Here is a 55345-nt window from a genome sequence, read left to right on the forward strand (position 1 = left end):
GCCGGTCCTGCTGTACTTCAGCGTCAGGCCGGCGCCCGGTTCGGGCCGGTTCCTGTCCTGCCGAGGCTCACGCCCATGTTTACGGTCTGCCCATGACGTCGTTCCCCGCCTCCCTGCCGCGAGGCGTCTTCGCGCCGTCGCGCCTGATCCTGCTGATCGGGCTCTGCTGCCTCGCGCTGATCGCAGGGGCCTGGTTCTTCGAGCTCGTCTGGGGCCTGCGGCCCTGCAAGCTCTGCCTCGAGCAGCGCATGCCGCATTATGCCGCGATCGGGCTTGCCGCAGCCGCGGTCCTGCTGGCGCGGTCGGTGAGGCTGCAATGGCTCGTGCTGCTCGGGCTTGCCGGGCTGATGGTCTGGAGCACCGGGCTCGGGGTCTATCACGCCGGCGTCGAATGGGGCTGGTTCGCCGGCCCCAATGATTGCGGCGGCGCGGCAGCACCGGCGGCGGCAGGCGTCCAGGATTTCATGAAGCAGCTCCAGACCACGCGCGTCGTCGCCTGTTCGGAGGCGGCCTGGCGGTTTCTGGGGCTGTCGCTGGCGGGCTGGAACGCGCTGGCGTCGCTGGGACTGCTCGGGCTGGCCGTCGCGGGGCTGGTCAGGCGGCCACGCGGATAGGCTTGCAGCTCACGGCTCCAGCTCGGAATCCCAGTAGAGATAGTCGAGCCAGCTGTCGTGCAGATAGTTCGGCGGGAAGAGCTTGCCGTTGCGGTGCAGGTCGTTGACCGTCGGCGCGTAGGCCTTCTGCAGCGGGAACATGTCGACCACGGCGGGCATCTTGTCGCCCTTGCGCAGGTTGCAGGGCGAGCAGGCCGCGACGACGTTCTCCCAGGTGGTCAGGCCGCCCTTCGAGCGGGGGATGACATGGTCGAAGGTCAGTTCGTCGCGCGTGCCGCAATACTGGCAGGAGAAGCGATCGCGCAGGAAGACGTTGAAGCGCGTGAAGGCGGGCGTGCGGGACGGCTTGATATAGGTCTTCAGCGAGACCACCGAGGGCAGCCGCATGTCGAAGCGCGGGCTGCGCACCACCGTGTCGTATTCGGAGACGATGTTGACGCGGTCCATGAAGACCGCCTTGATCGCGTCCTGCCAGCTCCAGAGCGAAAGCGGATAATAGCTGAGCGGCCGAAAATCGGCATTGAGCACCAGCGCCGGACAACCGTCCGGGGACGCCATTGGATGCATCACATGCGCAGTCACCCCTATCGCGCCTCCGCTGCCTAAGCCGGCGAATCCGGTAACTCCTCAATGTAGGCCCGAGACGACAGGATTGTGAAGGGGATGCGGCGTAGCCTTGACGATTCTGCGCGGCAAGCCACGCGGCGGCGAGCCGCCACGTGTCCGCGCACGCGATGCAAGGGGGAGTTGGGTCGTCCGTCCCGGCTCAGCGGGTCGGGACCGGCTTCTCGCCGCGATAATCGTAGAAGCCGCGCTTGGTCTTGCGGCCGAGCCAGCCGGCCTCGACATATTTCACCAGCAGCGGGCAGGGGCGATACTTCGAATCCGCCAGCCCGTCATGGAGCACCTGCATCACCGAGAGGCAGGTGTCGAGGCCGATGAAGTCGGCGAGCTGGAGCGGGCCCATCGGGTGGTTGGCGCCGAGCTTCATGGCCGTGTCGATCGCCTCGACCGAGCCGACGCCCTCATAGAGCGTGTAGACCGCTTCGTTGATCATCGGCAGCAGGATGCGGTTGACGATGAAGGCCGGGAAATCCTCCGAGACCGAGACCGTCTTGTGCAGCTTGCCGACGAAATCCTTGGCGAGCTCGAAGGTCGTGTCGTCGGTGGCGATGCCGCGGATCAGCTCGACGAGCTGCATCAGCGGCACCGGGTTCATGAAATGGATGCCGATGAAGTGCTCGGGCCGGTCGGTCGCGGCGGCAAGCCGCGTGATCGAGATCGAGGAGGTGTTGGAGGCGAGGATCGCGTCCGGCTTGATGTGCTCGCAGGCCGCGTTGAAGATCTTGCGCTTGATCTCCTCGTTCTCGGTCGCGGCCTCGATGACGAGGTCGCAATCGGCGAGGCCCGAAAGGCTCGGGGCAGGTGTGATCTTCGCCATGGCGTCGCGGCGGACCTCGTCGCCGATGGCGCCCTTGGCGACCTGGCGCGCCATGTTGCCGTCGATGGTGGCAAGCGCCGCCTTGATGCGATCCTCGGCGAGGTCATGCAGCCTGACGTCGAAACCGGCCACGGCCGCCACATGGGCGATGCCGTTGCCCATCTGACCCGCGCCGATGATGCCGATCGTCCTGATCGCCTGAGCCGACATGGTCTGTTCCATCTCCGGTATCACCGCTTCGCCTGCCGAAGCGATGCGGGCCGCCAGTGCGGCAGCCCGGTTGTCGTTGCGGGGTCGTCGTCGACGGCCGCCTACTTGCCGATCTTGGCGAGTTCGGCGTCGAGCTCGGGCAGGATGGCGAAGAGATCGCCGACCAGGCCGTAATCGGCGACCTGGAAGATCGGCGCCTCCTCGTCCTTGTTGATCGCGACGATGACCTTCGAGTCCTTCATGCCGGCGAGATGCTGGATCGCGCCGGAGATGCCAACCGCGATATAGAGCTCCGGCGCCACGACCTTGCCGGTCTGGCCGACCTGCCAGTCGTTCGGCGCGTAGCCGGCATCGACCGCGGCGCGCGAGGCGCCCATGGCGGCGCCGAGACGGTCGGCGACGGGCTCGATCACCTTGGCGAAGTTCTCCGAGGAGGCCAGTGCGCGGCCACCCGAGATGATGATCTTGGCGGAAGCCAGCTCCGGACGATCGGACTTGGCGACCTCCTCGCCCTTGAAGGACGAGGTGCCGGGGTCCTGCGCCGCCGCGACGCTCTCGATCGGGGCCGAGGCGCTGCCGTCGGCGGTCGCCTGGAAGGAGGCGCCGCGCACGGTCAGGACCTTCTTGGCGTCGGTCGCCTGGACGGTCTGAATGGCGTTGCCGGCATAGATCGGGCGCTCGAAGGTGTCGGGCGAGACCACTTTGGTGATCTCCGATACCTGCATCACGTCGAGCAGGGCGGCGACGCGCGGCATCACGTTCTTGCCGGTCGTGGTGCCGGGCGCGACGAGCGCGTCATAGGCGCCGGCGAGCGAGACGATCAGGGCTGCCAGCGGCTCGGCCAGGCGATGCTCGTAAGCTCCATCCTCGGCATGCAGCACCTTCTCGACGCCGTCGAGCCTGGCGGCGGCCTCGGCCACGGCCTTGGCATTGTAGCCGGCAACGAGGACATGCACGGGCGCGCCGAGTTCCTTGGCGGCGGTCAGGGCCTTGCGGGTCGCCTCGTTGAGGCTCTTGTTGTCGTGCTTGGCGAGCAGCAGCGTCGTCATGATCTTAGAGAACTCCCGCTTCGTTCTTCAGCTTCGAGACCAGCTCGGCGACCGAGCCGACCTTGACACCGGCGGAGCGGCCGGCGGGCTCGACGGTCTTCAGCACCTTGAGGCGGGGCGCGATATCGACGCCGAGGGTCTCGGCCGTGGTCTCGTCGAGCGGCTTCTTCTTGGCTTTCATGATGTTCGGCAGCGAGGCGTAGCGCGGCTCGTTCAGGCGCAGATCGGTGGTGACGATCGCGGGCAGCTTGAGGCCGACGGTCTGCAGGCCGCCATCGACCTCGCGGGTGACGTCGACAGAGCCATCGCCGATCACGACCTTCGAGGCGAAGGTGCCCTGCGGCCAGTTGAGCAGCGCCGCCAGCATCTGGCCGGTCTGGTTCGAATCGTCGTCGATCGCCTGCTTGCCGAGGATGACGAGCTCAGGGGCCTCCTGCTCGACGACCTTCTTCAGGAGCTTTGCGACCGCAAGCGGCTCGACCGTGCCCTCGACCTTGACCAGGATGCCGCGGTCGGCGCCCATGGCGAGGCCGGTGCGGATGGTCTCGGCGGCCTGGGCCGGGCCGATCGAGACGACGACGACCTCGGTCGCCTTGCCGGCTTCCTTGAGGCGCAGCGCCTCCTCGACGGCGATCTCGTCGAAGGGGTTCATCGACATCTTGACGTTGGCCAGCTCCACCCCCGTCCCGTCACCCTTCACCCGGATCTTCACGTTGTAGTCGACGACCCGCTTCACGGGCACAAGGATCTTCATCGTCATCATCACCGTTCAGAAAGAGGCTGTCGCGGCCATTGCTGCCGATGGCAGGCTGGCGGCATCGCGGCTCTCGGCTGGAATGCGGTGGGACCTAACGACGCCCGTTTGCGCTTGTCAACGCCGTGGATCGCCCGGTGACGATGCCCTAACCGCGGCTGGATTGTCGTGCGTCCTATCGGATGCGAGGTGGCGATCCAGCTTTTTACTTCGGCATCGGACTTGACCGAAAAAGTCGAGTCCACTTTTTGGTCCGATGCTCTATCGCGCCTGCGCCGTGCGGCCAAACAGCGCGACGCCGCGATGGATGAAGAGCGGCGTCAGCACAGCGCCGGTGACGAGCCCGCCGAGATGCGCCCACCAGCCGACATGACCCGCCGGATCGAGCAGCGCCTGGACGAGCTGGAACAGGATCCAGGCCGCGATGGCATAGAGCGCGGTGATATGCAGCGGGATCCAGTTGAAGGCGAGGCCCCAGATCCGGACGCGCGGATAGAGCATCAGATAGGAGGCGATGACGCCGGAGATCGCGCCCGAGGCGCCGATCAGCGGCTGGTCCGAGCCCGGGTTCATCAGCGCATGCGCCAGCGAGCCGCCGAGCCCGCAGAGGAAGAAGAACAGCAGGAAGCGCAGATGGCCCATCGCGTCCTCGACATTGTCACCGAAGACCCAGAGGAAGAGCATGTTGCCGGCGAGATGGGCGAGGCTCGCATGCAGCAGGATGTTGCTCATCAGCGTGAGCCAGGGCGGGGCCTGCAGCAGTTCGGCTGGGAGCTGGGCTGCGCCGAAGAACACGGACGGGATGAAGCCGAAGCCCGCGGCGATCGCGATCTGGCCCTCTTCGTCCTGACGCAAGGTCACGAGCAGATAGAGCGCGATGCACGCCGCGATGAGGCCGTAGGTGACGTAGGGCGCGCGCATGAAACGAAGCGGGACGCCATCGTGAAGGGGGATGAACACGTTTCGTCCTAGCGGTTCTGGCCGGGAACCCAGAGCACGTCGCCGCCGGCCCTGGCGTTGAGGAAGCGCGAGGCCACGAAGAGGAAGTCCGAGAGGCGGTTGATGTATTTCAGCGCCGCGGTTGAAACCTGCTCGTCCGGTAGCTGGGCGAGCTCGGCCATCAGCCGCTCGGCCCTACGGCTCACCGTGCGCGCGAGGTGGAGATGCGTGGCTGCCGGCGTCCCGCCCGGCAGCACGAAGGAGCGCAGGGGTGCAAGCTCGGCGTTGAGTTCGTCGATCTCGCTCTCGAGGCGGTCGACCTGGGCCTGGACGATGCGCAGCGGCTCATAGCCGAGCGGCTTGCCGGTCTCGGGCGTGGATAGATCGGCGCCGAGATCGAACAGATCGTTGCTGATGCGGCCGAGCATGGCGTCGACGCCGGCATCCTCGCTCGCGGCATGGAGCCTCGCGATGCCGACGCAGGCATTGGTCTCGTCGACGGTGCCATAGGCCACGACGCGCAGGTCGAATTTCGGCCGGCGCGGGCCGGCTGCGAGCCCGGTCGTACCGTCGTCGCCGGTACGCGTGTAGATTCGGTTGAGCTTGACCATACCGCGTTATAGCGCGGCCAGTGCCGGACGGAAGCGGATCGTGGTCCGGCGTTAAGAGGGGTCGGACGAACCGTCAGAAGCTGTAGCCGAGGCGGGCGCCGAAATTGGCGGGGCCGCGCGGCTGGTCGCGGTCCGAGCAGCCGGTGGTGCTGAAATGCTCCAGCGTCGCGACGAGGCTCCAGCGGTCGTTGAGGCGCACGCCGAGCGCGGCGGCCTCGCGCGTGCCGGCGTTGCAGCCGACCTTCAGCCGATTCTCGGGGATGACGGAGCCGGTCTTGCCGTCGTTGAGCGCGGCGCCCAGGCTCGCCTCTACGAACACCTTGTCGGTCAGGTCCACCGTCCAGGTCGCGCCGGCATAGGCGTAGCGCGTGCCGTTGAAATTTGCGCTGGCGCCGAGATGGAAGCGTGGGACGAAGGCGTTGGCGAAGCGGTCCGGCAGGGTGAAGGGGCGTGGCGACAGCACCTCGCCGCCGACATTGAGCAGGCCGCCCTCGCGTCCGCCGGGATTGGCGACACCGGCCCCGATTCGGGCTTCCCAGGGGAGGCTGGTCGAGGGCGTGGTCGTCGGCGCGTAGCTCGAGGCTCCGGCCGGAAGATCCTGGGCCTGCGCCGCCTGAGGCGAGGCTGCCAGAAAACCTGCGAGGAGCAGCAACGCGACGCGACCCATGGGTGACTTGTACTTCTTGCCGGAACGATGATGCCCAGAAAGCACAGAAGCTCGTGTCGGGAATAGGGCAGGATTGTGCGGAACGGCCGATCGTTGCGGCGGCAAGGGAAAATTTAACCTTTCTATACAGGGGTTTGCAGAAAGCTGTGGGTTTCTCGAGGCCGGAGCCGAGCAGATCTGTTGCGCGCGCTCTGCGGAGGAGGCCTCAGCCGCTGCGCCACCACAGCACCAGCAGGATCGCGATGATCGCCACGAACTGCAGGATCACGCGCAGGCGCATCAGCTTCTGCGAGGTGTCGGCACTGCCGCCGCGCAGCATGTTCGCTAACCCCAGCAGCAGGACGACGGCGACGGCACCGACCGCGATGGAAACAAGGGAGCCTGGCAATGTCATGCGACAGCCCATAATGCGCCGCCCACGGCTTGGCCAGTGGGCTGACCGGGCCAGAGCGCCGCAGGCCCAGATCATCGGACCGAATATGATATTCGGTCCGATGATCTGGGCGTTTGATCTTGCATCGGCTTTTTCCGAAAACCGCATCCCACTTTTCGGACCGATGCTTTGGAGCTTCAGCGGTAGCGCCGCTGAACGATGAGATGGGCCGCGACCGTCAGCAGGATCGTCGCGGTCATCAGGATGAAGGCGATCGCACCGCCGAAGGGCCAGTTGTTCTGCTGGGCGAACTGGCCGTAGACCAGCGGGCCCATGGTCTGGAATTTCGGGCCGCCGAGCAGCACCGGCGTCGCATAGGCGTTCATCGCCAGGATGAAGGTCAGGATCGTGCCGGCCAGGACGCCGGGCAGGGCAAGGGGCCAGAGCACGCGGCGGAACATCGCGGAAGGTCCTGCGCCGAGGCTGAAGGCGGCTTCCTCGACATTGCGCGGAATGCCCTCGATCACGCTCTGCAGCGTCAGCACCATGAAGGGCAGATTGACGGCGATGATGCCGATCACCACCGCGGTCTCGGTGAACATGATCTCGAGCGGCTGGTCGATCAGGCCGATGCCCATCAGCGAGGCGTTGAGGGCGCCCTTGCTGCCGAAGGCGGTCATCCAGCCGGCGGCGCGCACCGCATTGCCGACGAAGAGCGGCAGGATCACCGAGATGATCAGCAGGTTCTTGAAGCGGCTCTGGGTCCGGGCGAGCACATAGGCCAGCGGAAAGCCCATGATCAGGCAGACGATCGTGCAGACCACGGCGACGCGCACCGTGCGCAGCAGCACGTTGAGATAATAGGCGTCGGTGAAGAACTTGACATAGTTCTCGATCGTCAGCCCGTCGACCATGAACTGGCCGGGAATGAACTGGTTCAGCGAGTATCGGAACAGGATCGCGATCGGGCCGAGCAGCCCGAGTGCGACGAAGAGCGTCGCCGGCACGACGAGCAGGCCGGCGAGGCCGGTGCGGGCTCCGGCGACGGGTTCGGGGGCGGTGCTCATGCCGCAGTTCCTTCGCAGGCCGTGCCTGCATGGTTCGCCCGTTCGCCGGCGCGAGCCGAAGGGCCCGGCTTTCGAGAACCGGAGCGCAGCGGACCGATGTCCGTGAGCACCGGAAGCGCAGAAAGCCGGGTCATGCGGCCGCGATGGTAGGACGGGCGGGCCATGTCAGGACTTGAAGACCTTGTCCCACCATTCCTTCATGGCGTTGTCGTTCTTGGCGAGGAAGCCGTAGTCGAGGTCCTTGAGGCGCTTCTCCTCCTCGGGGGTGAAGCCGATGCGCTTCTGCAGCGCCGGATCGACGTTGAGGCCGGTGACGGTGCCGTTATAGCCCATATCGACCGCGAAGGCCTCCTGCGGCGCCTTCTCGAGCATGGCGTTCATATAGGCGTAGGCGTTGTCCTTGTTCGGCGCGTTCTTCTGGATGACGAAGCCGGAGACATAGGCCGGGATGCCCTCGACCGGCGAGACCGCCTCGCAGGGGATGCCGGCATTCTGCCACTGGACGACGCGCGCCTTCCAGATCGCGCTGATCCCGACTTCCTCGTTCTTCATCGCCTGGGCGAAGGCCTCGTTGGTCGGGTAGATGCGGGCGCCCGCCTTCTTCACGGCCATCAGGACTTCCTTGGCCTTGTCGAGGTCGTTCATGCTGGCGCCGTTGGTGCCGGCGAGCGAGGCGGCGATCATGATCGACTGGTACTGGATGTCGATGAAGCCGATCTTGTTGCCGTGCTTCGGGTCGAGCCAGTCCTTGAAGCCGGTCGGGGCGGGGCTGATGATCTTCGGGTTGTAGATCACCACGTTGCCCGAATAGATGTGCCCGACGCCGTAGGGATACTTCATCGTCGGCAGCAGGTTCTTGGCGTTCGGGATCTTCGCGTAGTCGATCGTCTCGACGACGCCGGCCTCGTTCATCTCGTACATGTTGGCGGCGGAGAGGCCCTGGATGTCGACCGTGCCGCGCGGCAGGCGGCGTTCGGCGACCATCTTGGCGCGGCGCGGCGCGTCGCCGGCCTGGTCCTGCACCACCTCCATGCCCTTCGGCTTGAGGATCGGGTCCTCGATGTTCTTGGTCAGCAGGCGGGCATAGTCGCCGCCCCAGGTGCCGACCACGACCCGGCCGCCGGACTGGGCGAAGGCCGGTGTACCAAGCGTGGCGGCGAGCGCCGTGGCGCCCGCACCCTTGAGCAGATCGCGTCTGTCGAATTTCGTCATGATGGCAACTCCCCTCTTTTTTGACGCCAGTCGAAGCCTGGATTCAGGCCTCGCGCGGGTAGACCAGCCCGGCGTCTTCGGCCCAGCCTATGGTGATGGTCTCGCCCGGCTTCGGCTCGGCGACGCCGGCCTTGTTCGGGATCTGCAGCAGCATCCGGTCGTGTTCCGAGAGGCTGACGTCGATGTCGAGGATCGCGCCGAGATAGGAGGCGTGCTCGACGCGGGCCTGGAAGCGGTTGGGCAGGGCCTCGGCCTCGCCGCCGACGGCGATGCGCTCGGGGCGCAGCGCCAGCGTCGCCGCGCCGCTGCCGGTCGCCGCCGCGCAGCCGATCTCGACCCCGCCTCTGGTGCGGAAGCGGCTAGGTGCCGTGATCTCGCCATCGAGGAAGGCGCTGCGGCCGATGAAGCCGGCGACGAAGCGGTCGGCCGGCTTCTCGTAGAGCTCGCGCTGGGTGCCGATCTGCCGGACCTTGCCCTTCTCCATCACGACCAGACGGTCGGCCATGGTCAGGGCCTCCTCTTGGTCATGCGTGACCATGATCGTGGTCAGGCCGAGCTTGCGCTGCAGGTCGCGGATCTCGACGCGGACCTCCTGGCGCAGCTTGGCGTCGAGATTGGAGAGCGGCTCGTCGAGCAGCAGCACGTCCGGCTCCATGGCCAGCGCGCGGGCGAGCGCGACGCGCTGCTGCTGGCCGCCGGAAAGCTGGCGCGGATAGCGCTCGTCGAAGCCGGCGAGTTGGACGAGCCGCAGCGCCTCGGCGACACGCGGCGCGCGGTCGGCCGGCGCGATCTTGCGCATCTCGAGCCCGAAGGCGACGTTCTCGGCAACGGTCATGTGCGGGAACAAAGCATAGCTCTGGAACACCAGCCCGCAATTGCGCTTCCAGGGCGGCAGGGTGGTGACGCTGCGCTCGCCGATGGTGATGCCACCGGCGGTGGGCGCGATGAAGCCGGCGACCATGCGCAGCGTCGTGGTCTTGCCGCAGCCGGAGGGGCCGAGCAGGACGAGGAATTCGCCATCGGCGATGTTGATCGCGACGTCGTCGACGACGGTCGTGTCGCCATAGGTCTTGCGCAGATGCTCGAGCGAGAGTCTTGCCATCGTGTCAGACCACCCGGCTCAGCTTGACGTAACGGTCGGTGACGATCATCGCCACGGCGATCAGGACGATCTGGATCAGGGATGCGGCTGCCACGGTCGGATCGATCTTCCATTCGAGATATTGCAGGATGGCGATCGGGAGCGTGGTGCGGCCCGGCCCGACCAGGAACAGGCTCATCTCCAGATTGCCGAAGGAGGTGACGAAGCCGAAGAGGGCGGCGGCGACGAGGCCGGGCCTGATGCTCGGCAGCGTCACCCGCCGGAAGGTGGTGAAAGGGCCGGCGCCGAGATTTTGCGCTGCTTCCTCGATGGTGCGGTCGAAGCCGACGAGGCTGGCTGTCACGAGACGTACCACCCAAGGAATGACCACGAGGGCATGGGCCATGATCAGCCCGCCGAGCGAGCCCATCACGGGCAGGCCGGTGGCGATCTCGGTCTCGATCTGGAAGACGTAGAGGGCGGTGCCGAGCACGATGCCGGGCATCACCAGCGGCAGCAGCAGCAGCGTGTTGAACATCGGGCCCAGCACGATGCGATGGCGCACCAGCGCGAGGCTTGCCGGCACGCCGATGACGAGCCCTATGAGGGTCGCGGCGACGGCTACCTGGAGGCTGAGCAGGAAGCCGTTGATGAAGGGCTGGTTGTTCGCTGCGGCGGCGAACCATTTCACCGAATAGCCTTCCGGCGGGAAGGATGGGATCTCCTGCCGGAAGAAGGCGAGCCAGGTCACGAAGATCAGCGGCAACAGGATGTAGACCAGCGCAATGCCGGCCGCGCCGTTGAGCGCAATGCGGCCGAGGCTCGGGCGGGAGGACGCGCTCACGCCCGGACTCCCAGATCCAAGGACCCGCGATTCAGGTCTCCGCGATGCGAAGGTGCGCTGCCGGCCGATTGCGATCCCCAGGCTCTGCTCAAAGGCACCGTCCCCGCTCTTGTGCGCTGCGGCCGAAGGCTGCGGAAGCGCCTCCGGTCCGTCAATGCAATTCTTCTCTATGCCTCGTATCGCCTTGCCCTATGCATCGACACGGAGCAGGCCCGGCGCTCAGTTCAGCGTGTTCTTGTGGAACGCGCCGCCCTTCATGATCATCGCCAGATGGCGGCCCTGGTCCTGGAAGAGCGCGAGATCTTCCAGCGGGTTGCCATCGACGAGGATCATGTCGGCATAGGCTCCAGCACGGAGCGTGCCAAGCTTGCCTTCCATGCGCAGGAGCTGCGCGCCGACCGTGGTCGCCGAGCGGATGATGTCGATGGCCGAGAGCACCTCGCGGCGCAGCAGGAACTCGCGCGACTGCTCGGCCTGGAGCTGCCCGAGCAGATCGCTGCCATAGGCGACGGGCACGCCGGCGCGCTTGCAGATCTCGAGCGAGCGCAGGCCACCATCGATGACGAGGTCGTTCTTGGCGAGCATGTCGCCATTCATGCCGAATTCCGCGGCACGCTCCTTCATCGCGTAATAGGCGACGAGGTTGGCGGTGAGGAACATGCCCTTCTCGGCCATCAGCTTGGCCGAGGCGTCATCGATCAGGTTGCCGTGCTCGATCGCGCGCACGCCGCAATTGGCGGCGCGGGTGATGGCCTCCGGCGTATAGGCATGGGCGCAGACATAGCGGCCGAAGGCGGCGGCCTCCTCGACGGCTGTACGGACCTCGTCGAGGCTGAACTGCAGGGAGTCGAGCGGGTCGTAAGGCGAGGCCACGCCGCCGGACATCATGATCTTGATGTGGTCCGCGCCCAGCCGCATCTGCTCGCGCACCGATTTGCGCACGGAGGAGACGCCGTCGGAGACGTTCATCGTATAGGCCATGGCGTTGCAGCAGTGGCAGCGCGTGCCGAAATCGGTGCGCCGGCGAGGGTCGCTGTGGCCGCCGGTCGGGCCGATCGCCTGGCCGGCGATGAACAGGCGCGGCGCGGCGACATGGCCGCCCTCGACCGCTTCCTTGATGCCCCAGTCGGCGCCGCCTGTGTCGCGCACCGAAGTGAAGCCGCGGTCGATCATGCCCTTCATCAGGCCGATGGCACGGGCGGTCATCAGCGTGAGCGGCATGCTCTCCATCGCGCGGATCACGACCTCGGACAGGAAGACGTGAACATGGCTGTCGATCAGGCCGGGCATCAGCGTGCGGCCGCCGCAATCGACCACATCGGCCTTGGCCGATTTGATCGGCTTTTCGGAGACCTCGCGGATGACGTCGCCCTCGACCAGCAACTCGTAGCCGGCGCGCAGCTCGCCGAATTCCGGCTCGAGCAGGGCGAAGTTCTTGAACAGCAGCGCGGCCATGAGAGATATCTCCTCCGTGGCCGCGGCGTGGCGCGCAGCCCATCTTCCGATCGCTGATATATTGGAAACTTTATTCCGCCTTGTCTATCGCCCTCCCGCCCCCGGAAGCGACTGCGGCGGTCAGCTCGTCACGGCCGCGCTGTGGCCGAACGCCCGCGTCCGGACCGGTATGGAGAGATTGTCGGCCAGTGCCCGGCTGACCGCGGGCAGGCCGTCGAGCAGGCTCGGCAGGAAGGCCTGGGAGGGCGGTGGCTGCTGCGGCAGGGCGTGCAGCGCGGCGGCCATCACCAACGGGTCGCGCTCGGTCGCGCCGAGCTGCGACGGGTCGTGCAGCACGGTGATCAGTTTCAGTTCCTCGGCCCGCCCGGCGCGGATCGCCTGCTCCAGCCGGGGCCGGACGCGCGGCACGATCAGGGCCGGCTTGTCGAAGGACAGCACCTCGCAGAAGGTGTTGTAGCCGCCCATCGCCACGACGCAGTGGGCGCGGTTCATCAGCAGCTCGAGCCGCGGCTCGAAGCCGAGGCTTTCGAGCTTGGGGATGCGGGCGATGCGCTCGGCGAAATCCTTGCGCCGCTCGCGCGACAAGAAGGGGCCGAAGACGATCAGCGCGGGCAGGGGGATGGTCGCATCGGCTTCATAGGCCGAGATCACCCAGTCGATCACGCCGGCGCCATCGCCGCCGCCGCCGGGGGTGACGAGGACGAAGGGGCCCTTGGTGATGCGCGGGAAGCGGCTCGGCGGCATCGGGCTCGGAACGGCCCGCTTCAGATAGCCGGTATAGCGGATCTTGTCGGCGAAGAGATGCTGGTTCGGCAGGCCGCCCAGCGGCCGATAGACGCTTTCCAGCCCGTAGACGAAGATGTCGTCGTAATGGTGTTCGAGCGCATGGAGGGCACCGTTATGGCGCCACTCCTCGAGCAGCTTCGCCGGCTCGTCGAGCACGTCGCGCAGGCCGAGCACGATGCGGGCGCCGCGCCGGCGCAAGATGTCGAGCGCCGGGGCGAATTCCCCACGCAGGCCGAGCGGCTCCTTGTCGACGATGACGACGTCAGGATCGAAGGTCAGCACCACCTGCTTGATGATGTCGCTGCGCAGGCGGATCGTGTCGGCGAGGTCGAGATTGAGATGGTGCGGGTCGTAGCCGCCGTCGCTGTGCTTCTCGATGCCGGGGATGCGGACATAGTCGACGCCGGCGCCGAACTGGAAGCTCGAAACTACGGAAGATCCCGAGACGATGATCACTGATATATGAGAGTAGCTGGCAACCAGCGCGTTCGCGATCGCGCGGCAGCGCCGGATATGGCCGAGGCCGAAAGTGTCGTGGCTGTAGATCAGGACCCGGGGCGCATGCGAACTGCGCGGGGGGCGCTCGGCCTCAGCAAAATCGACGACGTTTGAAGCCATGTCCGCGTCGCCTCCCCGCAGAAAGGTCAGACGACCTCGTGGCGAGGACGAACGCACCTGATACCCGATCCAATATAGCGTGTGGCGCCGGCCGATCCAAGCCGCTTTCGCGACGCGCCGGCGACCTGCAGCCTATTGCGGGAAGTGCTCGACATGGGTCTCGGCCGTGCGGCCGAAATAGAGAACCCTGCGGCCGAGGAAGGACACGATATAGCCGGCGCAGCCATGCGCCATGACGTTTCTGGAGAACGTCTTGTAATCATAGTCCGGCGGGTTGGCCTGGGCCCATTGCACCTGTGCCGCGACGCCGGCAGGGTCGAAACCCGCGGCGACCTCGCCATCAATTTCAGTGTTCTTCAGCACAATGTGATCGCCATCCGGCAGGAAATAGGTCGTCGTACGGGTGCGGTAATCTACGGTGTAGCCCTCGAAACCGGCCGCGATCAGCTTCCCGACGATCTCGGGGAAGGCGAGCGTCTTGTCATGGGCTGCTGCGAGGCAGCTTTCGGCAATGGCGATCCTCTGGGCGTCCATGGCGTCTTCCTTTGAATGTCGGCGGTTCTCGCTCGCGGTCAGTCTGTCGGCGGAGCGGTCAGCTTTCGGCTCGTCGCGATGCTGCGGAGCAGGGCTTCGAGGCTGCGGCGCTCCTCGGGCGGCAGGTTTCCGAAGAACTCGGCATCGTTTTCATCGGCCAGCCTTGCGAGGCGCGGCACCAGCTCGCGCCCTGCTGCGGCCAGGCTCAACGTCTGCCCACGCCCGCCCGCCGGATTGGCGGTGCGGATTACGAGGTCCTTGCCGACGAGGCGGTCGGTCAGCTTGGAGATTGCTCCCTTGGTCATGCCCATGCGCTCCGCGAGCGCGGAGGGAGCGATGCCCTCGGCATCGTGGAGGGCGCGCAGGAAGACCCATTCGGCCACGGTCACGCCTTCGGCCTCGACCCTGCGGGCGAAGCCTTGCGAAACCGCGTTGGACACCATGCGCAACCAATAACCGAGATGGGCGTCGAGGGGCGAAGGCGGGAGTGCGGTCGGCATTGGGTGTCTCGCTTGTTGACTAGGAAACTAAAGCTGTTGAGTTTCCTAGTCAACTATCTGTTTTGGAGAGCTCCGAGCCGTTGCGTCACTGCAGAGAGCGTGAGCGATGCTGCAATCCACTAACGGGCGAGGCCGAACAGGTCTCGCGGGTCGGTTCGGAGCACAGCCGGGTGGACGCCCGCCGACGCCAGGAAGCCGTCGAGGAAGTCCCAGACCGTCGCGTCATGGTCGCGATGGTGCAGGAGGAGGCCGAGGCTGTCGGCCGCTCCGCCGGGCCGCTCGCGCCGCACCGCGAGGAGGCGGCAGGCCTCGGCGACGAGATCCCCCGCAGCGCGGCCGACGCGGCCGCCGCTCCAGTCCATGATGTCGAGATCGGTGTTGGCGAGAATCGGGCCGCCCGCTTCGCCCAGCGCGAAGCCGCGGAAGCAGGACAGGCCGGCGAAGCCGAGCGCCGGCAGCAGCGCGGCATGAGCGGGATCGATCCGGTTCCAGGGCGGCACGAAGACCGGCAAACAGGCGTCACCGAACAGCCCTGCGAGGCGGGCTCGCGCCTCTCCGATCTCCTGCCTGATCTCAGCGGCCGGTCGCAGCGGGCCGAATTCGGTCTTTTTCGCACCTTTCGGGGCATGGTTGCGGTGCCGGCAGCCATGCTGGCATGGCAGCAGAAAGGGCATGTCGCGCAAGGCCGCTGCGAGGGCGGGCTCCGCCTGCATCGGGATGACCGCGAGCAACACCGGCAGCTCGAAGCGCCGGCCGAGAGCGGCAAGGCGGTCGAGCGCGGGCGTAGGCGCGACCGCGTCGTCGTCGCGCAGCCAGAGCCTGAGCTGCCGCCCGGCCTCGCTCCAGCGGTCGAGCTCGTCTTGAAGCGGCAGCCAGATCGGGTCGAGAGCGGCTGCGCTCATGAGGCGGTCACTTCCATGGCCGAGCGCGAGCGGGCGGTGCGGTTGGCGACGGCCAGCGCGAGCCCGCCCTTCAGGATCGCCGCGGCTTGTGCCGGGTTGCGCTCTTCCAGGGCGAAGCGGCGTGCCCGCACCCCCATGCCGCGGCGCAGTTCGGCGTCGTCGAGCAGGCGCCGCAGCGCCGCCGCCAGTGCTGCCTCGTCGCCTTCCGGCGCGAGCAGGGCGGTCTCGCCACTGCGGACGGTTGCGGAGACCCCGCCGCTGTCGAAGGCGACGATCGGGAGGCCGACGGCCTGTGCCTCTAGATAGACCAGCCCATAGGCCTCGCGGACGCCCGGCCAGATGAAGAGATCATGCGCCGCCATCTCCGCGACGACGCGATCATGCGGGATGGCGCCCCGCCAGCAAACGCGCCCCGCCGGCAGTCCGGCAAAGGCCTGCTCGATCTCGGCGCGCTTGCGGCCATCGCCGATGATCGTGAGCGTCCAGGGGCGGTCGGCGACGCCGGCGAGGATGCGGGCGAGCGTGAGGTAACTGTTCTGCTTGGTGCCCTCGCGCATCATCGCCACGGTGACGAGGCGCGGAACGGCGGCCTCGCCGGCTTGCCGCGGCGGCGCGGCGTCGAAGGCGATGAAGGGCGGCAATTCGAGGATGGCCGTGTGCCGGGACCGCCAGGGTTCGAGGCCCTGCCGGTCGCGGTCGGTGAAATGGAGATGCAGGTCGGCTGCGGCGAGGCCGTGCCGGACGATGCGCGTATGCTGCGCCCATTCGCCTGTCGCGCGGCGGGCGGCGTCGCTGGCCTCTGCGACGACGTAGGGAATGCCGAGGCGCTCGGTGATGCCGGGCCCGAGCAGATCGGGCGCCTTGTAGTAGTTGTGATAGGTGAACCAGAGCTCGGGCGGCGGTTCGCCGGTCTGCCAGCGCGCCAGCATGGCCTCGCTCAGGGCCGCCGCTTCGCCCTGGTGCCGGGCGAGCCTGTCCGCGTCCGAGGTCGGCATGAAGTCGCGGCCTGCCCGGACGGGTTCGACGACGTGGCCGAGCCCTTCGAGCACCGCGACGAGCTGGCGCGCCATGCGCCGGTCCCCGGAGATGCCGCCGTCGTCATAGGCGTTGAGCGGCGTGTGGAAGGCGATGCGCACCGGGTTCGGGCTCGCTGGTTGCGGTGCTCTCAGCGATAAGGATCGGCCGCGTCGCGCAGGCCGTCGCCGAGGAAGTTGAAGGCCAGGATGATCAGGATCACCGGCACGACCGGATAGAGCAACCAGGGATAGAGCGCCACCACGTTGATGTTCTGCGCCTCGTTCAGCATCACGCCCCAGCTGGTGATCGGCGGCCTGAGGCCGAGGCCCAGGAAGGAGAGCGCCGTCTCGCCCAGGATGGTCTTGGGGATGGTGATGGTCGCCGAGGCGATCAGGTGGCTCATGAAGCCCGGGATCAGGTGCAGGCCGATGATGCGGGCGGGCTTGGCTCCCATCAGCTGGGCGGCGACGACATAGTCCTCTTCGCGCAACGACAGCAGCTTCGAGCGCACGGCGCGCGCCAGACCGGTCCAGTCCATCAGGCCGAGGATGACGGTGATGCCGAAATAGACCAGCAGCGGGCTCCAGGACGGCGGCATGATCGAGGCGAGCGCCAGCCAGAGCGGGATATGCGGCAGCGACTGCACGATCTCGATCAGGCGCTGGACGAAGAGATCGACCTTGCCGCCGTAATAGCCGGCGATGCCGCCGATGATGACGCCGAGCACGAAGGAGACGGAGACGCCGAGCAGGCCGATCGAGAGCGAGATGCGCCCGCCATAGAGGATGCGCGAGAGCATGTCGCGGCCGAGCCTGTCGGAGCCGAGCAGGAAGAGCGTGCCGTCCTTGGGCGGGCAGACCAGGTGCAGATTGCCGGGGATCAGCCCCCAGAACATGTAGCCGTCGCCGCGGCAGAAGAAGCGCAGCGGCTGGGGGCGGGTGCGGTCGACCTCATATTCCCGCTTCAGGTTCTCCATGTTGATGTGCTGGACGTAAGGATAGACGAAGGGGCCGATGAACTGCCCTTCATGGAAGAGATGCACGGATTGCTGCGGCGCGCGGATGAAGTCGGTGTTGCGCGTCGTGTAGTGATAAGGCGCCAGGAATTCGGCGAAGGCCGCCATCGCATAGATCACGAGGATGACCACGCCCGAGATCACCGCGAGCTTGTGGCGGCGGAACTTCCACCACATCAGGCGCCATTGCGAGGCGAGATAGACGCGCTCCTGCTCCGGTGTCATCGCCTCGACGGCGTCGGGCTCGAAGGGCGCGGTCGAGGCCGAGTGCGGCAGGGCTGCGCCCTCGGGCGGCAGGGTCGTCGTCGAGGGGATCGATGTCGAGGACTGGCTCACTTGGTCGCCGCCCCCTGCAGGCGGATGCGCGGATCGAGCACCGCGAGCGCGATGTCCGAGATCAGCACGCCGATCACGGTCAGGAAGGAGAGGAACATCAGGAAGGAACCGGCAAGGTACATGTCCTGGCTCTGCAGGGCGCGGATCAGCAGCGGGCCGGTCGTCTGCAGCGACAGCACGATCGCGACAATCTCGGCGCCCGAGACGATCGAGGGCAGGATGTCTCCGATATCGGAGACGAAGAAGTTCAGCGACATGCGCAAGGGGTATTTGCGCAGCGCCTTGCCGGGCGGCAGTCCCTTGGCGCGGGCGGTGACGTAATACTGCTTCTGAAGCTCGTCGAGCAGGTTGGCGCGGACGGCGCGGATCATTCCCGCGGTGCCGCCGGCGCCGATGATGATCACGGGAATCCAGAGATGCTCCAGCACGGAGCGCACCTTGGCCCAGCTCCAGGGCTGGTTGAGGTATTGCGGATCGACCAGCCCGCCGATCGAGGTGCCGAACCAGACGTTGGCGAAATACATGAACACCAGCGCCAGCAGGAAATGCGGCACGGCGAGCCCGATCAGGCCGATGAAGGTCAGGCCGTAATCGCCCCAGCTATACTGGTGCGTCGCCGAATAGATACCGATCGGGAAGGCGACGACCCAGGTGAAGATGATGGTGAAGAAGGAGACGACGATGGTCAGCAGCAGCCGGTCTCCGACGATCTCGCGCACCGGGCGCTGATACTCGAACGAATAGCCCATATCGCCCTGGAGCAGGCCGGTGACCCACCAGAAATAGCGTTCGATCGGCGGCCGGTCGAAGCCGTACTCCTTCTTGAGGAACTCGATGCGCGAGAGATCGGCCTTCTCGCCCTGCGCCTGCATCTCGGCGGCGAGGGTCTCGAAATAATCGCCCTCGGGCAGGTTGATCACGGTGAAGATCAGCGCGCTGGTGATCAGCAGCGTCGGGATCATCACCAGGATGCGCTTGAGGATGTATTTCAGCAGCACGGTCAGCTCTTCGCCTTGTCCGGGGTCGCGGTCTTCGCCGTGTCGAACCAGAAGGTATCGGGCATGTAGCGGCCGAAGAAGGCGCCGGGCTCGAAGCTGTAGAGGCCCTTCTGCGGCACGTTGCGCAGATCGCGCGAAACCACGACCGGCTGCAGCGTGCCGTTGATCACGCCGATCGTGAAGAGTTCCTCCGCATTGATCGCGAGCATGCGCTGCCAGATCTGGCGGCGTTGCGCATGCGTCGTGCTGGCGCGCCATGCCTCGTAGAGCCGGACGAGCTCGCGCACCTTCGGCAGGTCGGGCTCCTCGCCCTGGAGGCCGCCGCTTTCCAGGAACTGCCCCCAGCGCGGCCAGTTGAACTGCGCGGAGTTGGTGGGCGCCAGCGCCTCGGGCTCCATGTCGGCCGAGACCAGCGCGTTGTCCATGCCGACCCAGGCCGACATCACGGTCTGGCCGGCGAGGATGCGGCGGCGGAAGACGTCGCGCTGGGTAGAGCGCGGATAGATCTTGATGCCGACGGCGAAGAGATCCTGCTTGATCAGGTCGAGGATGTCGGTCTCCTCGGTGCTCTCGCCGGCGGTCTCGATGGTGAACTCGAGCCGCCGTCCGTCCGACAGCAGGCGGACGCCGTCTGTGTCCCGCTTCGACAGGCCGGCCTCGTCGAGGAGCTGGTTCGCAAGGGCGGGGTCGTGCTGCGTCCACATGCTTGCATGTTCGGCATCGTAGAGCGGGCTTTCGGGCAACGCGCTGTTGCCGCTCTCCTGGGCGAGGCCGAAGAAGATGACCTTGTTGACGTCCCGGCGGTTGATCGCCACCGACAGAGTCCGGCGATAGCGGACATCGCGGTTCAGGTCGCGCCAGACCGGATCGATCGCGTTCAAGTTGGGCATCAACGCGAAATAGGAGCCTTCCGCCCGTTTCCAGAGCCGGACGTCGAAGTTCATCCGCTTCGAGGCTTCCTTCAGGAAGGTGTAGTTGTCGAAGCGCAGATAGCGCGCCTGCAGATCCGCCTCTCCGGCCGCCGCCTTGGCCGGCACGAGCGAGTTGGTGCCGACGGTGAGCGTGACCTCGTCGACATAAGGCAACTGCCGGCCGTTCTGGTCGATGCGGTGGAAATACGGGTTGCGCTGGAAGACGAAGAGCTCGGCCGGCAGCGGCGTGATGTTGCGCCAGGGCTCGAGCGTGGGGAGGTCGGGATTCTCCGGCCGGTACATGCGCGAGAGGCGTTCATGCAGGGCGCCCCAGTCGCGCACCCTGGCCTGCCTGACGCGCGAATGCAGCGTCACCGGGTCGGCATGGTCGATGTGGTACTGCTTCAGATAGCCCGAGGGCATGAAGATATAGGTCGGCTGCGCGGCGGCGAGCGAGGGCAGGAAGACGGGATTGGGCTTCGCCCAGCTGTAGCGGATCTCGGTTTCGCTCAGCACCTCGAAGCGCGGCGGCTCGCCGCCTGCCAGCAGGGCCTGGGGCGGCCCGCCGGGCGAGAGCCGCCTATTGTTGGCGACATGCTCCCACCAGTAGCGGAAATCCTCCGCGGTGAAGGGCGAGCCGTCGGACCAGCGGTGTCCCGGCCGCAGCCTCAATGTGAAGATGCGGCCCTCCTCGACGTCGAAGCTCTCCAGCACGTCCGGTGCGATCTCGAGATCCCAGTCATAGCCGACGAGGCGGGTGTAGCCGTAGAGGGTCATCATGCGGATGTCGCGCTGGTCGCCGATCAGCGAGCGTATCGTCCCGCCATGGCGCCCGGGCTCGCGGCCCTCGCCCGAAACCTCGACGATGCGGGGAGCCTGCGACACGCGCTGCGCGACGGCCGGCAGCTTTCCGGCGGCGACCATCTCGGCGAAGAATGGGCTGTCGATCAGCTCGGCCGGCATCGCGGTCGCCGCCCGCGAAAGCCGCGGTAGCCCTGCCGCGACCAAGGCGGCGGTGCCGAGCAGCAGGGCGCCGCGCCGCGTCGGGGAATGACGGGATGCGCTCATCAGGCGAACTCCCGGATGTCGGCACCCGGCCGGGCCAGGACGAAATGGCCGTCGCCGAGCGGCAGATGCGCCAGCGCCTCGCCCTCCGGATCGCGCTGGAAGACGGGCGACCACTGGCTGGCGTCGGAGGCGCCGCCCGGTGCGGCCAGCTTGAAGTCGAGCTTGCGGTCCAGGTCGGCGTAGGGAACCGAGCGCAGCAGCGCCCTGGTGTAGGGATGGACCGGCCGCGCGAACAGCGCGTGCCGCGGCGCGATCTCGACGATGCGTCCGTTCGCCATCACGGCGATGCGGTCCGCCATGTAGTTCACCACGGCGAGGTTGTGCGAGATGAACAGGAAGGTCAGGCCGCGCTCGGCCTGGAGGTCCTTGAGCAAATTGAGAATCTGCGCCTGGACCGAGACGTCGAGCGCCGAGACCGGCTCGTCGCAGATGATCAGGTCCGGATCGAGCGCGAGCGCGCGGGCGATGCCGATGCGCTGGCGCTGGCCGCCCGAGAAGGAATGCGGATAGCGGTTCAGGAAGCGGACATCGAGGCCGACATCCTGCATCAGCGCCTTGACCCGCGTGGTCTGGTCGCGGCCGCTGCCGCGGTCGTGGATGGCGAGCGGCTCGCGCAGGATGTTCATCACCGTCATGCGCGGCGAGAGCGAGGAAACCGGGTCCTGAAAGATCATCTGGACGCGCGGCCGGAAGGCGCGCAGCGCCTCGCCTTCGAGCGAGAGCACGTCGACCTTCTCGCGGCCGTCATCGAAGGTGATCCGGCCGGAATCCGGCGTGACCGCGCGCATGATGATCTTGCTGACGGTGGTCTTGCCGCAGCCGCTCTCGCCGACAAGGCCGAGGCACTCGCCGCGCCTGATGTCGAAGCTGACATCGTCCACGGCGAGGACGCTGCTAAGCGTGCCCTTGCCGAAGAAGCTGCGCGAGCCGGTGGTGTAGGTCTTGCGCAGATCGCGCACGCTGAGCAGGGGGGCGGCCTTGGCCGTTTCCGCGGCGGGCACCGGCGCGCGCACTGCCGCCGGCGGCCGGGGCCTCGCCTCGCGCAGCGCGACGAGGCGCTCGCCCTCCTCCATGTCGAAATGTGGCGAGGCCTTGAGCAGCGCCTTGAGATAGGGGTGGCGCGGGCGGCGGAAGATGTCCTCGACCGGGCCGCGCTCCATGATCTCGCCGTGGAAGATCACCACCACCTCGTCGGCCATGTTGGCGACGACGCCGAGATCATGGGTGATCAGCAGGATCGCCATGCCCATCTCTGCCTGGAGCTCGCGCATCAGGTCGAGCACCTGGGCCTGGATGGTGACGTCGAGCGCGGTGGTGGGCTCGTCCGCGATCAGCAGCGCCGGCTGGCAGATCAGCGCCATGGCGAGCATGGCGCGCTGGCGCAGGCCGCCCGAGAGCTCGAAGGAGTAGAGCCCGAAGGCACGAGCCGGGTCTTTGAAGCCGACGCGCCCGAGCATCGTCTCGATCAGCCCACGGGCCTCGCGCTTCGGCATCGGCCGGTGCAGCAGCAGCGCTTCCTCGATCTGGTTGCCGATGGTGTGGACCGGCGAGAGCGAGGACATCGGCTCCTGGAAGATCATGCCGATGCGGCCGCCGCGCAGCGCCCGGATCTCGCTGCCCTCGGAGGGCAGGGCGGCGATGTCGATCGTCGACTGCGGCGCGAGCGGATCGCGGAACAGGATCTCGCCGCCAGTGATCGCACCGGCGCGCGGCAGCAGCCCCATGATCGCCTGCGAGATCACCGACTTGCCGGAGCCGGATTCGCCGACGAGGGCGACGGTCTTGCCCGCGGGCACGCGCAGGCTGACCCCCTTCACGACCTCACGGGCCAGCCCGTGGATCGTGAAGCCGATACGCAAATCGCTGATCCGCAGGATATCCATCAGCCGCCTTCGCAAGGACGCCTCGCCCCGCGCCACAACTCACAACGTCAATAGACGCGGAAAGTGCCGCCTTGCCAACGCCTTTCGGCAGCCGGGCCTGCGTGGGAGGGAACCTGCCCGGGGCCGGTGACGCAAGCGTGACGATCCATGGAACCGTTGCGGTCGCCGGCGCATTGCGCTGGGGCCGAAGCTGGCACACATATGGACGCAACAGGCCAGAAGGCGGGCGGGTGCCCAGGCGCGTCGGACAGGATTGCCGTTGGAGACCAACCTCTTCCGCTATGTCTGGGAGAAGAGCCGCGGCGAGCAGATCATCGTCCTGCTGATCATCGTCGTCTCGATCCCGTTCAACTGGGCGTCCTTCGACGTGCCGAAGCGGATCGTCAACGATGCGATCCAGGGCGGGGCGTTCAGGGACGGCAAGCAGACCGCGACGCTGCTCGACTTCACGCTGCATATGCCGGGCTTCCTCGGCGGCGGCAGCTATATGGTCCATGAGGGCTTCCAGGTCGGCCAGGTCGGGCTGCTGATCGGGCTGAGCAGCTATTTCCTGTTCCTGGTCCTGATCAACGGCGCCTTCAAATACGTCATCAACGTCCGCAAGGGCATTCTCGGCGAGCGCATGCTCAGGCGGATGCGCTACGACCTGTTCAGCCAGCTCATGCGCTTCCGGCCGGAGGCGATGCGCGCGGTCAAGCCGGCCGAGGTCGCCAGCATGATCAAGGACGAGGTCGAGCCGATCGGCGGCTTCGTCGGCGACGCCTTCATCCAGCCGGTGTTCCTGTTGTCGCAGGCGCTCACGGCGCTCGCCTTCATCATGGTGCAGAGCGTCTGGCTCGGCTCGATCGCGCTGGTGATCGTGCTGGCGCAGGCGATCATCATCCCGATCCTGCGGCGCGAGCAGCTGCGGCTCGGGCGCGAGCGACAGATCGCCTCGCGTCAGCTCGCCGGCCGCATCGGCGAGATTGTCGATGCCGGGCCGACGATCCAGGGCCATGGCGCGACGAGCTATGTCCAGTCAGACATCGCCGGGCGGCTGGGGCGGCTGTTCGACATCCGCTATGCGCTTTACAAGCGCAAATTCGCGGTCAAGTTCCTGAACAACCTGCTGGCGCAGATCACGCCGTTCTTCTTCTACGCGATCGGTGGCTTCTTCGCCCTGCAGGGACGGCTCGACATCGGCCAGCTCGTGGCCGTCATCGCCGCCTATCGCGACCTGCCGCCGCCGATCAAGGAACTGATCGACTGGGACCAGCAGCGCAACGACGTCACCATCAAGTACGAGCAGGTGATCTCCCAGTTCAACACCGACGAGACGGTGGAACTCGACGAGGGGGAAGGCATCATCCGGCTGCCCGAGAAGGGCGCGATCAGGCTCGACAGCGTGCAGATGCTGGACAATCGCGGCCAGCCACTGCTGACGCCGCTCTCTCTACGGATTCCGCGGCCGGCAACGGTGGCGCTGATCGGGCCCCCGGGCAGCGGGCTCGATGTGCTCGGGCGCATCCTCGGCCGGCAGGCCATGAACTATTCCGGCCGGGTGCTGATCGACGGCACGCCCCTGGCGCGCCTTTCCGTCGAGCGGGCGAGCCATCTGATCGGCTATGCCGGCAACGAGACCGAGGTCATCGCGGGCACGATCCGCGACAACATCCTGCTGCCGCTGAGACGGCTCAGGCCCAGCCTGACGACCGACGAGAGGCTCACGCCGGCCGAGCACCGCCGCTTCGTCGAGGCGATCCGCTCCGGCAACACGCCCTTCTCGTTCGAGGCGGACTGGACGGATTATGACGGCGCCGGGGTGGCCGACGAGGCCGAGTTGGCCTTACGCGTGCGGGCCGTGCTCGATGTTCTCGGCTGCGCCGAGGACATCTATGAACTCGGCCTCGACGGCAAGGTCACAGCGGCGCTCGGGCCCGAGGCCAGAGCGCGGATCGTCGAGGCGCGCCGGGCCGTCGCCGAGGAACTCGCCCAAAGCAAGCTTGCCGGGCTGATCACGCCCTTCGACCCGCAGGGCTACAACGCCAACGCCACGATCGCGGAGAATCTGATCTTCGGCGCAAGGCTCACCCCGCGCTTCGCCAATGAGACCTTGCTGTTCGAGCCCTACGCCGTTGCGATCCTGCAGGCTGAATCGCTTGTCGAACCGCTCGTCGAGGTCGGTTCGCGCATCGCCGCCACGGTGGTCGAGATCTTTGCCGGCCTGCCGCAGGGCCATGCCCTGTTCGAGCGCTATTCCTTCGACGCCGCGCTCGATCTCGAGCGGCTGGGCGAGCTGGCGGCGTTGCTGAACAAGCACGACATGCGCGCGCCGCTCGACGAAGCCGCCAAACGCGACCTGGTGGCGCTGGCGCTGGGCTATATCGAGCCGAAGCACCGGCTCAACCTGCTTGACGAGCGCCTGCGGCGGCGCATCCTGCGGGCGCGGGCGAGCTTCAAGGCGCATCTGCCGGCGGACGCCGCCGAGGATGTCGATTTCTACGATCCCGGCAAGGTGATGCTCGGCGCCAGCCTGCGCGACAACCTGATGTTCGGCCGTATCGGCTTCGGCGTCGCCGATGCCCGCCGAAAGGTGGCTGCGATCGTGCGCGCCGCGCTCGCGCGGGCCGGGCTCGACGGCGAACTCTACCGCATCGGCCTCAACACCGATTGCGGTATCCGGGGCCGCTACCTGCCGGCGCGGCTGAAGCTGGCGGTGCCGCTGGCCCAGGCCCTGATCAAGGCACCGCAGATCGCTGTGCTCGATATCGGCGCCTTCCTGGCGCTGTCCGGCGAGGCAAAGGCGGTCGTCGATCGGCTGAGGGAGCATTGCGCCGGCATGACGCTGTTTCTCCTTGCCGGGGATGCTAGTCTCGTCGGCGACATTCCGCTGCGGATCGTCTTCATCGGACCGACAGGCACGGTCGAAAGCACGGCCGACGGAGAGGCGGACGCCGCGACGCCGAGGCGGTCCGGCGATATCGAACGGATGGAGGCGCGACCATGAGCCTTGATACCGATATCAGTTGCCTGCGCCGGCTGCCGCTGTTCGGCACCCTGCCGCCGCCGCGGCTCAAGCTCGTGGCGCTGATGGGCCAGAAGCTCGCATTCGCGGCGGGGGAACGGATCATCCATGCCGGTGACGAACCTGCTGGGGTGCATGTCGTGCTGGAGGGCGAGGTCGAGATCACGCAGGAGCATCCCGAAGGGGGCGGGCGGCGCATCACATTGGCGTCGGGAAGCCTGCTCGGGGACGTCCCGATCCTGTGCGGCCGGCGCTATCTCGGCGAGGTCACGGCCAAGACCGCGGTGAGCGCGCTCTGGCTGCCGAAGGACCTGTTCTTCGAACTCCTCGAGACGATCCCCGATTTCAGCCTGGCGCTGTCGCGCGATCTCGCCTCGCGACTCTACCGCCTGGCGGATGCCGCGCTTCACGAGGAGAAGATGCATTGATGACGCGGGAGCGGGCATGAGCCTGGAGCAGGCAGCCGGCACGCGGCGCGCCGGGATGGGCGCCGGCATGAACCAGGTTTCGTCGTGGAGCCGGGACATCCGCTTCGCGTCGGGCATGGTGCTGCTCTTCTTCGCGGCGACGCATTTTCTCAACCACGCAGCCGGCATCGCCGGCGTCGCGGCGATGGAGCAGGTGCAGGAATGGCGCTACGGGCTCTGGCATTCCTGGATCGGGACGGTCGCGCTCTACGGGGCGCTGATCTCACACCCGCTCTTCGCGCTGATCCGGGTGGCGCAGCGGCGCACCTTCAAGATGCCACTGCGCGAGATGCTGCAGATCGCGCTGGGCCTCGCGATCCCGATTTTCCTGGTCGACCACATCGTCGGCACCCGTGTGATGGGCGCCTATTTCAATCTCGACGAGAGCTACAGCGCCGTCCTGCGGCGGCTCTGGCCGGGGTTGGCCGGCACGCAGTCGCTGCTTCTGCTCCTGGTCTGGACGCATGGCATGATCGGCCTGCATTTCACGCTGCGCTCGCGCGACAGCTACCGGCACTGGCGCGACCCGTTCCTGCTCGCCGCGATCCTGATCCCGGTGCTGGCTCTGATCGGCTTCGCTGTCGGCGGCCGGGAGGCCGGCGCCATGGCGCCGCCGCCCGAAGCGGCTTCCGACGCGCAGATCGTCATGTTCAACCAGCATGTGATGTGGGCGAAAACCGCGTTCTACGGTCTGGTCGGCGGTTTCGTCGCCTTCGTCGCCATACGTGAGATCAGGGTGCGTACGACGAGGCAGATCACGGTGCGTTTCGTCGGCCATGGCGTGCGCAAGCTCGCTCCGGGCGCGACCGTGCTCGAGATGTTCCGGCGCTTCGGCATTCCCCACGCGGCGCTCTGCGGCGGACGGGCGCGCTGCGCCACCTGCCGCGTGCTGGTGCTGGACGGGGCTGACGGGTTGCCGCCGCCTGGACCCAACGAGCGCAGGCTGCTGAGCCGGATCGCGGCGCCGGATCGCGTGCGCCTCGCCTGCCAGATCAGGCCGCGCGAGGACATCCAGGTCCAGATCCTGCTGGCTTCCCGGCTGAAGGCGACCGTGCCGGGCGATCTGGCGGTCGATCCCAGCATCGGCAAGCGCGGGCTGACCGTGATGGTGGCGGATCTGCGGGCGTTCTCGGCCCTGTCGGCGCGGCAGCTGCCACAGGAGCTGATCGGGCTGCTCAACCGCTTCTTCGACGAGATGTCGCAGGCCATCACCGCCCATGGCGGCCGCATCGACGCCTTCTATGGCGACGGCTTCATGGCGGTGTTCGGGCTGGAAGGGACGCCGGCCAAGGGGGCGCAGGCGGCGGTCAGCGCGGCCGGCGACATCGTGCGCGCCGTCGAGGCGCTGAACCGGGAGTTCGGCGCCGCGCTGCCGCTGCCGCTGCGGATCGGCATCGGCATCCATACCGGTCAGGCGATCACGGGCGCGGTGGAGAACGACAGCCTCGGCCGGCGCGAGATCACCGTCGGCGAGACCGTGGCGGTGGCGAGCCAGCTCGAGCTCGCGACGCGCCGGGTGCTGGCCGATATTCTCGTCTCGGAGGAAACCGTCCGCATCAGCGGGCGCTTCTATCGCGGCACGACGCCGCTCAAGATCACCATCCAGGGGCGGGAGACGCCGCTGAACGCGCTCGGCTTCGCCAGTGCCCCCGAGATCGCGAAGCCGGAGGAGGAGATGAATGCTCTTGCCGACTCCGACGCGGGGATGGAGGTCGCTGTGGCGGAGAGGGAGGTCGTAGACGCCGAGGGTGCTGTCGGCGTCGAGCTTGCTGCTCCGCCGGCGGAGGCTGCCTTGCGCGAGGAGGCTTCGCCGCGAGACGTGACGGATGGGGCCCGCCCTGCGCGGGGCGGGCGGCCACCCCGCAGGAAGGCTGCGGTCAAGAAGCCTGCAGCCAAGAAGGCCGCAGTTCCCGATGAGGCGGAGCCGTAACGCTCAGGCGGGGCCGAAGGCGAGAAAGCGCCTGCGGTCGAAGCCGGCCTTGCGCAGGCCCTCGTCATTGATCGTCAGGGCGAGATCGATCGTCGGCGGCGCGCTGCGCGTTCCCGTCAGCGCGCCGATCTGCCCCTGCGCCCGCTCCAGATCGAGCGCGTAGTCGATCACCAGGACATCGGCGCCGGCCGCGAGTGCGAGCAGTTCGGGCGGGGTCGCGCCACGCGCCCCGAAGGGCTTGAGCGACAGCCCGAGCAGAATGAGGGCGTAGGGCCCCGGCGGCGCGAGCTCGACCTGCTGCAGCTTGGCGGCGTGATGGCGCAGCCGGCAAGGGGCGCCGTTCAGCGTCGAGGCCAAAAAATCCGGGATCTTCGGGTCGATCACGGTCACGGTTTCGGGGCGATGGGTCAGGAAGCCGGTGATCGGCAGGCCGGCCCCGCCGATCTCGACGATATGGGCGCAGTTGCGTACGGCATGGGCAGCGAGTACCTGCCGCATGGCCGCCGCCGGTCCGGACAACTGGGGCAGAAGGGTGCCTCGTGGCGCCTCGGCGGCGTCGCTGGTCTTTGCTGCGGCGCTTGCATATGGTCTCGCCACCTTCACCCCTCCCGATACGGCATGACACGCGACACGCCTCCCGACGCCTTCTATGACATTCTGCGCGGCGTCGCAGCCCTCACCGGCAACGCCGTGGTGGCGGACCTCGCGCGTCTCGTCGCGGACGAGATGCCGCCCGATCTCTGGATCGCCTTCAATCACAAGCAGATCGGCTCGAAGCGCTGGCTGGTCGATGCGCTGGCGCAGGCGATGCCGCAGCCGCAGGGACCGGTCTGGATGCTGGGGGCCTGGTACGGCGTGCTGGGAGCACTGCTGCTCGCCGACGAGCGGCTGGCGATCCCGGCCGTCGTCAGCCTCGACCGGGACGCTACCTGCGCGCCGGTTGCCGAGCGCCTCAATCGCCGCCATGTCGCATCGGGACGTTTCCGGGCTATCACCGCCGACATGACGACGCTGGACTTCGCGGCGCAGCAGCCGCGGCCAGGCCTTGTCATCAATACGAGCTGCGAGCATCTCGACGATGTGCCGGGCTGGCTGGCGACGTTGCCGCCGGGACTTCCGCTGCTGCTGCAGTCCAACGACTATTTTCGCGAGCCGGACCATCGCAGCTGCGTCGGTTCGCTCGACGACTTCAAGGCGCAGGCCGGCCTGTCGGATCTGCTGTTCGCCGGCGCGCAGCCGACTAAGAACTATACCCGCTTCATGCTGATCGGGCGGCGATGAGCCTGGCGCAGGCGCAGCGATCCGACGGGCGGGAGGCATCGCCCTCGATCGCGTCGACAAGGGAGGCGCCGCCGCGCATCGCCGTCGCGATGAAGGGCTATCCGCGCCTGTCGGAGACCTTCATCGCGCAGGAACTGCTCGGCCTGCAGCAGCGCGGCCTGGCTTTCGCGATCTGGTCCTTGCGCCGGCCGACCGATGTGGCGCGGCACCTGATGCACAACCAGATCACCGCGCCGGTGAGCTACCTGCCGGAATATCTGCACGAGGAGCCGGGGCGGGTGCTGCGCGGCATGCTACGGGCGCTGACCCAGCCCGGCTTCACGCGGCTATTCGGCGTCGTCCTGCGCGATCTCGCCCGCGACCGGACGCGCAACCGCCTGCGCCGCTTCGGTCAGGCCTGCGTCATGGCTCGCGAGCTGCCGGACGAGACCACCCATCTGCATGTGCACTACCTGCACACGCCGGCCTCGGTGATCCGTTATGCGGCGCTGCTGCGCGGGATCTCCTGGTCCTTCTCGGCCCACGCCAAGGACATCTGGACGACGGCGGACTGGGAGAAGCGCGAGAAGATCGCCGCCGCGGCCTGGGGCGTCACTTGCACGCAGGACGGCCATTGCGAGCTGACGCGCCTCGCCGACCACGCGGAGAAGGTGGGCCTCGTCTATCACGGGCTCGACCTCGCGCGCTTTCCGGTGCCGTCGCCTCGGCCGCCGCGGGATGGCGGCGATGCCGCCGATCCGGTGCGCTTCGTCACGATCGGCCGTGCCGTCGAGAAGAAGGGTTTCGACGACCTGCTGGCAGCGCTGGCGAAACTGCCTCCTGGCCTCGGCTGGCGGCTGACCCATATCGGCGGCGGCGAGCGGTTGAAAGCGCTGCAGGCGCAGGCACTGGCGCTGGGCATCGCGGAGCGCGTCACCTGGGCCGGACCGAAGGCGCAAACCGAGGTCATCGGCGCGCTGCGCGAGGCCGATCTATTCGTGCTGCCCTCGCGGCAGGCCGGCGATGGCGACCGCGACGGCTTGCCCAATGTGGTGATGGAGGCGGCGAGCCAGGCCCTGCCCATCGTCGCCACGGATTTCGCCGGCATTCCCGAATTCGTGCGCGACGGCATCGAGGGGCTGCTGGTCCCGCCCGGCGATGTCGAGGCGCTGGCGAAAGCGCTGGCCGACCTTGCTGCGGACCCGGAACGGCGCGCACAGCTCGGGCACGCCGCCTTTGCGCGGCTGACCGGTTCCTTCTCCGCCGCTGCGGGGCTCGACGGCATCGCGGCGAAGCTGCGGGTTTCCGCCGGGCTTTCGACCGGAGTCGGTCTGGCATGACCACCGCCGTCCTGATCGCGGTGACGCATCTGCTCGGCAGCGGGCATCTGGTGCGGGCGGCGCATCTGGCGCGGGCTCTGGCGGAGCACGGCTTCGCCGTCACGCTCGCCAGCGGCGGCATGCCGTTGCGGGGGATGGCGGCCGAGCCCTTCGATTTCGTGCAACTGCCGCCGGTGAAGGTCGAGGGCGTCGATTTTCGCAACCTGCTCGATGAGGAGGGCCGCCCGGTCGATACGGAACGGCTGACGGCACGCAGGGCCATGCTGGACGGGCTGGCGGCGTCGCTCCGGCCCGGCGTCGTCATCACCGAGCATTTCCCCTTCGGCCGCCGGCAGTTGGCGGAGGAGTTTCTCGCCCTGATCGGCGCGGCAAAGGCCGCCGATCCCAGGGCGCTGGCCCTATCTTCGGTGCGGGACGTACTGGTGACGCCGCGCCCAGAGCGGATCGCGGAGGCCGAGCGGCGCCTCGCCGAATATTTCGACGGAGTGCTGGTTCACGGCGATCGCGATTTCCTGCCGTTGGAGGCCTCCTGGCCGGTGTCGCCGGAGCTGGTGCCCCGTCTGCATTACACGGGTTATGTCGCGGCGGCTCCCGCGAGCCCTCATCCTGAGGAGCGCCGTAGGCGGGCCTCGAAGGATGAAGGCTTGGAAGGGGAGGGCGAGATCCTGGCGTCGGGAGGCGGTTCGGGGGCGGCGCTGCCGCTGTTCCGGCTGTGCCTCGAGGCCGCGCGGCTGTCCAGGCGGCGCTGGCGCCTGCTCGCGGGCCGCGGCCTTGCCGAAGCCGATTTCGTCGCCCTCCGGGAAGCCGCCTCGCCGAATGTCACCGTCGAGCGGGCGCGCCCGGATTTCCCCGACCTGCTCGCCCGCTGCGCCCTCTCGATCAGCCAGGCCGGCTACAACACCGTGCTCGATCTGGTGGCGGCCGCCCGCCCGGCGATCGTCGTGCCCTTCGACGAGGGGGGCGAGACCGAGCAGGCGGTCCGGGCGCAGGCGATGGAGCGGGCGGGGCTGGCGCGATGTCTGCGGCTTTCGGACGAGGCCGCGGCGGCGCCGGCGGCCTTCGCGGCTGCGGTAGAAGCGGCGCTGAGGCGCCCGCCGCCGGCTGCCCTCGTAATCGACCGCGACGGGGCGGGCACGGTCGCGGGCATCGTGCAGCGGCTTCTGGCTGAGCGGGCTAAGTGAGCTGTGTTTTGACGGAGGCGTGCCGTCTTTCCTGGCTGCGGCCGACCCGAAACGATGCGCTGTTCCGTGAAAATGCAGCACGCTCCGGCGGCCTGGGGGCTTGCCGGCACGGCTCTTGCGTCATGTCTCCTGTCCTTTCGGCATGCCTCCGGCGAACGGCTGCCCCGGCGCTTTGCGAATTGCCGCTGCCGGGCTTTCGCTCTAATTAGGGTTTGATATGCCTCCCTCCTCGGTCGGCGCTGGGACAACCGGTCATTTACCCGGCCCTCGTTTCACGCCCGGAGACTAGATGATGACAACGACGACTGCCGCCGGCCTGCCCGACATGAAGCTGTCGGTGCGCCAGACATTCGGGATCGACACCGACCTGGAGGTGCCGGCCTATTCCACGACCGAGGCCCATGTCCCGGATTTCGACCCGGACTATCGCTTCGACCGCGACACCACGATCGCGATCCTCGCCGGCTTCGCGCATAACCGTCGCGTCATGATCTCGGGCTATCACGGCACCGGCAAGTCGACCCATATCGAGCAGGTCGCCGCCCGTCTCAACTGGCCCTGCGTCCGCGTCAACCTCGACAGCCATGTCTCCCGCCTCGATCTCGTCGGCAAGGACGCGATCGTGCTGAAGGAAGGCAAGCAGGTCACCGAGTTCCAGGACGGCATCCTGCCCTGGGCGCTGCAGAACAACATCGCGCTCGTCTTCGACGAATACGATGCCGGCCGCCCGGACGTGATGTTCGTGATCCAGCGCGTGCTCGAGCAGTCCGGCAAGCTGACGCTGCTCGACCAGAAGCGCGTCATCCGCCCGCATCCCGCCTTCCGCATGTTCGCCACAGCGAACACGGTCGGACTCGGCGACACGTCCGGCCTCTATCACGGCACCCAGCAGATCAACCAGGGCCAGATGGACCGCTGGTCGATCGTGACCACGCTGAACTACCTGCCGCATGACAACGAGGTCGCGATCGTCCTCGCCAAGGCCAAGCACTACCAGCAGACGCCGGACGGCAAGGACATCGTCAACAAGATGGTCCGCGTCGCCGACCTGACCCGCAACGCCTTCATGAACGGCGACCTCTCCACCGTGATGAGCCCGCGCACGGTCATCACCTGGGCCGAGAATGCCGCGATCTTCGGCGATATCGGCTTCGCCTTCCGGGTGACCTTCCTGAACAAGTGCGACGAGATGGAGCGCACGCTGGTGGCCGAGTTCTTCCAGCGCTCCTTCGGCAAGGAACTGCCGGAGAGCGCGGCAAACGTGGTCCTGAGCTGAGGAGCGGACGGCGATGGCGCGGTTCGAGGGCAGTTGCCATTGCGGGCGGGTCGCCTACGAGGTCGAGGCCGACCTCGACCGGACGGTCGTCTGCAACTGCTCCTGGTGCCAGCGCCGCGGCTCGATCCTGACCTTCGCGCCGGCGACGGCGTTCACGCTGAAGAAGGGCGAGGAGGCGCTGACCGAGTACCGCTTCCATACGCAGAAGATCCAGCATCTGTTCTGCGCGACCTGCGGCATCGAATCCTTCGCGCGCGGTGCGATGCCGGACGGCACGGCGACGGTCGCGGTCAATGTCCGCTGCCTGGCCGGCGTCGAGCCGACGGAGCTGACGCCGACTGTGTTCGACGGGCGTTCCCGCTAGGAGAGCCATGGCCACGATACAGCGCGAGACCGATGTCGCGGCGACGCGGGAGGCCGTCGTCGGCGGCCTCAGCGCCTTCAACGCAGCGGTCGTGGGAGCACGCAACAGCCAGCCTTTCGCGCTCAGCCTGCGTGATGACGCCGATGCGATCGTCGGCGGCCTGATCGGGGAGCTGAAATGGGAATGGCTCCATATCGACTTGCTCTGGATCGACGATGCGCATCGCGGCAAGGGGCATGGCGAGGCCCTCGTCGCCATGGCTGAGAATGCGGCGCGCGATCAAGGTGCGCGCGGCGTCTATCTGAGTACGATGAGCCTGCAGGCGCCGGATTTCTATCCGAAGCTGGGCTATCGCCAGTGCGGCCTGATGGAAGATTATCCCGTGGCCGGCCATCGGATCCACCATTTCGCGAAGGCGCTATGAGCATTTCCAATCGCAAGCCTGGAACGAGCAAGGAAGCGCCGGCCGAGCCGCTGAAGCGGGCCATTTCCTCGGCGATGAAGGCGATCGCGCGCAAGCCGGAGATGGAAATCGTCTTCGCGGCCGACAAGCCTGCACTCGTCGGCGAGCGGGCCCGCCTGCCCGAACCGCCGCGCAAATTGACGCTCGAGGATGTGGCGGTGCTGCGCGGCCATGCCGATTCGATGGCGCTCAGGCTCGCCTGTCACGATGCCGGCGTGCATCGCCGCGCCGCCCCCGAGGGCGATGCCGCCCGCGCTGTCTTCGACGCGATGGAGCAGGCGCGCGTCGAATCGATCGGCTCGCGGCGGATGGCCGGCATGGCCGGCAATATCGGCGCCATGCTCGAGGACCGCTATCACCGCGGCGGGCGCTACGAGGAGATCACCGACCGGGCCGATGCGCCGCTCGAGGATGCGCTGGCGCTGATGGTGCGCGAGCGCCTGACCGGCCTCAAGCCGCCGAAGGCGGCCGAGAAGCTGGTCGATCTCTGGCGCGAGCAGATCGAGGAGAAGGCCGGCGCCGATCTCGACCGGCTGTCGAAGGCAGTCGAGGACCAGCGCGTCTTCGCCCGGACCGTGCGCGACCTGCTCGCCTCGCTCGACATGGCCGAGCAGACCTCGCAGGGCGACGAATCGGATGAGGACGAGGACAGCCAGGACCAGTCCTCCGAGGAACAGCAGCAGCAGGACGGCGAGGCCGAGCAGGAAAGCGCCGGCGAGCGCTCCGAGGTCGAGGTCTCGGACGAGGCGACCGAGGAACTGCAGGAGGGGGCAAGCGAAGCCTCCGACGCACCCTCGGGCGACTGGGACGACGAGGACGAGAACTCGGAGGCCGAAGAAGCCGGCGAGGCACCGCGCCCGCGCGAATCCAAGAACGACGGCCGCCCACAGACGGACTACAAGGCCTATACGGTCAAGTTCGACGAGACGGTCACTGCCGAGGAGCTCTGCGACGCCGAGGAACTGACGCGCCTGCGCGCCTATCTCGACAAGCAGCTCGCCCATCTGCAAGGCGTCGTGGCGAGATTAGCAAACAGGTTGCAGCGGCGCCTGATGGCGCAGCAGAACCGCTCCTGGCAGTTCGACCTGGAGGAGGGCTCGCTCGACCCGGCGCGCCTGCCGCGAATCATCATCGACCCTTATCAGCCGCTGTCGTTCCGGCAGGAATCGGATGTCAATTTCCGCGATACGGTGGTGACGCTGCTGATCGACAATTCCGGCTCGATGCGCGGCCGGCCGATCACGGTCGCCGCCACCTGCGCCGACATCCTGGCCCGGACGCTGGAGCGCTGCGGCGTCAAGGTCGAGCTGCTCGGCTTCACGACGCGCGCCTGGAAGGGCGGGCTCTCGCGCGAATCCTGGCTGCAATCGGGCAAGCCGGCCAATCCCGGCCGCCTCAACGACCTGCGCCACATCATCTACAAGGCGGCCGACGCGCCCTGGCGGCGTGCGCGGAAGAATCTCGGGCTGATGATGCGCGAGGGGCTGCTCAAGGAGAACATCGACGGCGAGGCGCTGGACTGGGCCCATAAGCGCATCCTGGCGCGGCCCGAGCAGCGCAAGATCCTGATGGTGATCTCGGACGGCGCGCCGGTCGACGATTCGACGCTCTCGGTCAATGCTGGCAACTATCTCGAGCGGCATCTGCGCCATGTCATCGCCGAGATCGAGAGCCGCTCGCCGGTCGAGCTGATCGCGATCGGCATCGGCCACGACGTGACGCGCTATTATCGCCGCGCCGTCACCATCGTCGATGCCGAGGAGCTCGGCGGCGTGATGACGGAGAAGCTCGCCGAGTTGTTCGAGGAGGATGCCGGGCTGAATGCCCGTGGGTCGAACGGTTCGCGGCGCCTGCAGTGAGGCCAGCCTCTGTCGTACAGGATTTTTGCGCGGTTCCCCGCGCCTGCGGCATCGCGGCGCGCCCATGAGCCTGAGCCGCCGTGGCGTTCTGGCCGGCCTCGCCTCGACGGCGTTCGCCGTGCCGGGCGCTCTCGCCCAGGCCTCTGAAACCAGCCGCAACCCAGTCGCCATCGCGGCCCGGCCGATCACGGCCTTCGAACCGCGCAATCCGGAGAAGAGCCGCTTCGGCAAGCTCACCTTCCGCGGCGGACTGGTGCTGAGCGCCAGCGATTCGGCATTCGGCGGCTTCTCGGGGCTCTGGCGGAGCGCTCAGGGTGACGACCTCGTGGCGGTCTCCGACAAGGGCATGTGGCTGACGGCGAAGGTCGGCTCCCGCAATGGCCGCCTCGCCGGTCTCGCGGAGGCGGAGCTTGCGCCGATCCTCGGCAGCTCGGGCAGGCCGCTGCGTCGCTCGCGCTACTACGACACGGAAAGTCTCTGCATCGCCGACGGCGTCGCCTATCTCGGCGTCGAGCGGACGCATGACGTGCTGCGTTTCGACTGGGCCCGCGACGGCGTCCTGGCGCGGGCGCGGATCGTGCCGGTGCCGCGCGAAGCCAAGCGCCTGCCGAGCAACAAGGGGTTGGAGGCGATCGGCGTGGTGCCGCGTGGCCAGCCGCTGGCGGGCGCCATCGTCGCGATCGCGGAGCGCTCGGGAGCCGAGGACGAGCCGACGGCGGGTTTCATCATCGGCGGGCCGCAGCCCGGCCTGTTCAGGGTGGCGCGGCATGACGGCTTCGACATCACCGATCTCGCCTTCCTGCCCGATGGCGACCTGCTGCTGCTGGAGCGCTGGTACCGGCCGTTCAGGGGCGTCGGGATGCGCATCCGCCGGGTGGCGGGCGAGCGCCTGAAGCCGGGGGCGCTGCTCGATGGGCCCTATCTGATCGAAGCCGATCTCGGCCAGGAGATCGACAACATGGAGGGATTGTCCGTCCATCTGGAGCGCGGGCGCCCCGTGCTGACCCTGATCTCCGACGACAACTTCTCGTTCCTGCAGCGGACGCTGCTGCTGGAATTCGGGCTGGAGTAAGGGCGAGCTATGGCCGTCATGGTCGGGCTTGTCCCGACCATCCACGTCTTCGCTGGTCGAGTATCGTGTTCAAGACGTGGATGCTCGCCACAAGGGCGAGCAGGACGGCGGAGCCAAGCCCGAACGAAGAGATGCCCAAACGAAAAAAGCGGCCTTGCGGCCGCTTCATTCAGTCGCGAAGCGCGATCCGCTCAGGCGGTGGCGAGCTTCTTCTCGATGTCGCGCTTCAGCGTCAGGGCGCCGGTCGAGAGGTCGCCGGCCGGAGCCTTGATCAGGAAGGCGTCGAGGCCGCCACGATGATCGACCGTGCGGAGCGCGTTAGCCGAAATCCGCAGGCGCACGGCGCGGCCGAGCGTGTCGGACTGCAGCGTGACGTTCACAAGGTTCGGCCGGAAGACGGTCTTCGTCTTGCGGTTCGAGTGGCTGACGAGGTGGCCGGTCTGGGTGGCTTTCCCGGTCAGTTCGCAACGGCGCGCCATGGTGTCGTTCCTTACAGCAACCGGCTGGCTCAAACAAAAATGCCGACACGCGTCGTGCCGGACATGAGCACCGGAAGTCAAAATCAAGTCGCGGTTCCATAGCCAAGCGCGGCGGAGGCGTCAAGGAAAAGTCACGCGGCCGGCGCCACTATCGCCGATGTGATCCCGGACGCGCGAGGAGCTGCGCTTTGTGGCTCGCCAAAAGCGGCGAAAGGGGCCACGATTCGGACCGATTCGCAGCGCATGTCCCGATCAACGCCGAACGCCCGGAGGAAGTGGATGAAGCCCGCCATCGCATCGTCCCTGGCCGGGTTCGCCCTCGCCGTGGCCACTCTCGGTGCAACGAATCTCTCCGCGGCCTCGCTCGATGCACGCTACGACGTCTCGCTGCTCGGCCTGACGCTCGGCACGGCGAGCCTCAATGGCGGCATCGACGGCTCGAACTACAAGCTCGACGTCGCCGCCAAGCTGACCGGCCTGGTCGGCGGCTTCACCGGCGGGCGCGGCTCAGGCGCCGCGACCGGCAGCCTCAACGGTACCAGATTGTCGCCGGCGAGCTTCGCCGTCAGTTCGGCCAGCTCCAGCGAGAGCCGCACGGTGCGGATGGCACTCGACAGCAACAGCGTCTCGGCCGTCGAGATCGTGCCGCCGATCGACGCCAAGCCGGACCGCGTGCCGATCAAGGACGACCACCGGCGCAACATCGTCGATCCGCTCTCCGCCTTCCTGATGCCGGTGAACGGCAAGGGCCTCGCCTCTGCCTGCAACCGCACGCTGCAGATATTCGACGGCGCGGCGCGCTACGACATCAGGCTCAGCCAGACCGGCACGCGCGAGGTCAAGCTCGACGGCTATAGCGGGCCGGTCGCGGTCTGCCAGGTGCGCTATGTGCCGATCTCAGGCCATCGGGCGCTGCGGCCGAGCACCAAGTTCATGGTCGAGAACAAGGACATCAGCACCTGGCTGGCGCCAGTCGCGGGCACCAACCTGATGGTGCCCGTGCGCGTCTCGGTGAAGACGATGATCGGGACGGCGGTGCTGGAAGCGTCGAGCTTCAAGGTCGATCCTGGCCAGACCGCGACGAATTCCCGGCGGGAGTGAGCGGCCCGAGCGGGGCTCAGGCCGCCTTGGCGTTTTCCAGGAAACCCTTCATCCGCTCCAGCGCGCGCTCGATGTTATCAAGCGAGTTGGCGTAGGAGAGGCGGATATAGCCCTCGCCATGGACGCCGAAATCCGGGCCGCCGATGGTGGCGACGCCTGCCTCCTCCAGCAGCGCGGAGGCCAGCTTCTTGGCCTTCCAGCCGGTCTCAGAGACGTTCGGGAAGGCGTAGAAGGCCCCCTTCGGCACGATGCAGGAGATGCCGGGCAGGGCGTTCAGCCCCTCGACGACCGCCTTCCGACGCCGGTCGAATTCGGCCAGCATCGATGCCACTGCGTCCTGCGGGCCGGTTAGCGCCGCCAGCCCCGCCCATTGCGCCGGTGCGTTGACGCAGGAATGCGAGTTCACCGCGAGCTTGCGGGCATTGTCGTAGAGCGGCTTCGGCCAGACCGAATAGCCCAGGCGCCAGCCGGTCATGGCATAGGTCTTCGACCAGCCATTGAGCAGGATCAGCCGGTCGCGGATCTCGGGATAGCTCAGCAGGCAGACATGCTCCTCGCCGTCATAGAGCATCTGGTCGTAGATCTCGTCGGACATGATCGCGACATCTGGGAAATCGCTGAGGCCGGCCACGAGCTTGTCGACCTCGGCCTCGGGCGTGACGCCACCGGTCGGATTGGCGGGCGAGTTGACGATCAGCAGGCGCGTCTTCGGGGTGATCAGCGCCAGCGTCTCCTCGGCCGAGAAGGCGAAGCCGTTCTCCTCGCGGATCGGCACCGGGACGGGGGTCGCGCCGGTGTACTCGATCATCGAGCGATAGATCGGGAAGCCGGGGTCGGGATAGAGGATCTCGGCGCCGGGCTCGCCGAACATCAGGATCGCCATGAACATGGTGACCTTGCCGCCGGGCACGATCATCACGCTGTCCGGCGAGACCTCGACCTTGAAGCGCTTGTGCAGATCCGCCGAGACCGCCTCGCGCAGCGGCAGGATGCCGTTGGCCGGGGTGTAGCCGTGATGGCCGTCGCGCAGGGCCTTCACCGCCGCCTCGACGATGTGGTCGGGGGTCGGGAAGTCCGGCTGGCCGATGCCGAGATTGATGATGTCCTTGCCCTGGCGCTGCAGCTCGGTGGCGCGCGCCAGCACGGCGAAGGCATTCTCCTCGCCGATGCGGGCGAAGGACGGGACGACATGCAGCGTCATGACGGCGTTTCCTTGGGGCGTGCGGCTTCGATCGGGCCCGCTTACGCCGGGCTCTTGCGCTTGTCTTGGCGCCAAAATGCGCCGTGGCGCAAGTCCGCAGACCGGTGCGCGGGCGCTGCCACGGCAAGGCGGGGCTGCAGAAATAGTATGACTATCTCGCTTTTGCATCTTGCTCCGGCAGGGCCGATCGGCATGATGGCGTGATTACAATCGTTTCAAGAAACGACCGGCAAACGGCCGCCAGCGCCGTCCCGCGCGAGAGGAAGAACCAGGATGGCCAAGACCCCGGAAAGCAAGCGCCGCATCGACAAGAGCCAGCTGCGCTCGAAGGCCTGGTTCGACAATCCCGACAATGCCGACATGACGGCGCTCTATATCGAGCGCACGATGAATTTCGGCCTGTCGCGCGAGGAGCTGCAATCGGGCCGGCCGATCATCGGCATCGCCCAGACCGGCTCGGACATCGCGCCCTGCAACCGCCACCATCTCGAGCTCGCGCCGCGCATCCGCGACGGTATCCGCGAGATGGGCGGCGTGCCCTTCGAGTTCCCGATCCATCCGATCCAGGAAACCTGCAAGCGGCCGACCGCCTCGCTCGACCGCAATCTGCAATATCTCTCGCTGGTCGAGATCCTCTACGGCTATCCGCTCGACGGCGTCGTGCTGACGACCGGTTGCGACAAGACCACGCCGGCCCAGATCATGGCCGCGGCCACCGTCGACATCCCGGCGATCGCCCTGCCGGGCGGGCCGATGCTGAACGGCTCCTTCCGAGGCGAGCGCACCGGCTCCGGCACCATCGTCTGGAAGGCGCGCCAGATGATGGCAGCCGGCGAGATCGACTATCGCGGCTTCGTCGACCTGGTCGCATCGTCGGCGCCGTCGGCCGGCCACTGCAACACGATGGGCACCGCCTCGACGATGAACGCGCTGGCCGAGGCGATGGGCATGACGCTGCCGGGCGCGGCGGCGATTCCCGCGCCCTATCGCGACCGCTACGAGATGGCCTATCTCACCGGCCTTCGCATCGTGGAGATGGTCTGGGAGGACCTGAAGCCTTCCGACATCCTCACCCGCGAGGCCTTCGAGAACACCATCGTCATCAATTCGGCGATCGGCGGCTCGACCAATGCGCCGATCCACGTCAACGCCATCGCCAAGCATATCGGCGTCGCGCTCGACAACGAGGACTGGACCAAGATCGGCTACGACACTCCGCTGCTGGTCAACATGCAGCCGGCGGGCGAGTATCTCGGCGAGGATTACTACCGCGCCGGCGGCCTGCCCGCGGTCATCGCCGAGCTGCTCGATAAGGGCAAGCTCAAGCCGGCGATCACCGCCAATGGCCGCACCCATGAAGAGAACTGCAAGGGCTTCTTCTCGGGCGACCGCAAGGTCATCAAGGCCTATGACGAGCCGATGAAGGCCGAGGCCGGCTTCCTCAACATCTCCGGCAACCTGTTCGACTCGGCGATCATGAAGACCAGCGTGATCACGCCGGAGTTCCGCAAGCGCTATCTCGAGAACCCGAACGATCCGATGGCCTTCGAGGGCAAGGCGATCGTCTTCGACGGTCCGGAGGACTACCACCACCGCATCGACGACCCGTCGCTCGCGATCGACGAGCATTCGGTGCTGTTCATCCGCGGCGTCGGCCCGATCGGCTATCCGGGCGCGGCCGAGGTCGTGAACATGCGGCCGCCGGACTACCTGATCAAGAAGGGCGTCTCGGCGCTGGCCTGCATCGGCGACGGGCGCCAGTCCGGCACGTCGGGCTCGCCCTCGATCCTCAACGCCTCGCCGGAAGCCGCGACCGGCGGCGGGCTCGCTTTGCTCAAGACAGGCGACCGCGTGCGCATCGATCTCAAGAAGCGCACCGCCAACATCCTGATCTCTGACGAGGAGCTGGCCGAGCGTCGCAAAGCGCTGGAGGCGGCCGGCGGCTACAAATACCCGCCGAGCCAGACGCCATGGCAGGAGATCCAGCGCAACATCGTCGACGAACTCTCCGAGGGCATGGTCCTCAAGCCGGCGGTGAAGTACCAGAAGATCCACAAGACCTTCGGCGTGCCGCGCGACAACCACTGAGCGCTGCGGAGCGGGTGTCTCAACCGTCATGGTCGCCCTTGTGGCGACCATCCACGTCTTTCGCTGGTCGAAGCTCGTGTTCAAGACGTGGATGCTCGGGACAAGCCCGAGCGTGGCGGCATGGAGATGCTGGAAGGCCGGGCGCCATTCCACCCGCGCATTGGCGCCGATCCTGCTGCGCGCGCCTCCGGGGCTGACAAACGCCCCCGAGCCCGACACTATGCCGGCCCGCCGCCCGGTTCGTCTTGAAACGATTTAAAATGAGCCATTCCCCGCAGGTCGACGCTTTCCGCAAGCTGCACGAGGCGGGCTGCTTCGTGATGCCGAACCCGTGGGACTTCGGGTCGGCCCGTTGGCTGCGCGGGCAGGGGTTCAAGGCGCTGGCCTCGACCAGCGCGGGCTTCGCCTTCACGCAGGGCCGTGCCGACCAGGACGTGCCGCGCGACATGATGCTGGCGCATCTGGCCGAGCTGGTGAAGGCGGTGCCCGACCTGCCGGTCAATGCCGATTTCGAGAACGGTTATGCCGACACGCCGGACGGCGTCGCCGCGAACGTCAAGCTCTGCGTTGCGACCGGTGTGGCGGGGCTCTCGATCGAAGACGCGACCGGCCGCGACGAGGAGCCGCTCTACCCGTTCGAGCTCGCCGTCGAGCGCATCCGCGCCGCGCGCAAGGCGATCGACGACACCGGGAGCGGCGTGCTGCTCACCGCGCGGGCCGAATGCTTCCTGACCAGCCATCCCGACGCGCTGAACGAGTCGGTCCGGCGCATCGCGGCCTATGCCGAGGCGGGCGCCGACGTGCTCTACGCGCCCGGCCCGAAGACGCGGGATCAGATCGGCGCGATCGTCGCGGCGGCCGGGGACAAGCCGGTCAACACGCTGGTCTATGGCGATTTCGGCCTGACGGTCGCTGATATCGCGGCGCTGGGCACGCGCCGAATCTCGATCGGCGGGGCGCTGGCCCGCGCCGCCTGGGCCGCCTTCATCGAGGCGACGCGTTTGATCCGCGACGAGGGCAGCTTCGCGGGCTTTGCCGGCAACGGCGCCTCGGCGCCGCTCAACCCCTTCTTCAGCGAAGACCGGAAGGCGCACTCGTGAGCGGGACGCTGCTGATCGCGCCGGCATGGCTCGGCCGGAGCGGTCTCTGGACCGTCGATGCCAAGGGCCGGCGCAAGGCCGTCGACGCCGATGATGTCGGCCTGCCCGACGACCTCGCCGATCGGCTGGAAGCCTGGATGGATAGTTTCGACGCGATCTATGAGGAAGACGAGGAGGCGCGCTCGCGCTTTCCCAGCGCGGCCGAGCAGGCCGAATGGGAGGGCGAGGGGGCCGCGATCGCCGAGGCCATCGCCGCGGAACTCGGGCCCGGCTGGGCCGTCTCGACCGATCTGACCGGCTGGCGGGAGATGACCAAGCCATGACGAGCACCGCCGAAGCCGCCAATCCCGGGCTCGAAGGCTGGAAGGCGCCGCCCTTTCCGCCGGCGAAGGTGCTGGACGGCCGCTATTGCCGGCTGGAGCCGCTCGACGTCGCCCGCCATCTCGACGATATCTGGGCCGCCAATGGCGGGCAGGAGCAGGTCTGGGACTGGCTGCCGGCCGAACCGCCCAAGGACCGGGATGCCTATGGCGCCCTGCTCACCTCGATGGTCGCGCAGGCCGGCATCGTGCCTCTCGCCGTGATCGACAAGGCTGACGGCAAGGCCAAGGGCCATCTCTGGATCATGGAGATCAGGCCGGCGCATGGCGTCTTCGAGATCGGCTGGATCACTTATTCGCCAAGCCTGCAGCGCACGCGCGTGGCGACGGAGGCGGTCCATCTCGTCGGCGCCTATGGCTTCTCGCTCGGCTATCGACGCTATGAGTGGAAGTGCAACGACCTGAACGAACCCTCCAAGCGCGCGGCGCTTCGCTTCGGCTTCCGCTATGAGGGGCTGTTCCGGCAACACATGGTGGTGAAGGGCCGCAACCGCGACACCGCCTGGTTCTCGATCCTCGACAGCGAATGGCCGGGCGTGAACGCCGGTTTCGAGGCCTGGCTCGATCCGGCGAATTTCGATTCCGAGGGGCGCCAGCAGGCGCGCCTCGAAACTTTCAGGGCCGCTCAGGCCTGAATTGCAGCAGACAAGATCAGCGAAGGACAGATCATGGCAGGACGTTTGAAGGGCAAGGTCGCCGTCGTCACGGCGGCGGGCCAGGGCATCGGCCGGGCGATTGCGGAGGCCTTCGTCGCCGAAGGCGCGACCGTCTGGGCCACCGACAAGGACGTCGCCCTGCTCGAGGGGATTCCGAAGGCGAAGAAGCGCAAGCTCGACGTGCTGTCGAGCAAGGCGGTGGAAAGCTTCGCGGCCAAGGTCGGGACGATCGACATCCTCGTGAACGCCGCGGGCTTCGTGCATCACGGCACCGTGCTCGACACCGACGACAAGGCCTGGGATTTCTCCTTCGACCTGAACGTCACCTCGATGCACCGCACGATCAAGGCGTTCCTGCCCGGGATGCTGGCGAAGGGCGCCGGCTCGATCGTCAACATCGCCTCGGGCGCCGGCTCGGTCCGTGGCATCCCGAACCGCTACGCCTATGGCACCACCAAGGCTGCGGTGATCGGGCTGACCAAGGCGGTCGCGGCCGACTTCATCAAGAAGGGCATCCGCTCCAATGCGATCTGCCCGGGCACGATCCAGTCGCCCTCGCTCGACCAGCGGATCAAGGATCTCGCCAAGATCCAGAACGTCAGCGAAGCCGCCGCACGCCAGGCCTTCATCGACCGCCAGCCGATGGGCCGGCTCGGCACGGCCGAGGAGATCGCCCTGCTCGCGGTCTATCTGGGCTCCGACGAGGCCAGCTACACCACCGGCCAGATCCATCTCGCCGATGGCGGCTTCGCTCTCTGAGCGCCAGAAAAACAGGGAGGAAGCCCATGCATATTCTCGTTCTCGGCGGCGCCGGCATGGCCGGCCGCAAGTTCATCGAGCGGCTGGCGCGTGACGGCCAGCTCGGCGGCAAGACCATCGCCAAAATCACGGCGCAGGATGTCGTCGCTGCCCAGGCGCCGGCGGGTGCGGCCTTCGCCTTCGAGGCGGTGGTCTCCGATCTCGCCGTGCCCGGCCAGGCGGAGGCGCTGATCGCCTCGCGTCCGGAACTGATCGTGCATCTGGCAGCCGTCGTTTCCGGCGAGGCCGAGGCCGATTTCGAGAAGGGCTACCGGATCAACCTCGACGGGACGCGCTTCCTGTTCGAGGCGATCCGGCTGGCGGGCGGCTACAAGCCTCGCCTTGTCTTCACATCCTCGGTCGCGGTCTTCGGTGCGCCGTTCCACGAGAAGATCGAGGACGAGTTCTTCACGACGCCGCTGACGAGCTACGGCACCCAGAAGGCAATCTGCGAACTGCTGCTGTCGGACTATTCCCGTCGCGGCTTCTTCGACGGCATCAGCATCCGCTTCCCGACGATCTGCGTGCGGCCCGGCACGCCGAACAAGGCGGCCTCCGGCTTCTTCTCGAATATCATCCGCGAGCCGCTGAACGGCATCGAGGCGGTGCTGCCGGTCTCCGACCAGGTTCGTCACTGGCATGCCTCGCCGCGCTCGGCCGTCAACTTCCTGATCCATGCCTCGACCATGGATCTCGGCGCGGTCGGGCCCCGCCGCGCGCTGACCATGCCGGGCTATTCCTGCACCGTTGCCGAGCAGATCGAGTCCCTGCGCAAGGTCGCCGGCGACAATGTCGTGGCGAGGATCAAACGCGTGCCCGATCCGGTCATCGACAAGATCGTCGAGGGCTGGCCACGCAACTTCGATCCGCAGCGCGCGCTTTCGCTCGGCTTCAAGGCCGAGTCGAGCTTCGACGAGATCATCCGCATCCATATCGAGGACGAACTCGGCGGCAATTTCGTGAAGTAAGCGGGCGGGCTTTCGGCCTGCCGGCGCGGGTCGGCTAGCGCCTGTCGTGTTAAGCTAAAGCTTGAAAACAAGACTGCCCGGCCATGAGGCCGGGCAGTCGTTGATATGGATCGCTCAGGCAGGGCAGGGCTCGCCCGTTGTCTCGACGCGCTTGATGCCGTCATGCTCCGGCGCATGAGCCCAGCCGCTGGCGCCCCAGCTCTTCAGCGCCGCCCAGGTCGAGCGGTCGAGCCGGTACTGCTCGCAGGGGAAGAGCCCGCCGCGCGCCGGCAGCGACTTCAGGAACGAGCCCTCCGCGCGGAAGCCGGACTTCTCCAGCACCCGCCGCGAAGCCGGGTTGATGACGCGCGTATCCGCCTCGATCGCCGGAATCTCGACCAGCGTGAAGAGCGAGTCGATCAGCGCCTGGACGGCCTCGGTGGCATAGCCCTTGTTCCAATGCTGGGCGCCGAGCCAGTAGCCGATGAAGGGCACGCCCTTCGCCTGCCGGTGCGCGCCAATCATCCCGATCAGCTCGTTCGGCCGCGAGCGCGGCGTCACCGCCAACACGAGATGGTCACCCAGCGCGTTGCCCTTGCGCATGGCGAAGATGAAAGGCTCGACCGCATCGACCGGGTAGGGATGCGGAATCGAAGCCGTCATCTCGGCCACGGCTTTCTCCCCGGCCTGGCGGAGGATGGCCGAGCCATCGGCCATGCGCGGCCAGCGCAGCCAGAGACGGCGGGTCTCGAGGCGGAAGACATCGTCGCGGGTCAGTTCGGGGAACATGGCGTCTCTCCGTCGGCGCAAACGAAAAAAGGGAGCTGGGACTTTGGTCCCATCTCCCCTTTCGCTTGACCTTCGGGAAACCCGTATTGGGCGGGAGCCCTTGATCCGATCGGTTCGATGGAACCGGCGGATCGAGAAATCTCCCTATCCGCCTCTTACTCTGCGGCCTCTTGGGCCGGGACTACGTTCACGAAAGCTCGCCCGAGTTTCGTCGTGAATCGGACTCGGCCGGCGGTCGTCGCAAAGAGGGTATGGTCTTTGCCCATGCCGACATTGACGCCGGCATGCCAACGCGTGCCACGCTGACGAATGATGATGTTGCCGGACACGACCGCCTGGTCGCCGAACTTCTTCACGCCGAGGCGCTTGCTTTCGGAGTCGCGACCGTTGCGGGACGAGCCGCCTGCCTTTTTGTGAGCCATAACGCCCTACCTCAAAACTGATGTGTTCTCTCTAACCCGAATCGGCGGCGAAAGCCAGCCGGTCCGGGCGTCGAAGGCGAAGTCAGACTGACGGGTGCCGTCAGTAGTCCTCGCCGGAAGCCTGCTCGGCCTGGTCGGCCTTGGCGCGCGGGGGCTTGCCGGCCAGCAATTCCTTGGCCTGCTCGACCCATTCCTCGCGGGTGGCGCGGCCACGGAGCTTGAGCTCCTCGTCCCACTTGGCGACGTCGGCCTCGGTCCAGGCGGCGATGTCGTTCCAGGAGGCGATGCCGGCAGCGCGCAGCTTCTTCTCGATGGTTGGGCCGACGCCCGAGATCAGCGAGAGGTTCGAGGCGTCGAGAGTCTCGGCGGCCGCAGCCTTGGCCTTCGGAGCGGCCTTCGCCGCAGCCTTGCCCTTGGCCTCGGAGGAGCCGGCCTTCAGCGCCACGGCCGAAGCGTCACCCTTCTTCATCTCCGGCTTCTTGCCGCCGGTGAGGATGTCGGTGATGCGGATCACGGTCAGCTCGGCGCGGAAGCCGCGCTTGCGCTTGGAGTTCTGGCGGCGGCGCTTCTTGAAGGCGATGACCTTCTCGCCACGGGCCTGCTCGACGATCTCGGCCGCGACGGTGACGGCGGCGAGGTCCTTGGCGGCGAGCGTGGTCTTCTCGCCCTCGGTGAGGAGGAGAACGGTCTCGAAGGCGACGGTATCGCCCGGGTTGCCCTCGATCTTGGCAACGGTGATCTTGTCGTTGGCGGCGACGCGGAACTGCTTTCCGCCGGTCTTGATGACTGCGAACATTTTATCCTCCATGTTCGGCCCCGCCCTGTCATGGCCTCGACGAGGCGCATGCGGGACGGCTTTTTGGCAGTCGTTACGGGTTCGGGTGCGCTCTTGCCGGCCTGGGCATGCGCGGTTTGCGAGCAACAGGCCAAAAGAGATCAGGCGCAGGTTTCCCCACGCCGGACGAGGCTCGATAGTCGCAAGGTCGGTGCAGGTCAAGGGAAAGCGTGCCGGCTGCTTGCGAATTATACCGGCCGCAAGACTTGTTTTGCCGGAACGCGCCGTGTAGTAACCAGCCCGCTTCGACCGAAGGCGACCGCGGACAGGTGGCAGAGTGGTTGAATGCACCGCACTCGAAATGCGGCATACCTGCAAGGGTATCGGGGGTTCAAATCCCTCCCTGTCCGCCATTCTTTGGCCCTAACCGGTTGAAATGTCCCAGGAAAAATTTGGGACTGAGGTCGCCGCCCCACCATTTACCCCACCGGCTGAAAAAGTTTGGCTTTCAGTCGAGTTCGAACATGTCGGCAGCGTCCTCGCCTTCGCGCAGCCCCTTGAACGACGCATGGCGCAGCTTGCCGTCATCGGTCCAGGCTCGAAACGAAATTTCCGCCAGCAAATCGGGCTTGATCCATCGGGCGGTCTTTCGCCTGCCTCTCATGCCGGCCGCTGACTTCAGGACCATGAGTTTGTCCATCTGCTTCCGCAGCGCCGTGCCGCTCGCCTGCGTGAAGCCGGTGCCGACGCCGCCCACATAGACGAGCGAGTCCCCGCGTCGAGCGGCCAGCAAGAGTTTCCCGATACCGCCGAGCGCTACAGGTGACGGTTCATAGCCGATAATGGCGAACGTCTCGGACTGGCTGCACTTGATCTTGAGCCAGTCGCCGCCGCGGCCCGACCGGTGAGGCGCGTCACGGTCGTTGGCGATGATACCTTCGAGGCCAAGTTTGCAAGCCAAATCGAGGTAGGCGCCGCCATCTACATCGACCTCCTCGCTGAAGCGGAGCGAGCTGTGTCGGGCGCGGACAAGTGTATCGCCCAGGAGCTCGCGCCGCTGGCCGAGCGGGAGCGAGCGCAGATCCTGGCCGTTCAGGTAGAGCAGATCAAAAGCATAGAGGATGGCGCCGGCCGCCGAACGCTTGCCGCCGCGCCCGCCAAGCGCCTTCTGCAGCGCGCCGAAGTCGGAAGCGAAACGCGGCCGCTGCTCTCGTGTTTGCAAGCGATCCGTAGCAGAGACGGGTGGGAGCCGCGGCTCAGTGCGCCCGCAGATTCCGATAGCGTCGTGATTACGTTGACGTACGCGTGGCGCTCCAGGCGGCTCCGCTATCGGCCTGGCCCGTCATTTTTCCATCGATAACCTGGCCTGTGAAACGTTTCCCGCCGGCCGTAAAGGTGATCCTGGCTCCGTCCATCTTCGCGTCGCTGATGGTCAGGTCTTTGCCTCCCTCCAGAAGCGTGCCGGACAGCATTTGGTAGGTTTGGCTCAACTTCAGTTCACCATCATTGAGTCGCCACGTACCCGCGACCTTGGCGGGAACGACCCACTTGAAGGCTGTGCAGTATGATGTGCAATTGCCGCCGGCAGAGATGGTCTCGTCCGGCTCCCAATCGCCCATATTGAAGGTATTCGATACGATCCGGGTGCCGGAAGGCATATCCAGAAGCGTCGGGCGCAGTTTCAGGTTGAGCGCTGAGAGCAGGAACAGCGTGACCACCGATGCTTTGGAAAAGTCAGATTGGAAAATGTCGGCGCGCTCGAACGTTGCACGATCGGACACTCCTTCGTTCTTTGCCGCCTCCTGCGCCAGCTTGACCAAGTCCGGATTGTACTCGATGCCGTGAGCCCGGACGCCGCGTTTCGCGGCGGTAATGACGGTACGCCCGTCGCCGGATCCAAGATCGACCAGGTTGTCGCTCGGAGTGACCTTGGCCATGTCGAGCATGCGGTCCACCAAGGCCTGCGGTGTTGGCACCCAAACGACATCCTTTCCGGCCTGACCGGATGAAGGCGTGTACTGACTGGTAGCCGGTGCGCTCTGTGCCAGCGCGCCGTTGAGCATGAGCGCCGAGATGGCGCAGGCGCTCGCGATCGTGCGGAGTATTTTCATGGCGGCTCTCTAGAGTGGAATGTTCATTCAACGAGGCCACACAGTTGTAGACGTCGCAGAAACAAATTCGAACGACCGTCGTGTTAACGATCACGTCACCAGCGATAGATCGTTTGTGAAGACAGAGAATTATCGGGTCCTTGCCGTCCGCACAGCATCCGCGTGGCTCCTTGGCCTCGCCTCCTATCGCGAGAATCGAAATTTACGCCGCCCATCAGTTCTTTGAAGTGCGCGGCCTGGGGAGCGAGATCGAAGCGGCTGTCCTGAATGCAAAAGGCCGCCGACCCTTTCGGAGCCGCGACCAAGTGGGTCGTGGTGCAGAGAATGCGGCTAAGCTGCCTAGTCCAGTGCAATGGACCAACCGGCCACTACCGCAGCAACCATTCCGACGACAACGACAATCGCAATCATGGGAGGCTCCTTTCGGCAAGCGACCTATGGGAGCAACCCTGTCGAACCCCGGAGGTTCTGCGCCGCCAACGCCGGCGGTCTGCGATTGTGGCGAAGCTCCCAGCGAGATCATCCGGTACGCTGCGCTGGTGGCGGTGCGCTGAAACGAAAAAGGCCCGGCCTCCTTTCGGGGAACCGGGCCTCTGACCGTCGTCGCGCGAGGCGAACGGCCGCTACTGAAACTGCGCTACCGCACGATCCGATGCCACCGTTACATCCGCGGCTCGCACCCTGATCGGCGGTAGAGCGTGTGGGTGCCAGGTCGTTGGGGGAACGGCAACCACACGGCGCCAGCAAGCCGGCGCGGTTTGTTAACCCGGAAGCTACTTACTGGTTCCCGCGTGGGACATCGTGCTCGGGCCGTCAGGAACTGCCATCTAATATGATCCGCGAGATTCGGTGATCAGGCGCTGAACGTTTCTCCAAAGTATGGGGAGCATATGACATGGCCTCTTGCATCATCCACTACAAAGGGCTGTTTCTGGAATGGTCCAGCATCACTAATGCTCCGAGCAGTTTCGCGTTGGCCCGCGGTGAATTCGAGCGCTACTACGACGTTTGCTACGGCTCGGAAGGTGTGAAGGATCTTCCCGAACACTTGGATCGTGCTGTCAGCAGCGGCAGCAGTGCTATACCGCCTATGACTGCGCTGGATGTGGTCTCTGGCAACAGAGCCGGCCCAAAAGAATCGGAACTGACACTCGACGAGATCTTCGCGCGATTTTACGCGGGGGTAGAGCGGGCTTCCCCTCGGCCTTAAGCGCCCGTGCGTGACGTGCGCGCTCCAGCGCGATGTCATGCCTGCCGTTCGTTGCGGGCCGGGCGTCGGCGAACTTGCTACCTAATGCCATAAGAACCGACAGCGGTGCGCGGAAACGAAAAGGCCCGGCCTCCTTTCGGGGACCGGGCCTTTGACTGTCGTCGCGCAAGGGCAAAACGCCGTCGGTGCTCCAGCAGCACGAAGACGGCAAGACCTCTACTGGGTTCGTTTGGCTACTTCGCGAAGCGGCCTTCGAACTTGAACTGGGGGGCGGCCTTAAGCTGATCCTTGGTCGCGTTGATGCGAGCGTTCCACTTCTTGTCGGTCTCGTTCCAGGTAATGGCCAAGCCCGCTGGGCTCACCGCGACATAGTGCGTGCCCATGCCCAGAAAACCGCCGACCGACAGGATATAGGAAGCCAGCGCATTGCCCTGCACCACGACGTCTTCGATTTCGCCGACAGTCTCATCACCAGCGTTCTTGACATTCAGCCCCTTGAGGCTGCTGCCGAGCGCCGAGGCTTGATTGACCTGAGTGAACACCGGTCCGTCAGCAAGTGTCGGTGCGGACTGCGCGAACGCAGCGCTGGAAGCAAGCAGGGCGGCGAGTGAAAGGGCGATATAGCGCATTGGAGTAGCTTTCGAGATATGGCGCCCGCGGCAGATGTCAGGCGACCTATCCGACGAACTGCCCACCCCCGGCTTGCGTTCCATCGAAACAAAAAACGGCCTGGCCCCGCGGAAGCGAGGCCGGGCCTTGTGACGCGGCACATATTCGGATCAGGGGGCGGTATGCTCGGCATGTCCTTGGGCTGATCCTTGGTCCAGTTCGTGACCGCATGAACGTCGCCGTCTTCATCGCGCATGAAGTCGAGCTGGCTCAGCGGAACCGCCACCGGCTTCGCCCCGATGCCGAGGAAGCCGCCGACGTCGACCACGACCTGCGTCGTCGGTCCGGCTCCGTGGACGTGGGAGACTGAGCCGATCGTTTCGTCGCCAGGCCCGTAGATCGTCGCGCCCTCCAGAACGTTCGGCGTCAGCTCCGTGTCGGAAAGGCGGATATGCTTGGAATGGTCCATGACATGCTCCTTTTAGGGCTGTCAGGGTTGCCGGGCTTGAACCGGGCAGGCGAGCGCATCGGCTGCGCCGTTAACAGCGTCGACGAGCACCAGGCGGACCAGTAACGGGGTCGGCCCGCGAATAGCATTGCCCAGGAGGCGCCGGCCGCAGAATTCGGGAGTTGGCGCAGGTCGATTCGGCCGGAATCGCAGCTGTCTTCGCCAAGTGTCCCAGATTGGTGATTTCGCGATCCCTCCGAATCTGACCTGATCTTCCGGAAATCTGAGATGAAGATTGAAATCGATAAGATTTTATTTACCAAAATCGATTGGATTTTAAGTATCCGCCTTGGATCGGGGAACGTCACGACGCGTCCAGCATTATCTCGAAGTCAACAGGGAGCAGGCTCGATGCGCTACCTTGCCTCGCTGGATTTTTGGCTTTGGTTCGCCGTTGCGACCCTCGTCTCGCTGATGGCGATTCACGTCTTCGGCGCTTCGATGTCGTCCATCTGAGTTGAGTTCAAGCCGGACCATGCCGTTCCACGCTCTTGGCACAGAACGCCTGCCAATGGCCGGAGCCATGGGGGGCGTTTCCGGCTCCGTGGACCGGCCTTGAGGGCGAGCCTCGGGCATTCGGGTCCGTCCGATGAGACCCTTTCCGCCTCACCGCACTTTCCGGGATTGGCCTGCATCGGCCGTCGACAGCGCCGGCGAGCCTGACCAGCCGTCCGGAGATCCAGCCGCCGCCAATGCTGGACACCGGAAGGGGCTGAAGCGCGCCATGTGCTGCGGCGTCAACACGGCGCGGCCATCAGCCAGCACCCGTGAACCTCACTCGGCTCATCCGCGACCAAGAAGGGAAGCCAGAGGAAACCTTCCTCCCGCTCATCGCGGCAGCCGCCGTGTATCCGTGCCGGACGGTTTCCGGAGTCCGAAGTGGGCATGAGCCCGCCAACGACTATTTCCCCGTCTGCGACTCGCCGCCGTCATCCCCCGGGTGGCGGCGGCCTTTTCAGGCGACGGGGGTCAGTCGGGCGCGTCCTCGTCCGGCTGCAGCGCTGCGCGGAGCAGTTCGCGGAGCTGGCCGATCGTTCCAACCGTCCTTCCGCAGCCCTCGCAGGAGATGGGCGTCCGCTCGTTCGACCATACGGGAATGTTAAGGGCGAGTGCGCCGCAATCATCACAGCCCGGTCGTGGCTCGCGGAACTCCGGGGCGTCCCCCCGGACCGATGCCGTCTCTTGTCGCATATGCTGCGCTCCCTCCGCACAGATAGCCAGACCGACAGTGCAAGGATAACCTGCATCCGGCGCTGGTCTACCTCCGGCAGCGGGATGGCGCGCTGCGTTGACGGAATGTCCGTGCCGCATCGCCTGGCCCCGCCATGGGGCGCCGTTTGCCCTCGCTGCTCGCCTCGACCTCGCGATCCGCGCGACGATTCTTGACATCGCGGCGCGCGCGCCTTCATGCTGGACGCGTTCCCAGGGGGGCCTCGCTAGGAGGCTGAGATTCCGCCCGTCCAGCGATGCCGGACAACGCGGTGACCCTCCGAACCTGATCCGGTTCATACCGGCGTAGGGATGCGGGACATCGGTGCGGATCGCCGCCCCTTTTCCATGCTTTCGCGTCGGCCGGATTCGCGGTCTCGTGCCAGGCATTCCGCCTGTCCGCGAAGCTTTGCGGGAAAGTGTGGCTGACGTGACGGAAGCGCAGATCATCGAGGCTTTGCTGGGCTTCATCGACCAGGGCGAAGCCTCCGAGGCGGAATTCGAGCGGATGGCGCTCGCCGTCTTCGCCTATCAGTTCGCGAACAACCAGTCCTATCGCCGCTTCGCCATCCAGCGTGGGCGCACCACGCTGACGGTGAGGAACTGGCGCGACATCCCGGCCGTGCCGATCACCGCCTTCAAGGACCTGACGCTGAGCTGCTGCGCGCCCGAGGCGGCAGAACGCATCTTCATGACGAGCGGCACGACGCAGGGGCTGCGCGGCCGCAGCCATCATCCGACGCTCGCGGTCTGGGACCGCTCGATGCTGGTGAATTTCCGCCGCCGCTTCATGCAGGGCACGAAGCGCATCCGCATGGGCATCCTGTTCCCGGACGAGGCGGCGATGCCGAACTCCTCGCTGGCGCGTTACCTTGCGCTGGCGCAGCGCGAATGCGGGGCGGCCGGAAGCGCGGGTTTCGTCGGGCCGCAGGGGCTCGACGTGGTCGGCGTGATTGCCGCGCTGACCCAGGCCGAGGCTTCCGGCGAACCCTACGCGCTGCTCGGCGCGAGCTGGAGCTTCGTACATCTGCTCGATGCGCTGACGGGGCAGGGGCGCCGCTTCGCCCTGCCCGAGGGCAGCCGCATCCTCGACACCGGCGGCTTCAAGGGCCAGTCGCGCGAGATGGGCGCCGATGCCTTCTACGATGCGCTGTCCGCGACCTTCGGCGTGCCGCGCAACCTCTGCATCAACATGTACGGCATGACCGAACTCAGCACGCAGTTCTATGACGACGGCAACGCCGTCTGCCCGCCGGTGAAATCAGGCCCGCACTGGATTCGCAGCCGGGTGGTCGATCCGGTGAGCGGGCGGGACCTGGCCGAGGGCGCGACAGGCGTGCTGGTCCATCACGACCTCGCCCATTTCAACTGCGCCTCGGCGATCCTGACGGAGGATGCAGGCGTCATGGTCGAGGGCGGGTTCAAGCTGCTCGGCCGCGTCGACGGCGCCGATTCCAAGGGCTGCTCGCTCGCCGTCGAGGAGTTTCTGAAGGCGGCGCGGGGCTGATCCGTGAACTTGTTCGCCGGACATCTGCCGGGGATTGCCGCGACCGAGGTCGAGTGGCGGCGGCTGGACTTTTCTGCCTGGGGTGAGGGCGTCACGGTCGATGTGCCCTTGCTGAGCGAGGCCCAGGGGCTCGCTCTGGCCGCGAGGGTCAGGGAGAATGCACGCAGCTATCTTAAGACGCTCCCCGTCGCCGAGATCGTCGCGACCATCGACAAGGCGATCGCGCGGCTGCTCGACCGCGAGGACCCGTTGCGCCGGCAGGCGGAAGCGCTGCTGCCGGTGGTGACCGGCTATGACGCGGAGACGGTGAGGCTCGGCCTGTCCGGCTATCTCAGGACCTTTCGCGCACCTCAG

Annotated in this window: 54 protein-coding genes, 1 tRNA gene, 1 pseudogene and 1 riboswitch (1 of these 57 only partly in view); of the genes and pseudogenes, 24 read left to right on the forward strand and 32 right to left on the reverse strand. The window is 66.8% G+C overall.

Annotated features, from left to right (window positions below):
* Window positions 1–92: 92 nt before the first annotated feature.
* Entirely contained in the window at window positions 93–614 is a 522-nt protein-coding gene (locus ASE63_RS12535) for a disulfide bond formation protein B (protein ID WP_056801410.1), read from the forward strand.
* A gap of 9 nt (window positions 615–623) precedes the next feature.
* Here ASE63_RS12535 and ASE63_RS12540 read toward each other — a convergent pair whose 3' ends face one another.
* The 22 genes from ASE63_RS12540 to ASE63_RS12645 form a co-directional block, all read right to left on the reverse strand.
* Complete coding sequence (locus ASE63_RS12540) at window positions 624–1181, reverse strand: HNH endonuclease (RefSeq protein WP_056801759.1); 558 nt, start codon at window positions 1179–1181, stop codon at window positions 624–626.
* A 199-nt stretch (window positions 1182–1380) separates the two neighbouring features.
* Window positions 1381–2277, reverse strand: a complete 897-nt coding sequence (locus ASE63_RS12545) for a 3-hydroxybutyryl-CoA dehydrogenase (RefSeq protein ID WP_082609882.1) — start codon at window positions 2275–2277, stop codon at window positions 1381–1383.
* 89 nt (window positions 2278–2366) lie between these two features.
* Window positions 2367–3314, reverse strand: a complete 948-nt coding sequence (locus ASE63_RS12550) for an electron transfer flavoprotein subunit alpha/FixB family protein (protein ID WP_056801412.1) — start codon at window positions 3312–3314, stop codon at window positions 2367–2369.
* Window positions 3315–3318: 4 nt separating this feature from the next.
* Entirely contained in the window at window positions 3319–4068 is a 750-nt protein-coding gene (locus ASE63_RS12555) for an electron transfer flavoprotein subunit beta/FixA family protein (protein ID WP_056801764.1), read from the reverse strand.
* Between the two features lie 261 nt (window positions 4069–4329).
* On the reverse strand, window positions 4330–5028 hold the full coding sequence (locus ASE63_RS12560) for a rhomboid family intramembrane serine protease (protein WP_056801414.1): 699 nt from the start codon (window positions 5026–5028) through the stop codon (window positions 4330–4332).
* Between the two features lie 8 nt (window positions 5029–5036).
* Window positions 5037–5618 carry a cob(I)yrinic acid a,c-diamide adenosyltransferase gene (locus ASE63_RS12565; RefSeq protein WP_056801416.1) on the reverse strand — a complete coding sequence of 194 codons (582 nt, stop codon included), beginning with the start codon at window positions 5616–5618 and terminating at the stop codon, window positions 5037–5039.
* 73 nt (window positions 5619–5691) lie between these two features.
* Entirely contained in the window at window positions 5692–6285 is a 594-nt protein-coding gene (locus ASE63_RS12570; RefSeq protein ID WP_056801418.1) for an acyloxyacyl hydrolase, read from the reverse strand.
* A 205-nt stretch (window positions 6286–6490) separates the two neighbouring features.
* A complete protein-coding gene (locus tag ASE63_RS12575; RefSeq protein ID WP_056801420.1) occupies window positions 6491–6679 on the reverse strand; it encodes a twin transmembrane helix small protein in 189 nt (62 codons plus the stop codon).
* Window positions 6680–6855: 176 nt separating this feature from the next.
* The gene (locus tag ASE63_RS12580; protein WP_056801422.1) at window positions 6856–7725 is read right to left on the reverse strand and encodes an ABC transporter permease; all 870 of its coding nucleotides are present in this window, start codon (window positions 7723–7725) and stop codon (window positions 6856–6858) included.
* A gap of 165 nt (window positions 7726–7890) precedes the next feature.
* Window positions 7891–8937 carry an extracellular solute-binding protein gene (locus ASE63_RS27230; protein ID WP_056801424.1) on the reverse strand — a complete coding sequence of 349 codons (1047 nt, stop codon included), beginning with the start codon at window positions 8935–8937 and terminating at the stop codon, window positions 7891–7893.
* A gap of 43 nt (window positions 8938–8980) precedes the next feature.
* Window positions 8981–10039: an ABC transporter ATP-binding protein gene (locus ASE63_RS12590; protein ID WP_056801425.1), complete on the reverse strand. Its 1059-nt coding sequence runs from the start codon at window positions 10037–10039 to the stop codon at window positions 8981–8983.
* A gap of 4 nt (window positions 10040–10043) precedes the next feature.
* Entirely contained in the window at window positions 10044–10862 is an 819-nt protein-coding gene (locus ASE63_RS12595) for an ABC transporter permease (RefSeq protein WP_200962558.1), read from the reverse strand.
* Window positions 10863–11081: 219 nt separating this feature from the next.
* The gene (locus tag ASE63_RS12600) at window positions 11082–12317 is read right to left on the reverse strand and encodes an amidohydrolase family protein (protein ID WP_056801427.1); all 1236 of its coding nucleotides are present in this window, start codon (window positions 12315–12317) and stop codon (window positions 11082–11084) included.
* Between the two features lie 120 nt (window positions 12318–12437).
* Window positions 12438–13721 carry a glycosyltransferase gene (locus tag ASE63_RS12605; RefSeq protein WP_056801429.1) on the reverse strand — a complete coding sequence of 428 codons (1284 nt, stop codon included), beginning with the start codon at window positions 13719–13721 and terminating at the stop codon, window positions 12438–12440.
* A 132-nt stretch (window positions 13722–13853) separates the two neighbouring features.
* Window positions 13854–14255 carry a hypothetical protein gene (locus ASE63_RS12610; RefSeq protein ID WP_056801431.1) on the reverse strand — a complete coding sequence of 134 codons (402 nt, stop codon included), beginning with the start codon at window positions 14253–14255 and terminating at the stop codon, window positions 13854–13856.
* A 38-nt stretch (window positions 14256–14293) separates the two neighbouring features.
* A complete protein-coding gene (locus tag ASE63_RS12615; RefSeq protein WP_056801433.1) occupies window positions 14294–14755 on the reverse strand; it encodes a MarR family transcriptional regulator in 462 nt (153 codons plus the stop codon).
* Window positions 14756–14874: 119 nt separating this feature from the next.
* On the reverse strand, window positions 14875–15657 hold the full coding sequence (locus ASE63_RS12620) for a polysaccharide deacetylase family protein (RefSeq protein ID WP_056801435.1): 783 nt from the start codon (window positions 15655–15657) through the stop codon (window positions 14875–14877).
* The gene (locus ASE63_RS12625) at window positions 15654–16793 is read right to left on the reverse strand and encodes a glycosyltransferase family 4 protein (RefSeq protein ID WP_056801437.1); all 1140 of its coding nucleotides are present in this window, start codon (window positions 16791–16793) and stop codon (window positions 15654–15656) included. The genes ASE63_RS12620 and ASE63_RS12625 overlap by 4 nt, the downstream gene beginning before the upstream one ends.
* Before the next feature lie 29 nt (window positions 16794–16822).
* Window positions 16823–18025: an ABC transporter permease gene (locus ASE63_RS12630; protein ID WP_244491386.1), complete on the reverse strand. Its 1203-nt coding sequence runs from the start codon at window positions 18023–18025 to the stop codon at window positions 16823–16825.
* Window positions 18022–19020 carry an ABC transporter permease gene (locus ASE63_RS12635; protein ID WP_056801770.1) on the reverse strand — a complete coding sequence of 333 codons (999 nt, stop codon included), beginning with the start codon at window positions 19018–19020 and terminating at the stop codon, window positions 18022–18024. Before ASE63_RS12635 ends, ASE63_RS12630 begins: the two co-directional genes overlap by 4 nt.
* 5 nt (window positions 19021–19025) lie before the next feature.
* Window positions 19026–21002, reverse strand: coding sequence for an ABC transporter substrate-binding protein (locus tag ASE63_RS12640; RefSeq protein WP_056801439.1), 1977 nt, complete (start codon window positions 21000–21002; stop codon window positions 19026–19028).
* Window positions 21002–22885: an ABC transporter ATP-binding protein gene (locus ASE63_RS12645; RefSeq protein WP_056801441.1), complete on the reverse strand. Its 1884-nt coding sequence runs from the start codon at window positions 22883–22885 to the stop codon at window positions 21002–21004. Before ASE63_RS12645 ends, ASE63_RS12640 begins: the two co-directional genes overlap by 1 nt.
* A 259-nt stretch (window positions 22886–23144) precedes the next feature.
* Here ASE63_RS12645 and ASE63_RS12650 point away from each other — a divergent pair, with 259 nt between their 5' ends.
* From ASE63_RS12650 to ASE63_RS12660, 3 genes are read left to right on the forward strand one after another with little or no spacing between them, the layout of a single operon-like run.
* The gene (locus ASE63_RS12650) at window positions 23145–25871 is read left to right on the forward strand and encodes an ABC transporter ATP-binding protein (RefSeq protein WP_056801443.1); all 2727 of its coding nucleotides are present in this window, start codon (window positions 23145–23147) and stop codon (window positions 25869–25871) included.
* A complete protein-coding gene (locus ASE63_RS12655; RefSeq protein WP_056801445.1) occupies window positions 25868–26317 on the forward strand; it encodes a cyclic nucleotide-binding domain-containing protein in 450 nt (149 codons plus the stop codon). The genes ASE63_RS12650 and ASE63_RS12655 overlap by 4 nt, the downstream gene beginning before the upstream one ends.
* A 16-nt stretch (window positions 26318–26333) precedes the next feature.
* Entirely contained in the window at window positions 26334–28286 is a 1953-nt protein-coding gene (locus tag ASE63_RS12660) for an adenylate/guanylate cyclase domain-containing protein (protein WP_056801447.1), read from the forward strand.
* Between the two features lie 3 nt (window positions 28287–28289).
* Here ASE63_RS12660 and ASE63_RS12665 read toward each other — a convergent pair whose 3' ends face one another.
* Complete coding sequence (locus ASE63_RS12665; RefSeq protein WP_056801449.1) at window positions 28290–28784, reverse strand: hypothetical protein; 495 nt, start codon at window positions 28782–28784, stop codon at window positions 28290–28292.
* A 120-nt stretch (window positions 28785–28904) separates the two neighbouring features.
* Between ASE63_RS12665 and ASE63_RS12670 the strand changes: the two genes are divergently transcribed.
* From ASE63_RS12670 to ASE63_RS12705, 8 genes are all read left to right on the forward strand, one after another.
* Window positions 28905–29567: a hypothetical protein gene (locus tag ASE63_RS12670; protein ID WP_056801452.1), complete on the forward strand. Its 663-nt coding sequence runs from the start codon at window positions 28905–28907 to the stop codon at window positions 29565–29567.
* 89 nt (window positions 29568–29656) lie between these two features.
* Window positions 29657–30886 carry a glycosyltransferase family 4 protein gene (locus ASE63_RS12675; protein WP_056801772.1) on the forward strand — a complete coding sequence of 410 codons (1230 nt, stop codon included), beginning with the start codon at window positions 29657–29659 and terminating at the stop codon, window positions 30884–30886.
* Window positions 30883–32067, forward strand: coding sequence for a glycosyltransferase (locus ASE63_RS12680; RefSeq protein ID WP_056801454.1), 1185 nt, complete (start codon window positions 30883–30885; stop codon window positions 32065–32067). Before ASE63_RS12675 ends, ASE63_RS12680 begins: the two co-directional genes overlap by 4 nt.
* Before the next feature lie 289 nt (window positions 32068–32356).
* Entirely contained in the window at window positions 32357–33343 is a 987-nt protein-coding gene (gene cobS / locus ASE63_RS12685; RefSeq protein WP_056801456.1) for a cobaltochelatase subunit CobS, read from the forward strand.
* A 13-nt stretch (window positions 33344–33356) separates the two neighbouring features.
* Window positions 33357–33707: a GFA family protein gene (locus tag ASE63_RS12690; protein ID WP_056801457.1), complete on the forward strand. Its 351-nt coding sequence runs from the start codon at window positions 33357–33359 to the stop codon at window positions 33705–33707.
* Window positions 33708–33714: 7 nt separating this feature from the next.
* Window positions 33715–34131, forward strand: coding sequence for a GNAT family N-acetyltransferase (locus ASE63_RS12695; protein ID WP_056801459.1), 417 nt, complete (start codon window positions 33715–33717; stop codon window positions 34129–34131).
* Window positions 34128–36029: a cobaltochelatase subunit CobT gene (gene cobT / locus ASE63_RS12700; protein WP_056801461.1), complete on the forward strand. Its 1902-nt coding sequence runs from the start codon at window positions 34128–34130 to the stop codon at window positions 36027–36029. Before ASE63_RS12695 ends, cobT begins: the two co-directional genes overlap by 4 nt.
* A 64-nt stretch (window positions 36030–36093) precedes the next feature.
* Window positions 36094–37101 carry an esterase-like activity of phytase family protein gene (locus tag ASE63_RS12705; protein ID WP_056801463.1) on the forward strand — a complete coding sequence of 336 codons (1008 nt, stop codon included), beginning with the start codon at window positions 36094–36096 and terminating at the stop codon, window positions 37099–37101.
* Between the two features lie 191 nt (window positions 37102–37292).
* On the opposite strand, the gene rpmB is transcribed toward ASE63_RS12705, so the two are convergent.
* Window positions 37293–37580, reverse strand: a complete 288-nt coding sequence (gene rpmB, locus ASE63_RS12710) for a 50S ribosomal protein L28 (protein ID WP_056801465.1) — start codon at window positions 37578–37580, stop codon at window positions 37293–37295.
* Between the two features lie 279 nt (window positions 37581–37859).
* Here rpmB and ASE63_RS12715 point away from each other — a divergent pair, with 279 nt between their 5' ends.
* On the forward strand, window positions 37860–38681 hold the full coding sequence (locus tag ASE63_RS12715) for a DUF3108 domain-containing protein (RefSeq protein WP_056801467.1): 822 nt from the start codon (window positions 37860–37862) through the stop codon (window positions 38679–38681).
* 16 nt (window positions 38682–38697) lie between these two features.
* On the opposite strand, the gene ASE63_RS12720 is transcribed toward ASE63_RS12715, so the two are convergent.
* Complete coding sequence (locus tag ASE63_RS12720) at window positions 38698–39882, reverse strand: pyridoxal phosphate-dependent aminotransferase (protein ID WP_056801469.1); 1185 nt, start codon at window positions 39880–39882, stop codon at window positions 38698–38700.
* 273 nt (window positions 39883–40155) lie between these two features.
* On the opposite strand from ASE63_RS12720, the gene ASE63_RS12725 reads away from it, so the two are divergent.
* From ASE63_RS12725 to denD, 6 genes are all read left to right on the forward strand, one after another.
* On the forward strand, window positions 40156–41970 hold the full coding sequence (locus ASE63_RS12725; RefSeq protein ID WP_056801471.1) for an IlvD/Edd family dehydratase: 1815 nt from the start codon (window positions 40156–40158) through the stop codon (window positions 41968–41970).
* A gap of 260 nt (window positions 41971–42230) precedes the next feature.
* Window positions 42231–43070 carry an isocitrate lyase/phosphoenolpyruvate mutase family protein gene (locus ASE63_RS12735; protein WP_056801475.1) on the forward strand — a complete coding sequence of 280 codons (840 nt, stop codon included), beginning with the start codon at window positions 42231–42233 and terminating at the stop codon, window positions 43068–43070.
* Window positions 43067–43393, forward strand: coding sequence for a hypothetical protein (locus ASE63_RS12740; RefSeq protein ID WP_056801478.1), 327 nt, complete (start codon window positions 43067–43069; stop codon window positions 43391–43393). Before ASE63_RS12735 ends, ASE63_RS12740 begins: the two co-directional genes overlap by 4 nt.
* Window positions 43390–44085 carry a GNAT family protein gene (locus tag ASE63_RS12745; RefSeq protein WP_056801479.1) on the forward strand — a complete coding sequence of 232 codons (696 nt, stop codon included), beginning with the start codon at window positions 43390–43392 and terminating at the stop codon, window positions 44083–44085. The genes ASE63_RS12740 and ASE63_RS12745 overlap by 4 nt, the downstream gene beginning before the upstream one ends.
* 33 nt (window positions 44086–44118) lie before the next feature.
* The gene (locus tag ASE63_RS12750; RefSeq protein ID WP_056801480.1) at window positions 44119–44865 is read left to right on the forward strand and encodes an SDR family oxidoreductase; all 747 of its coding nucleotides are present in this window, start codon (window positions 44119–44121) and stop codon (window positions 44863–44865) included.
* A gap of 26 nt (window positions 44866–44891) precedes the next feature.
* Window positions 44892–45872 carry a D-erythronate dehydrogenase gene (denD, locus tag ASE63_RS12755; RefSeq protein WP_056801483.1) on the forward strand — a complete coding sequence of 327 codons (981 nt, stop codon included), beginning with the start codon at window positions 44892–44894 and terminating at the stop codon, window positions 45870–45872.
* A gap of 114 nt (window positions 45873–45986) precedes the next feature.
* Here the strand turns inward: denD and ASE63_RS12760 are convergent, their stop codons facing one another.
* The 3 genes from ASE63_RS12760 to rplU form a co-directional block, all read right to left on the reverse strand.
* Complete coding sequence (locus tag ASE63_RS12760) at window positions 45987–46640, reverse strand: GNAT family N-acetyltransferase (RefSeq protein WP_082609886.1); 654 nt, start codon at window positions 46638–46640, stop codon at window positions 45987–45989.
* A 155-nt stretch (window positions 46641–46795) separates the two neighbouring features.
* Entirely contained in the window at window positions 46796–47062 is a 267-nt protein-coding gene (rpmA, locus tag ASE63_RS12765) for a 50S ribosomal protein L27 (RefSeq protein ID WP_056801485.1), read from the reverse strand.
* 100 nt (window positions 47063–47162) lie between these two features.
* Complete coding sequence (rplU, locus tag ASE63_RS12770) at window positions 47163–47858, reverse strand: 50S ribosomal protein L21 (RefSeq protein ID WP_056801487.1); 696 nt, start codon at window positions 47856–47858, stop codon at window positions 47163–47165.
* A gap of 302 nt (window positions 47859–48160) precedes the next feature.
* Between rplU and ASE63_RS12775 the strand changes: the two genes are divergently transcribed.
* A tRNA-Ser gene (locus ASE63_RS12775) sits at window positions 48161–48250 on the forward strand.
* Window positions 48251–48345: 95 nt separating this feature from the next.
* Here the strand turns inward: ASE63_RS12775 and ASE63_RS12780 are convergent.
* Together ASE63_RS12780 and ASE63_RS12785 are read right to left on the reverse strand one after the other, a co-directional pair.
* On the reverse strand, window positions 48346–49059 hold the full coding sequence (locus ASE63_RS12780; RefSeq protein WP_056801489.1) for a hypothetical protein: 714 nt from the start codon (window positions 49057–49059) through the stop codon (window positions 48346–48348).
* A 67-nt stretch (window positions 49060–49126) separates the two neighbouring features.
* Window positions 49127–49948 carry a class I SAM-dependent methyltransferase gene (locus ASE63_RS12785; RefSeq protein WP_056801491.1) on the reverse strand — a complete coding sequence of 274 codons (822 nt, stop codon included), beginning with the start codon at window positions 49946–49948 and terminating at the stop codon, window positions 49127–49129.
* A gap of 895 nt (window positions 49949–50843) precedes the next feature.
* On the opposite strand from ASE63_RS12785, the gene ASE63_RS27235 reads away from it, so the two are divergent.
* Window positions 50844–51158: a hypothetical protein gene (locus ASE63_RS27235; protein WP_156410323.1), complete on the forward strand. Its 315-nt coding sequence runs from the start codon at window positions 50844–50846 to the stop codon at window positions 51156–51158.
* A 233-nt stretch (window positions 51159–51391) separates the two neighbouring features.
* On the opposite strand, the gene ASE63_RS12790 is transcribed toward ASE63_RS27235, so the two are convergent.
* Both ASE63_RS12790 and ASE63_RS26550 read right to left on the reverse strand, forming a co-directional pair.
* A complete protein-coding gene (locus tag ASE63_RS12790; RefSeq protein WP_056801493.1) occupies window positions 51392–51787 on the reverse strand; it encodes a PRC-barrel domain-containing protein in 396 nt (131 codons plus the stop codon).
* Between the two features lie 167 nt (window positions 51788–51954).
* Window positions 51955–52236, reverse strand: a pseudogene (locus ASE63_RS26550) (PRC-barrel domain-containing protein); the annotation flags it as partial.
* A 267-nt stretch (window positions 52237–52503) separates the two neighbouring features.
* Between ASE63_RS26550 and ASE63_RS27240 the strand changes: the two are divergent.
* The 3 genes from ASE63_RS27240 to ASE63_RS12800 all read left to right on the forward strand — a co-directional run.
* Entirely contained in the window at window positions 52504–52731 is a 228-nt protein-coding gene (locus ASE63_RS27240; RefSeq protein ID WP_156410324.1) for a hypothetical protein, read from the forward strand.
* Between the two features lie 958 nt (window positions 52732–53689).
* A riboswitch (TPP riboswitch) is annotated at window positions 53690–53815 on the forward strand.
* A 99-nt stretch (window positions 53816–53914) separates the two neighbouring features.
* On the forward strand, window positions 53915–54991 hold the full coding sequence (locus tag ASE63_RS12795) for a long-chain-fatty-acid--CoA ligase (RefSeq protein WP_056801495.1): 1077 nt from the start codon (window positions 53915–53917) through the stop codon (window positions 54989–54991).
* Window positions 54992–54994: 3 nt separating this feature from the next.
* Window positions 54995–55345, forward strand: the beginning of a protein-coding gene (locus tag ASE63_RS12800; RefSeq protein WP_056801497.1) for an acyl-CoA reductase. 1101 nt of this gene lie beyond the right edge of the window; only the first 351 of its 1452 coding nucleotides appear in the window; it begins with the start codon at window positions 54995–54997; the stop codon falls past the right edge of the window.

This window comes from Allobosea sp. Root381, assembly GCF_001429395.1.
Lineage (GTDB): Bacteria > Pseudomonadota > Alphaproteobacteria > Rhizobiales > Beijerinckiaceae > Allobosea.

What these genes read in the sequence shown, in the direction of transcription:
- ASE63_RS12535 (WP_056801410.1), top strand. Translation starts at nt 93, where the DNA reads ATGACGTCGTTCCCCGCCTCCCTGCCGCGAGGCGTCTTCGCGCCGTCG.
- ASE63_RS12540 (WP_056801759.1), bottom strand. Translation starts at nt 1,181, where the DNA reads ATGCATCCAATGGCGTCCCCGGACGGTTGTCCGGCGCTGGTGCTCAAT.
- ASE63_RS12545 (WP_082609882.1), bottom strand. Translation starts at nt 2,277, where the DNA reads ATGGAACAGACCATGTCGGCTCAGGCGATCAGGACGATCGGCATCATC.
- ASE63_RS12550 (WP_056801412.1), bottom strand. Translation starts at nt 3,314, where the DNA reads ATGACGACGCTGCTGCTCGCCAAGCACGACAACAAGAGCCTCAACGAG.
- ASE63_RS12555 (WP_056801764.1), bottom strand. Translation starts at nt 4,068, where the DNA reads ATGAAGATCCTTGTGCCCGTGAAGCGGGTCGTCGACTACAACGTGAAG.
- ASE63_RS12565 (WP_056801416.1), bottom strand. Translation starts at nt 5,618, where the DNA reads ATGGTCAAGCTCAACCGAATCTACACGCGTACCGGCGACGACGGTACG.
- ASE63_RS12570 (WP_056801418.1), bottom strand. Translation starts at nt 6,285, where the DNA reads ATGGGTCGCGTCGCGTTGCTGCTCCTCGCAGGTTTTCTGGCAGCCTCG.
- ASE63_RS12575 (WP_056801420.1), bottom strand. Translation starts at nt 6,679, where the DNA reads ATGACATTGCCAGGCTCCCTTGTTTCCATCGCGGTCGGTGCCGTCGCC.
- ASE63_RS12580 (WP_056801422.1), bottom strand. Translation starts at nt 7,725, where the DNA reads ATGAGCACCGCCCCCGAACCCGTCGCCGGAGCCCGCACCGGCCTCGCC.
- ASE63_RS27230 (WP_056801424.1), bottom strand. Translation starts at nt 8,937, where the DNA reads ATGACGAAATTCGACAGACGCGATCTGCTCAAGGGTGCGGGCGCCACG.
- ASE63_RS12590 (WP_056801425.1), bottom strand. Translation starts at nt 10,039, where the DNA reads ATGGCAAGACTCTCGCTCGAGCATCTGCGCAAGACCTATGGCGACACG.
- ASE63_RS12600 (WP_056801427.1), bottom strand. Translation starts at nt 12,317, where the DNA reads ATGGCCGCGCTGCTGTTCAAGAACTTCGCCCTGCTCGAGCCGGAATTC.
- ASE63_RS12605 (WP_056801429.1), bottom strand. Translation starts at nt 13,721, where the DNA reads ATGGCTTCAAACGTCGTCGATTTTGCTGAGGCCGAGCGCCCCCCGCGC.
- ASE63_RS12610 (WP_056801431.1), bottom strand. Translation starts at nt 14,255, where the DNA reads ATGGACGCCCAGAGGATCGCCATTGCCGAAAGCTGCCTCGCAGCAGCC.
- ASE63_RS12615 (WP_056801433.1), bottom strand. Translation starts at nt 14,755, where the DNA reads ATGCCGACCGCACTCCCGCCTTCGCCCCTCGACGCCCATCTCGGTTAT.
- ASE63_RS12620 (WP_056801435.1), bottom strand. Translation starts at nt 15,657, where the DNA reads ATGAGCGCAGCCGCTCTCGACCCGATCTGGCTGCCGCTTCAAGACGAG.
- ASE63_RS12640 (WP_056801439.1), bottom strand. Translation starts at nt 21,002, where the DNA reads ATGAGCGCATCCCGTCATTCCCCGACGCGGCGCGGCGCCCTGCTGCTC.
- ASE63_RS12645 (WP_056801441.1), bottom strand. Translation starts at nt 22,885, where the DNA reads ATGGATATCCTGCGGATCAGCGATTTGCGTATCGGCTTCACGATCCAC.
- ASE63_RS12655 (WP_056801445.1), top strand. Translation starts at nt 25,868, where the DNA reads ATGAGCCTTGATACCGATATCAGTTGCCTGCGCCGGCTGCCGCTGTTC.
- ASE63_RS12660 (WP_056801447.1), top strand. Translation starts at nt 26,334, where the DNA reads ATGAGCCTGGAGCAGGCAGCCGGCACGCGGCGCGCCGGGATGGGCGCC.
- ASE63_RS12665 (WP_056801449.1), bottom strand. Translation starts at nt 28,784, where the DNA reads ATGCGGCAGGTACTCGCTGCCCATGCCGTACGCAACTGCGCCCATATC.
- ASE63_RS12670 (WP_056801452.1), top strand. Translation starts at nt 28,905, where the DNA reads ATGACACGCGACACGCCTCCCGACGCCTTCTATGACATTCTGCGCGGC.
- ASE63_RS12675 (WP_056801772.1), top strand. Translation starts at nt 29,657, where the DNA reads ATGAAGGGCTATCCGCGCCTGTCGGAGACCTTCATCGCGCAGGAACTG.
- ASE63_RS12680 (WP_056801454.1), top strand. Translation starts at nt 30,883, where the DNA reads ATGACCACCGCCGTCCTGATCGCGGTGACGCATCTGCTCGGCAGCGGG.
- cobS (WP_056801456.1), top strand. Translation starts at nt 32,357, where the DNA reads ATGATGACAACGACGACTGCCGCCGGCCTGCCCGACATGAAGCTGTCG.
- ASE63_RS12690 (WP_056801457.1), top strand. Translation starts at nt 33,357, where the DNA reads ATGGCGCGGTTCGAGGGCAGTTGCCATTGCGGGCGGGTCGCCTACGAG.
- ASE63_RS12695 (WP_056801459.1), top strand. Translation starts at nt 33,715, where the DNA reads ATGGCCACGATACAGCGCGAGACCGATGTCGCGGCGACGCGGGAGGCC.
- cobT (WP_056801461.1), top strand. Translation starts at nt 34,128, where the DNA reads ATGAGCATTTCCAATCGCAAGCCTGGAACGAGCAAGGAAGCGCCGGCC.
- ASE63_RS12705 (WP_056801463.1), top strand. Translation starts at nt 36,094, where the DNA reads ATGAGCCTGAGCCGCCGTGGCGTTCTGGCCGGCCTCGCCTCGACGGCG.
- rpmB (WP_056801465.1), bottom strand. Translation starts at nt 37,580, where the DNA reads ATGGCGCGCCGTTGCGAACTGACCGGGAAAGCCACCCAGACCGGCCAC.
- ASE63_RS12715 (WP_056801467.1), top strand. Translation starts at nt 37,860, where the DNA reads ATGAAGCCCGCCATCGCATCGTCCCTGGCCGGGTTCGCCCTCGCCGTG.
- ASE63_RS12720 (WP_056801469.1), bottom strand. Translation starts at nt 39,882, where the DNA reads ATGACGCTGCATGTCGTCCCGTCCTTCGCCCGCATCGGCGAGGAGAAT.
- ASE63_RS12725 (WP_056801471.1), top strand. Translation starts at nt 40,156, where the DNA reads ATGGCCAAGACCCCGGAAAGCAAGCGCCGCATCGACAAGAGCCAGCTG.
- ASE63_RS12735 (WP_056801475.1), top strand. Translation starts at nt 42,231, where the DNA reads ATGAGCCATTCCCCGCAGGTCGACGCTTTCCGCAAGCTGCACGAGGCG.
- ASE63_RS12745 (WP_056801479.1), top strand. Translation starts at nt 43,390, where the DNA reads ATGACGAGCACCGCCGAAGCCGCCAATCCCGGGCTCGAAGGCTGGAAG.
- ASE63_RS12750 (WP_056801480.1), top strand. Translation starts at nt 44,119, where the DNA reads ATGGCAGGACGTTTGAAGGGCAAGGTCGCCGTCGTCACGGCGGCGGGC.
- denD (WP_056801483.1), top strand. Translation starts at nt 44,892, where the DNA reads ATGCATATTCTCGTTCTCGGCGGCGCCGGCATGGCCGGCCGCAAGTTC.
- ASE63_RS12760 (WP_082609886.1), bottom strand. Translation starts at nt 46,640, where the DNA reads ATGTTCCCCGAACTGACCCGCGACGATGTCTTCCGCCTCGAGACCCGC.
- rpmA (WP_056801485.1), bottom strand. Translation starts at nt 47,062, where the DNA reads ATGGCTCACAAAAAGGCAGGCGGCTCGTCCCGCAACGGTCGCGACTCC.
- rplU (WP_056801487.1), bottom strand. Translation starts at nt 47,858, where the DNA reads ATGTTCGCAGTCATCAAGACCGGCGGAAAGCAGTTCCGCGTCGCCGCC.
- ASE63_RS12785 (WP_056801491.1), bottom strand. Translation starts at nt 49,948, where the DNA reads ATGAAAATACTCCGCACGATCGCGAGCGCCTGCGCCATCTCGGCGCTC.
- ASE63_RS27235 (WP_156410323.1), top strand. Translation starts at nt 50,844, where the DNA reads ATGGCCTCTTGCATCATCCACTACAAAGGGCTGTTTCTGGAATGGTCC.
- ASE63_RS12790 (WP_056801493.1), bottom strand. Translation starts at nt 51,787, where the DNA reads ATGCGCTATATCGCCCTTTCACTCGCCGCCCTGCTTGCTTCCAGCGCT.
- ASE63_RS27240 (WP_156410324.1), top strand. Translation starts at nt 52,504, where the DNA reads ATGAAGATTGAAATCGATAAGATTTTATTTACCAAAATCGATTGGATT.